Raw genomic sequence first — 57,341 nt, forward strand, 5'->3', positions numbered from 1 at the left:
TCGGCGTTCGGCGTTCGGCGTTCGGCGTTCGGCGTTCGGCGTTCGGCGTTCGGCGTTCGGCGTTCGGCGTTCGACGTGTCGGGGACGCTCTCCGGTGCCGTGCGGTGGGAGCGCCTTTCCAGGCGCGATTGACCGCTGGGGTCACCGCCTCCGGCGGATCGCGCCTGGAAAGGCGCTCCCACAGAGAAAGGTATCCCTCATCGGAGCCGTGGCCGCAGGGTGGGCAGCCCTCTGCCCGCCGCATCGGGCCTCCGCATTCGCACCGGGTGCCCACCCTGCCCCAAGAATTCTCTTGACCGCCGCCGGCCAAAAAAGTATTCCGGAACATGTCCTCCGTTTATCCCCCCTCGTCATCCTCTTCTTGTCACAGGAGCCGAAATGCAGCACCCGAGTCTGTCGCGCCTTCATGCCATTGCCGCCGCCATCTTCCTCGTTTACCTCACCCTCACCCCAGCCTTCGCGCAGCCGATGGCGGAGGCGGACATCCCGGTCCGCTGCAACAGCTGGCAGGTCGTCTTCGACGTCAACCCCGACGGCTCCTACACGGAAAGCCAGAAGTGGTCGATGACCGTCCTGAAGGAAAGCGCCCTGGAGGGACAGAAGACCGCCTCGTTCTCCTTCAGCACCAGCGTCGCCAAAGGGGAAGTGCTGGAGGCCTACACCCTGAAGAAGTCGGGCAAGCGGATCGACGCCCCCAAAAGCAGCTACCAGGTCACCGCCAACGACGGTTACAACAGCGCCTCCCCCCTCTATTCGGACCAGACCGCCATCAGCGTCGTCTTCCCCGACCTGGCCGTGGGCGACACCACGAACTTCTCCTTCCGGATCAAAAACAGCGAGGGCATCTTCCCCAACCAGTTCTCCGCCGCCCAGGTCTTCTCCCGTTTCCAGGCTGCCGACGACATAACGGTCAAGGTGATCGCCCCTAAAACGATGAAGCTCAGCCACGCGTCGTTCCATCTGACCGAGAAGAAGCCGGTCGAGAAGGACGGCAAGCAGGTCCTGGAATGGAACTACCGTAATCCCAAGCCCGAGAAATGGACTCCGGCGGAAAGCGGCATCTACGCCGTGGGGGAGGAGCCGAGTCTCTTCGTCTCGACCTTCGCCGACTACGGGGAAATCGCCCGGGCCTACGGACAAAGGGCGATGCCCAAAGCGGTTCCGACCGAGCGGATCAAGGCCCTGGCCGCCCAACTCGCCGGGGACAAGAAAGGGACCGAGGCCCAAGCCCGCGCCCTCTACGACTGGGTGGCCCGGAACATATCCTACGTCGGCAACGGGATCGGGATCGGTCGGGTCGTGCCGCGGGACCTCGACGTCGTTTTGGACAACAAGATGGGGGACTGCAAGGACCACGCGACCCTGCTCCAGGCACTTTTGGCGGCGCGGGGGATCGAGTGCGACCAGGTCCTTTTGAACGCCGACTCCCGTTACGATCTCCCCAAGGTTCCCGTGGTCGGGGTGGTAAACCATGTGATCAACTACCTCCCGGAACTGAAGCTGTACCTTGATTCGACCGCGGCGACCGTGCCGTTCGGCATGCTCCCGCAACCGCTGGGGGAAAAGCCGGTACTGCCGGTCGTCAAGTTCCGGGAGGCGGTAAAGACCCCGTCGACCGCCCAGTACGGGCATGAGCAGGTGATGCAGACGAGCATCAAGATCAACGCCGACGGCACCGCAACCGGCACCGCACACTTCACCCTCAAGGGGCTTCCCGCTACCGAAATGCGGCAGGTGATGCGCAACCTGCGCGGGGACCAGGAAGAGCTTTTGGTTCGCAAGTTCCTGGAGATGCAGGGGATGCACGGGACCGGCACCCTAACCAAGGACGATCCCACCGACCTCCTGGACAGCTACCGCTTCTCGATCACCTTCCAGTTGGAGGACCTCCTCACCCTGGCGAGCACGACCGGGATGCCGATCAAGCCGATTGCCTCGAGCGTGTTCGCCATCGACAGCTTCGTGTCGAGCGCCTACGAGCCGACGCCGAAAAAGTCGACCAACTGCTCCGGCGGACGCAGCACCGAGGAGTACGTCTACGAGTTCCCCCCGTCGATGAACATCGTGGGGTTCCCGAAGGACTTCCACTTTGCCAGCAAGGTGCTCAGTTACCAGGCGAACTATCAGAAGTCGGAAAACAGGCTCACCATCAAACGCACGCTGGAGGACCGGACGTCCGGCAACGTCTGTTCTCCCGAGTACGTTGCCGACTATCAGAAAAGCGCCCGCTCTATCTTGCGCGATCTGCGCGCCCAGGTGCTGATCAGCAACTGAGTGGGCGAAGAGGTGCACCCTATCGAGGTCCACTATTGACTGGCTATTCCCATCGGATACAGTGTGTCAGGCACCGTTGGTCCGGACCAAGGATGGGACGTTTCACTCTGAGCGTCACTTTTTTCTCAGTAACGGGAGCAGTACATGGAAAACCTGCGGGAACAGCTTAACGAAGCGCAATCCAAAAACAGGTTGAACAATGTCGTTGCAGTCACGGTCGCCCTGGTCTCTGTCTTCATGGCCATAACCAAGGTAAAAGATGACAACATCGTTCAGGCGATGCTGCAGAACAAATCCGACGCGGTAGACCGCTGGAACGAATACCAGTCGAAAAAGCTCAAGCACCACATGGCCGAGTTAGGGCTGAACCAGGTCCAGGCGCTGCAGGCGCTGGCCCCGGGAAGGGACGTGCCGAAACTCGCCGAGCAGCAGCGCCAGTACCAGTCGAGCATCGCCCGTTACCAGGGGGAGGAAGACCTCCTGATGAAGAAGGCGAAGACCCACGAAAAGGCCTACGACGACTTGAACTTCCGGGACGACCAGTTCGACCTTTCCGATGCCGCCCTGTCGATTTCCCTCGGCTTGCTGGCGGTCACCTCCCTCACCAACAAGCGCAAGCTCCTCTACCTCGCCTGGATCTTCGCCGGCTTCGGCGTCGTCATGGGCTTGGCGGGACTCCTGGAGCTGAACCTCCACCCCGACTTTCTCACCAAGCTCCTTTCCTAGGGGCCATTTCAGACAAGGAGAAGCCATGCTCAACTTCAACATCGACCGACAGAAGTGCACTGGGTGCGGTACCTGCGCGGCGGACTGCCCGGCCGGAATCATATCCCTGGAAGGAGGAACGCCCTCCATCCCCGCCGACCGGGAAAAGGGTTGCTACCGCTGCCAGCACTGCCTCGCAGTCTGCCCTGCGGCAGCAGTCTCCATCTTCGGGTGCCGCCCGGAGCAAAGCCTTCCCCTGCCGGGACACCTCCCCGACCCAGTGGCGACCGAGACCCTGATTCGGGGACGCCGGGCGGTGCGCCGCTACCGCGAGGAGAACCTGGAACCGGAATTTTTGCGCCGCCTCCTGGACGTCGCCTGCCACGCCCCCTCCGGAATGAACGCGCGGCAGTGCCGCTTCACGGTGATCGACGACCGGGCCAAGATGGTCGCCTTGCGTGACGAGTTGATGGCGCGACTCTCCGGCATGGCGCAAAGCGGAGGATTTCCCGCCGGCCTGGAATTCTTCCAGTTCTTCCTCGCCCAGTGGGAGGAAAAGCGGGTCGACTTTCTCTTCCGCGGCGCGCCGCATCTTTTGGTCGTCTCGGCACCCCAGGAGATCGCCACCCCGACCCCGGACTGTCTGATCGCCCTGACCAACTTCGAGCTTTACGCGAACAGCGTCGGCATCGGCACGGTGTGGGACGGGCTCGCCACCCTGGCGATCAACGACCTCTTCCCCGAGTTGCGCGGCCGGCTCGGCATCCCGGCAAACCACGTCATCGGCTACGCCATGGCCTTCGGGCGCCCGGCGGTCCAGTACGCCCGCACCACCCAGCACGCCCCCGCCGAGGTCCACTTCGTGTAGGCCTGGTTCACTCAAGGAAGCTGCAGCCAGCAAACCCAATGCAAAAGCGCCCCGGGGATCTCTCCACTCGGGGCGCTTTTGCATGATTGGTTTTGGACGCGACCGCCAGCCCAGGTAGCCCTACCTCTTCCTCCTGGTGATCCTGTTTCGGGAATTGAGCACGCCGCCATGGCACGGCCCCTCGGCCTTGCCACCCTTGATGATCGGTGGGGCTTCTTCCGCCCGACCGCCCTTGATCAGAGGAGGGTCCGGGGGGATCTGTTTTTGATTGTGCGTCGGCGCCGTTTTCAAAGTCAACAAGAGAGAGCCCTCCTCAACTTTTCAATATTCTTAACGGACCGCAATGTAACCCATACGACCAGGATTTATAACTTGCCGTTATCGGAAGGTGAACCTAGGGTAACCGGCAGGTAGGCGCGGGGAAAACATATCGGGCAGGCAAAGACAGGCGCCGGGCGGGGCAATGCTACCGGTCAGAAATTCCGGTCGCGAAAGGTCCGCAATCGCAGGCGGGCCGAGGTCACGAAAAAAGCCCTGGGCAAGTTGCCCGGGGCTTTTTTCGTGCTGCAGGGAGCAGGCAGAAGGAGTCGTTAATCCTTGTCCTTATGCTTCCCTTCTTTGTGGTGCTTTTTGTGTCCCTTGTGCTTGCCGTGATCCTGCTTCTCTTTTTCCCTCACGATCACCTTTTCTTCCTTCACCACGGTGACCTGCCGTACCGGGGTGACCTGGGGCTGGGTCGCGTTGACGTTGATGTTCACATCGACCGCGCCGGCGACCCCGGCCATGAAGGTGACGCCGACAAAAGCGGCACTGAATTCCTTGATCATGCGGTTCCTCCTGAAGATTAAATGAAATGAACCGAGACCATATCCTATTTTCCCTCCCCCTGTCAACGCTTGCGCGCCAGTCACAACATCTCACGCAGTGCGGACATCGGGGCAAGCGCCGCATCCTCGATCACCACTTCCATTTCGGCCAGGATGACCTCCTTCACCCCCAAAACGTGCGCCTCAGTCGTCCCGATCAACAGGAGCGACGGGTCGGAACGTGGCCCCACGCCGCAGACCCGGCAGGCGAGGTTCGCCAGGCGCACGATGGCAAGGAGCGGATTCAACTCGTTCCAGTCGTCGCGGTCATGGTCACGGACCACCTCGGCCAAGGACTCCGGAATCGACCACTCCCGAAGCAGGCGGTGTCCTTCTTCGGCATGGAGGGCATCAAAGACCTCCGCGAGCAGCGCTTCGGTGGCCATACCGGCCACTTCGTGCCGCTGTTCCAAGCCCTCGACCAGGCGCAACAGGAAGAGCTTGCCGACGTCGTGGAACAATCCTGCCAGGAAGGCATCCTGGGCGAGCGCGGTAAACCCGGCTCTACGGGCCAGCCACCCCGAAGCGACCGCGCAGCAAAAGGAGTGGCTCCAGAGACTCTGCATGATGCGGTCCAACCGGGGTACCCCGGGAGCGAAGACGTCTTCCCGGATCGTTTGCCGCACCACCCCGAGGGCCTCGGTGCTGCCCAGCCGCTGGAACGCCTCCTCCACCGTCCCAACCGGGGTCAATCCCCTGAAGAAGGGGGAATTGGCCTCCTTGAGGAGCTTCGTCGCCAGCCCGGGGTCGGCACCGGCCAGCAGGATCACCTGGTGCTCCGGGAAGTCCGGGCGCGACAGCAGGCGCTGTATCTGGCGCGCCACGGCCGGAAGGACCGGAACGCAGATCGCCCGCGAATCGATCCGGGACCGGATCTGGTCGATGATCGATCTTTTGCCGGTGGGGTCTCCACTGGGGGGGCCGGCCTGGCGCAACCGGGTGACGTTGGAAAAAACCGCTGCCGGGGGGATCGGAGTGTCGCTGTGGAACCCGTGGGAGGAGCTGGAGTGTCGGTGGGACATGGTTTAAACCTGCATGAGGAAAAGGATCAATGATTACCAGATCATACATCACCGGGCTGGCGGCGGTAAAGGGAATTTGAACGGACCGGTGCTCAGGATCCAGGCCTGACCGCTGACGCCGCAGGAGCCAGGAAGTATCCCTGCGTCCCTCACCGTTGTCGGTGTGGGAAGGCACCCCTGAAAAACGAAAAGCCGCCCTTTCGGGCGGCTTTTTCATCTCCCAGCGGTGCAGCGGGACCGTCAGGCGTGGTGTTCTTTGGCTTCGCTGGGCTTCATGACACCCTTGGCGGCGCCGATCAGCACCATGACGGCCGGGATTACCTGACCTACCACGATCATCGCGCAGAGTCCGAGGAATGCCCAGCAAAGGAGGCCGCTGTGGTCTTCGAAACCGTTCGCTGCAAAAGCGGGGGTGGCTACCAGGGTTGCAATGATGGTGTTGATAAGGGCTTTCATGGCGTACCTCCTATGGTGGGTTTTTACTGCCTTTGCCCTAGAGATAGCATCAGCCGTGCCAGATTGGCAGCCGCCGCACCTTTTGCGCTAACCTGCCGTTTTCCGGTCGTTTTATTTTTTCTCAATATTTGCCGTGCCCTCCGCGGCCTACCTGGCGTATCTTTTTTCTATACGCCCCGGAGGGGACGCCGTTCAGCAACGCAGCCGGGGCGAAACGCTAACCTGCGGTTTTATCGCTGAAAACCGGTCGGCCGGCAGATGTATATTTCAGGAACGCCTCGAACTGTTTTTCGCAGTGGCCGCATCGGAAAATATACACATAGCGGGAGCTGCCACTCTCAGAAGGCTACCGAGCGGCGGCGTTTGTAGGGAAAACACTCAAGCCAGAGGCATAACCTGCCGATAAGACGACACAGAAACGTATAAAACCGCGTGAGCAGACTGACCTCAGCAGGAACATCGGAGCAGTATGGGCGAATCCACTCTCAAGACATCATCCCTGATGGGGCCAATCCGGCTGTTTCTGGTACGGGTGGTCGCGGCGCTCCTGCTCATCAACCTGTTTGTGGCCGGGCTGGCCGGATTCCATCTCTACCGCAGCCGGCAGGAACAGGAAAACAAGATCGCGACCCAGACCCAGAACCTCGCGCAGTCGCTGAGCCTTACCTTAAGCGGGATCCTGGACAAATCGAGCGTTGGCCTCTTTGCCGTCAAAACCGAGGCGGAACGGCAGCTGCATCGGGGCCCGATCGACCACACTTCCTTCCAGGCCTACGTCCTCGCCGTGAGAGAGCAGGTCCCCGAGCTGGACGGCCTGCGCGTCACCGATGCGCAGGGGACCATCCTCTACGGCGACCACGTGGTGCCCGAGGCCCGGGTATCCTTTGCCGACCGGGACGTCTTCATCAAGTCCAAGGGGAACCCAGCGCCGGTTTGATGGTAGGAAATCCCATCTTCGGCCGGATGAGCAAGCACTGGGTTTTCCCGATCGCCAGCCGGATCAACAATCCCGACGGCTCTTTTGCCGGGGTCGTCTTCGGCGCCATCTCCGTCGATTACATCGCCCGCATCTTTTCCACCTTCGAGCTGGGGCAGCACGGGGTCATCACCCTGCGCAACGAGGCGCTCCAGGTGCTCGTGCGCTACCCCACCGCCAACAGCACCGGCAGCATGACCGTTTCGTCCCAGCTCAAGGCGCTGCGCCAGGCCGGCGTCAACTCCGGAACCTACAAGACCCCCGGCAGCATCGATGCCGTGGAACGGACCTTCTCCTACAACAAGGTCTCCAGCTACCCGCTCTTCGTCAACGTCGGCCGCGCCTCGGGAGATTATTTCGCCGGGTGGCGCTCCGATGTGAAGATGCTCGCCATGCTGGTGACCCTTTTCTCGGCAGGATCGGCCCTTTCCGCCGGGCTCCTGTATCGAAACCGCAGGCAGCGTGAGGCGTCCGCGACCGAGCTGGTCCAGTACCGGGAGCACCTGGAAGAGACGGTCCGGCTCCGCACCTCGGAACTGGAGCGCAAGAACCTCCTGCTTGCCGAGGAGATCACCTACCGCCAGCAGGCCGAAGCCGACCTGGAAAAGGCGGCGATCATCATGGAGCGGATGTCCGACGCGGTGTACTGGATCGCCCGGGACGGCAGGATCGTCTACGTGAACGAGGCGGCGACCCGGATGCACCGTTTCCTCCGCGAAGAGCTGCTCCAGAAGGCGATCTGGGAGATCACCCCGCATTTCCCCAAAGAGATGTGGCCCAAGCACTGGGAGGAGCTCAAGCGCGACGGTTGCCTCCAGTTCGAAACGGAAAATCTGCGCAACGACGGGAAAACCTTTCCGGTGGAGGTCGTCGCGACCTACCTCAACGTCGACGGTACCGAATACAACTGCGCCATCGTCCGCGACATCAGCGAACGGCGCGAGGCGGAAGCGGAAAAGCAGTCGCTCATGGTCCAGCTCGCCCAGTCCCAGAAGATGGAATCGGTCGGGCGGCTGGCCGGGGGGATCGCCCACGACTTCAACAACCTTTTGACCCCGATCCTGGGCTACGCCGAGCTCCTCAGCATGAACCTCCCCCGGGAGAGCCGGGAGCACGACCGGATCACCATGATCCACCAGGCGGCGGACAAGGCAAAGGCCTTGACCCAGCAGCTTCTGAGCTTCAGCCGGAAGCAGATCCTGGAAATGAAGGTCATCGACCTCAACGAGGTGGTTACCTCCTTCTACAACATCCTGCGCCGGACCATCCGCGAGAACATCGCGATCCGGCTCCACCTCACCGGCGACGTCCTCGGCATCCGCGCCGATAAGAATCAAATCGAGCAGATCATCATGAACCTCGCCATCAACGCACAGGACGCCGTCGCCGAAACCGGGGTGATCACCATCGAGACGGCGCCGGTGCAGTTGGACGCCGAATACGTGCGCCAGCACGCCGGGGTGAAGGCGGGAGAGTACCTGATGCTCGCCGTCACCGATTCCGGCAGCGGGATGGACCAGGAAACCCTGGCCCACATGTTCGAGCCTTTTTATACGACCAAGGAGGTGGGCCAGGGATCGGGGCTGGGGCTCGCGACCGTGTACGGCCTGGTAAACCAGCACGGCGGCTACGTGTACGTCTACAGCGAGGTGGGCAAGGGCACCGCATTCAAGATCTACTTCCCGGTGGTCCACGAAAAGCCGGTTGCCGAGCGGGAGCGGTCCCAAGCGGTCTCCTTCAACGGCTCGGGCCGGACCATCCTGCTGGTGGAGGACAACGACATGGTACGGGAGCTCACCTGCGATTTCCTGAAGAGCTTCGGTGCCGAGATCATCGTGGCCACCAGCCCGAAACATGCGCTCGCGATCAGCGCCGGGCAGCAGATCGATCTGTTGGTGACCGACGTGATCATGCCGGAGATGAACGGGCCGCAGTTGCACCGGAAACTGCTCGAACTCCACCCGGGCCTGAAGGTCCTCTACATGTCCGGCTACACGAACAACGCCATCGTCCACCACGGCGTCCTGGACAGCGGCGTCAACTTCCTGCAGAAACCGTTCACGGTCCAGGACCTCGCCAGCAAGGTCAAGGCGGTGCTGGCTTCTTAGGGAACCGCTCGGATGCAGTTCCACACATACAAAAGGGCCCCGCCGGGAAAGGCGGGGCCCTTTTTGTATCTGGTGCCGAATGCAGCGCTGCCGCGGGTGGAAGGCTAGTTCCGGCTGTCGGGAATGTCCGCGGTCATCAGTCCGGCCTGATGCAGCACGGAGCGGGCGCTGTCGATGTCCGGCAGCACACTGAGGTATCCCTTGAGGTAGGCCTGTTCGTCGGCGCTCACGCCGTCACGGCAGGATTCCCGATGGGCCCGGTTTCTGAGCATGGCGGCAAGGTTGTCGCTGATGGGGTTGGTGGCGACCAGGTAGGCGCAAAGGTGCATCAGCGCATCCACCTTCCCTTCCAGGAACATCATCCGGTCCTTCTCTTCCTGGGTCATAAGTCCTCTCGCGACCCGGAATCAGGGAAACGTGGTCGTGTTGTTGACGAAGGCGTTGACGAGATCGGTCTGGCTGACCAGCACCGAGTTTGTCGGATCGGAGGTGGCAACCGCAGGATAGAGCTGGCACTTGTAATGCCAGGAGCCGTCCGGATCGGAAACCAGGTGCGATACATAGAGAAAACCGGTATCGGGGAAACCCGCCGCAACGGCATCGGGCCCTGGCGGAACGAAGTTGATGACACCGTCGTTGTGGTAGACCGCGTTGCCGAGGGCGGTCAGGTCGCCGGAGGCTACCTGGTGGTAGGCGAACGGGTCGGCGATCGGGACATCCGGAGAGCCGGCAAAAGAGGTCGCGGCGCCGACGATCTTGACGTTGGGAGCGGCCGGGTCGAAGGCGGCGTAGGTGGTCGGAGTGACGACTTTCCCGACGCTCAGGTCCCACATGCCGAAGTCGGCGGCGAACGCCGGACCCGCCAGCAAACAGGCAAGTGACGCAATAACAAGAGACAACGATTTCATGGTGGGTTCTCCTCTGACTAGGTGCCGAGGCACGGGGTCCCGGCCGGGTCTGACACTATGCTACGAATGGTAGCTTCAGGAGCCGGAGAGGAAATGGGAGAGCCGGCACCAGGATGAGCAAACTACAAGAAAAAGGCGATGGAGTCAATACTTAGTAGAAACCAGCCAGTTGGGCAGAAAGCTCAGCCGTAGATTCGTACCCCTACCCGTTCGATATGCTCCAGCAGTGCCCGGTGACGGATGGCCGAAAGAGCCTTTACGTCAAAAAGATACGGGAGGGGGAGTTCATCCAGTTCGCTGGCAATCGCCTCCGCCGTAAGCTGATCGTCGATCCCCTCTAGAGCGAGGTCGACGTCCGAGGCGTCACGTGCCGTTCCCTTGGCCCTGGAGCCGAACACAATCGCTCCGGTCACTTCCGCATGCCGGGCGAGGACGCCACGCACCAGTTGCAAGGCGTGAGGATCAAGCGGTTCTACATTCACCCGGCCCTCCGTTCCATCAACCAGAGATGTAGTTCTTCAATCGCATTCAGGTAGCGATCGCGAATGGCAAAGACCGCCTTATCGAAGGTGGCCTCGTCATAGGTATGGGCCAGCAGGTTTCGGTGATCAAGCATGTCGATCCAAACCTGGCCGTCAGTAATGATACGTGCGGCGAAAGCCACTTTTACAACATTGCGGGGCGTAACCGGGGCAAAAACTTCCCCTTCGTGCTCCAGGTAATCTTTCAGAGTCTTCCAGGCTAGTTCGAGTGCAAACTCGAATCTCTGAATGGTCCCTTCTTTTTCGAGGTTAGATAGCGTGGTGACGTCACGCTCGATCGGTTCACGTAACAGAACCACTGCACGATCAAAATTTTGGAAGCGCTGTTTCCAGCGGACATCGTACTCGGACATGACGAGACTCCCGGCATTTAGTGCGGTGAATGTACCATCAATTGAAAGTGATGGCATCTGTTTTCAGTAAGGACCTTGGGAAAGCAGTTCTTGGTGAAACCGAGTGATCGCGGCAGGAGTGCCGCTAAACATGGACAGAGTTGGAGGGTTGTAAGAGGGTGACCGGTTGGTCATTGCGCCCGGGCCGAAAGGCAGCGCTGCTTCAGCTTCTGACCGGCGGGGAGCCTTTTGACGAGGCTTTCCCCAATGAGGATGAGGGGCTGCCGCCGTTGAGGATGGGGAGGTAAGACTGGGCCCCAGCCCCTGCCGGTGCTGAATAGACCAAAAGAAAGGGCCATGCTTTTTTGCATGGCCCTCTCTTCGTTCATCGCCGGTTCTTCGGTTTTGCGTGGTGCCCGGAGCCGGGGTCGAACCGGCACGCCCTTGCGAGCGAGGGATTTTAAGTCCCTTGCGTCTACCAATTCCGCCATCCGGGCGTGTCCGGTCGCCCGGAGTTCCTACAGGTTGTTGACGCGCTCCCTCAGGTCCTTGCCGGTCTTGAAGAAGGGGGTCTTCTTGGACGGGATCTTCACGATCTCACCGCTCTTCGGATTCCTCGCCTCACGCGGCTCACGGTCACGGATGGTGAAGCTCCCAAAGCCGCGGATCTCCACCTTGTCGCCGTTGGTGAGGGCCTCGCTCATCGAGTCGAACACCAGCGATACCACCGCCTCGGAATCCTTCCGGGTCAGCATGCCGCGCTTTTCCATCAGTTTGTCAATCAGTTCGCTCTTGGTCATTTACACACCTCATTCCATTGGGAAACGTTGCATTGCTGCGACGGTTGCGTGGTGACTAGTCGTCGTTTTTGTTCTTGAGCCTTTCCTTGAGCAGATCCCCGATGCTGGAGGTAGCCTCGCCGGTCGACCCCATGTAGGAGGCGTACTCGGACTTCTCGATGGCGGTCTGCAGTGCCTTGATGGACAGGCCGATTTTCTTCTCGATGGTATCCACGTTGAGGACGACCGCCTCGAGCTCGTCGCCCACGTTGGCGAAGTCCTTCGGGGAAGCGACCTTCTCCTGGGAGAGCTCGGAGACGTGGACCAAGCCTTCGATCCCCTCTTCGATCTCGAGGAAGACGCCGAAGTCGGTCACGGAGGTGACTTTGCCCTTCACGCGGGAGCCCGGCTTGTACTTGCGCGGGATCTCTTCCCACGGGTCCATGACCAGCTGCTTGATGCCGAGGGAAAGACGCTCGTTCTCGACGTCGATGTTCAGAACCACCGCCTGGACGGTCTGCCCTTTGGAGAAGAGCTCGCCCGGGTGCTTGACGCGGCGGGTCCAGGAGATGTCGGAGACGTGGACCAGGCCGTCGATGCCGTCCTCGATGCCGATGAAGACGCCGAAGTCGGTGATGTTCTTGATCTGCCCTTCGATCTTGGTCCCGACCGGGTAACGGTCGCCGATCACGGTCCAGGGGTTCACCTCGGTCTGCTTCAGGCCCAGGGAGATCCTGCGGTTGCCCGGATCGACCCCGAGGATGACCGCCTGCACTTCCTCACCCACCTTGAGGATTTCGGAGGGGTGACGCACGCGGCGGGTCCAGGACATTTCGGAGACGTGGACGAGACCTTCGACGCCGTCTTCCAGCGAGATGAATGCACCGTAGTCGGTGAGGCTGACCACGCGGCCGGAGACGCGTGCGCCTTCGAGGTAGCGGTCGGTGACGTTGAGCCACGGATCGGGCACGGTCTGCTTGAGGCCCAGGGAGATCTTCCCTTTCTCGCGGTCGTACTTGAGGACCATCACCTTAAGGGTGTCGCCCACCTTGACCATTTCCGAGGGGTGGCCCAGCCGGCCCCAGGACATGTCGGTCACGTGCAGCAGGCCGTCCACGCCGCCCAGGTCGACGAACGCGCCGTACTCGGCGAGGTTTTTCACCACGCCCTCGACGACATCGCCTTCCTTGAGGGTGGAAAGGGTGGCCGAACGGGCCTTCTCACGCTCTTCCTCGAGGAGGACACGGCGGGAGAGGACCAGGTTGCCCCGCTTGCGGTTGAGCTTGAGGATCTTGAACTGGTAGGTCTGGCCGAGGAAGCGGTCCATGTTGCCGCCGGGACGGAGGTCAACCTGGGAAGCCGGGAGGAACGCCTCGACCCCGACGTCGACGGTCATGCCGCCCTTGACCTTGCCCACGATCTTCCCTTCGATGATCCCGCCCTCGCCGGCAGCGGCGATGGATTCCCAGGCAACCTGGGAGTCGGCTTTCTTCTTGGAGAGGACCATGTGGCCGCGGATGTTCTCGCCGCGCTCGAAGTAGACGTTGACTTCGTCGCCGACCTTCACGGTCAGTTCGCCGGTCTCGTCGATGAACTCGTTGATGCGGATGCACCCTTCGGACTTGTAGCCCACATCGACCAGGACGATGTCCTGCTCGACCTGAACGACTACCCCTTTGACCACCTCGCCATTTTGCGGCTGTCTCAGGCTGTCCTGGAAGAGATCAGCGAATTCACCGCTTTCGGTCTGATCCAGCTCCTCGTCATTATCGTAAAACCGCTTGATAGGCATGTCTTTCTTTTTGAATGTCTTTTTGTCGTCACCCATCTAAACCCGTACCCCCTGAATTGATCTTCTCTATAAAATCGAGCTAATTTATCACATCTGTGAAAAATTTCAACGTTTTTTATCCCGCTCCACCTCGGTGATGCGTTCGAGCACCTCATCGATGAGCCACTTCGGCGTGGACGCCCCGGCAGTCACGCCGACCTTTTTGACCCCGTCAAACCATGCCGGATCGACCTGGCTGGCGGTCTCGATATGGTGGGTACGCGGCAGCAGTTCCGCACAGACCTCGGCGAGCCGCTTGGTGTTCGCCGAGTTGAAACCGCCGATCACCAGCATGCAGTCGACCTTGCCGGCCAGCGCCTTCGCTTCTTCCTGCCGCACCGCGGTCGCGTCGCAGATGGTGTTGTAGATCCGGATCTCGCTCCCTTTCTCCAGGCAGACGTCCACCACCTCCTTGAGGGTCTCGAAAGACTGCGTGGTCTGGGCGACAACGCCGATCTTGGACATCCTCGGGAGTTTCTGCGCCTCTTCCTCGCAGGAGACGACGAAAACCCGGCCGGTGGCATAGGAGACGATCCCCTGCACCTCCGGGTGGTCCAGGTCGCCGACCACGACGACGTCGTATCCCGCCTTGGAAAGGCCGGCGACGTGGTCCTGCGCCTTTTTCACGAACGGACAGGTCGCGTCGACGATCTCGAGGTTGCGGGTCATCGCGTCGTCGAGCTCGTGGGCCGCCACCCCGTGGGACCGGATGATGATGGTGCCGCTCTCGATGTCATCGACGTTGGGAAGCGCCTTGACCCCCATCTCCTCGAGACGCTGCACCACCTGCGGCGAGTGGATGATGGGGCCCAGGGTGTAGGTTTCCCCGCCCCGCTCCGCCGCCTCGAACGCCAGGTGGGTGGCCCGTTTCACGCCGAAGCAAAAACCAGCCTGCTTTGCCAGAATTATTTCCATATAACCTTGGAACCTCTTGATGTTAGATCTGCTGCGTTACGCAGGGACGTTCAGTGTCCCACATTGCCGGGGTCAAAAGCAAATCCCCCGGCGCGTCAAGTCGGGGCTTTAGTGACCGACCACTTCCTGGCGGCTCACCCGCTCGCGGACCGTGGCCTCCATGATCTGCAGCACTTCCTCGATGGAGAGCGCGGTGGAGTCGATGCTGAGCGCGTCGTCGGCACAGCGCAGCGGCGCGTGCTCGCGCTCGGCATCCTGCTTGTCCCGACGCACCACCTTGGCGACGGTCTCCTCGAGGGTGACGTTCTCGCCGCGCGCCACCAGCTCCAGGTAGCGGCGCCGGCCGCGCTCCTCGGCGCTTGCCGAGAGGAAAAACTTCACCTCGGCGTCGGGAAAGACCACCGTGCCGATGTCGCGTCCTTCCAGGATCACCCCGCCCTGCGCCCCCATGCGGCGCTGCAGCTCCAAAAGGGCCGCCCGCACCGGCTTACGCGCCGAGATGCGCGAGGTAAGGAGACTGATCTCCTCGGTCCGGATGGCGCGGGAGACATCCTCGCCGTCGACGATGACCCGGTACCCCTCCCCGTTGCGCAGAAAGGAGATATCCAGCGCGCGGCAAAGCTCCGCCAGCGAAACGTCGTCGTCGGGATCGATATGGCGCCTTTTGGCCATCAGGGCCACCGAACGGAACATCGCCCCGGTGTCGATATTGATGTATCCCAGCCGTGCCGCCAGGAGTTTGGTGATGGTGCTTTTGCCCGCCCCCGACGGTCCGTCGATGGCAACGACGACTCCCTTTTCCCTGACCTGCGCGCTCAACGGGAGATCACCCCCTGCAGCAGGTCGAAGAAGCCCGGGAACGAGGTCGCGATACAGTCGACGTCGTTGACGGTGGTCTCGCCCGAGGCGACCAGCCCGGCGATGAGCATGGACATGGCGATGCGGTGGTCGCCGAAACTGTCGACGGTGCAGCCGGAAAGGGCCCCCCTGCCGACGATCTCCATCCCGTCGGGATGCTCGATCACCTCGACCCCGGCCTGGCGCAGGTTGGTCGCCATGGCCGCGATGCGGTCGGTCTCTTTCACCCGAAGCTCCTCGGCACCGCGCACCACCGTCTTTCCTTCGGCCATGGCGGCCGCGACACAGATGACCGGGAACTCGTCGATCGCCCGGGGCACCAGCTCGCCGGAGATCTCGACCCCCTTCATGCAGGAACCGAGGACGTGGAGGTCGGCGACCGGCTCGCCCGACTCCTCGCGCAGGTTCTCCAGGGTCACCCTACCCCCCATCGCCTGCAGGATGTCGATGATGCCGGTACGGGTCGGGTTGACCCCGACGCCGCGGATCAAAAGATCGGCGTGCGGCACGATCAGGGCCGCGACCAGGAAAAAGGCCGCCGACGAGATGTCGCCGGGAACCGCGATGTCGCGGGCGGAAAGCTCGGTCCCGCCGCAAACCTTGACCCCGCCGTCGAATGTCTCGACGGTGGCGCCGAAGTGGCGCAGCATCCGCTCGGAGTGGTCGCGGGAAAGATGCGGCTCGCGCACCACGGTCTCGCCGTCGGCATAAAGGCCGGCAAGCATGATCGCCGATTTCACCTGGGCGCTGGAGACCGGAGAGTCGTAGTGGATGCCGGTGAGCCGGGAACCGACGATGGCGAGCGGTGCCTTTTCGCCACCGGCGCGGCCGAGGATCCGCCCCCCCATCTTGGTCAAGGGCGCCACGACCCGCTTCATCGGGCGGTTGCGCAGGTACTGGTCCCCGGTAAGCACCGAGAAGAAGTTCTGCCCGGCCAGCAGGCCGGAGAGAAGCCGCATCGAAGTCCCGGAATTGCCGCAGTCCAGCACGTCGGTCGGCTCGACCAACCCGCGCAGCCCCTTGCCGTGAATGGTGACGTTGGAGCCGTCGTCGTCGATCTGGACCCCCATGGCGCGGAAGGCGCCCAGGGTGGCCAGGGCGTCCTCGCCGCGGAGGAACCCGGTGACCCGGGTGACGCCGTTGGCGATGGAGCCGAGCATGATGGAGCGGTGCGAAATCGACTTGTCGCCCGGTACGGAAATTTCTCCGCGCAGCGATCTAACCTTTTGCATTGAATAGCTTTTCATTGGCACTCCCGGATTTTATTCAAGATGAAAAGCCTGAACCTCCCTCTCGGCTCGGGGTGAGGGAAGCAGCCACGCAGGGATCACCACCCCGCACCCGGCCTCCGGCCACCCTCTCCCGGAGGGGGAGGGGATATCGGGTAAGCCGATTACAGGATCGCGTCCCGCTTCTCCTTGGAGTTGCGGAAGAAGGCCTCCAGGCCGGGACCGTCGGCCGCCGCGACCAACGTGCGGAGCTTTCCCAGGTAATCGGAGAAGAAATCCATCGTCTCCAGGATCGCCTCCTGGTTGGTGAGGGCGATGTCGCGCCACATGACCGGATCGGAGGAAGCGATGCGGGTGAAGTCCCTGAATCCGCCGGCGGAGAAGGCGAGGAGCTCGCCGCCGAAGCGGTCGTAGCCATCCACGGCGTTCACCAGCGAGTAGGCCACCATGTGCGGCAGGTGCGAGATCGCCGCGAGCATCCGGTCGTGGGTCGCCGGGTCCATCACCGGCACGGCGGAACCGGCGTACGCCCAGATCTTGACCACCTTGGCCAGGGCGGCCGGATCGGTCTTCTCGGTCGGGGTCACGATGCAGCGCTTCCCCTGGTACAGGGTGGCAAAGGATGCCTCGACGCCGGAGTGTTCGGTACCCGCGATCGGGTGCCCGCCGACGAAGAAGGTTCCCGGGCGCATCAGCGGCTCGCAGGCGTTGACCACGAACTCCTTGACGCTCCCCCCGTCGGTGACGATGCAGCCATCTTCCAGATGCGGTGCGATCCGCTCCACCACGGTCGGGATCGAGCAGACCGGGGTTGCCACGAAGACGACGTCCGCCCCGCGCACCCCTTCGGTGGGGTCGAGGCAGTAGCGGTCGATGACACCGAGCTCGACGCCGCGTTTGAGGTTCGCCTCGCCGCGGCCGATGCCGACCACCTCGCCGACCGCCCCCCGCTCGCGCAGCACGCGGGCGAGCGAACCGCCGATCAGCCCGAGGCCGATGACGGCCAGGCGTTTTACCAACGGAGTTGCAGCTTTTGTCATTTCGCTCTCGGGTAGGAGCCGAGCACTTTGACGAACTGGCAGCAGGAGGAGAGCTCCTGGACCGCTTCGGCAACCTGGGGATCTGAGATGTGACCGGAGAGGTCGAGGTAGAAGATGTATTCCCACGCCTTCCCTTTCAGGGGGCGGGATTCGATCTTCGTAAGGTTGATGCCGCGGCTGGCGAACGGGACCAGCATCCGGTGCAGGATGCCCGGCTCGTCCTTGACCGAGAACATGAGCGAGGTCTTGTCGTCGCCGCTGCGGTCCGCGAACTTGCGCCCGACCACGAGGAAGCGGGTGAAGTTGTTCACCTGGTCCTCGATGCGCGCCTTCACCACCTTGAGGTTGTAAAGGGACGCGGCGTATTCGCTGGCGATGGCGGCGGCGGTGTAGTCCTCGGTGACGATCTGCGCGGCCAGAGTGGTCGACGCGACGTCGACCAGCGGGATGTTGGGAAGGTTGGTGGCGAGCCACTTGCGGCACTGGGCCAAGGGCTGCGGGTGCGAGTAGACCTTCTTGACGTCCTCGATCCGGCCGGTCCGGGAGAGGAGAAAATGGGAAACCTCGAGCAGGACCTCGGCGTTGATCTTGAGGTCGCTCTCCATGAACATGTCGAGGGTGTGGGAAATGACCCCCTCGGTGGAATTCTCGACCGGCACCAGGCCGTAGTACGCCTCACCCTTCTGGACCGCCTCGAAGACGGCGGGGATGGAGCGCTCCGGGGAGAGTTCGGCGGAAAGTCCGAACTGCTGCATGGCGGCAAGGTGGCTGAAGGTAGCGCTCGGGCCGAGGAAGGCGACCCGCATCGGGGACTCGAGGGCGAGCGAAGCGGAGATGATCTCGCGGAAAACGCCGCGCACCCCTTCGGACGGGAAGGGACCCGGGTTGTTGGCGGTCAGTCGCTCGTAAATCTCGCGCTCACGGCTGGGAACGTGAAAGTCGCTTTTGGTCTGGGTCTTGAGGGCGCCGACCTGCATCACCAGGGTTGCCCGCTGGTTCAGCAGTTCGAGGATCTTGTCGTCGATGGCGTCGATTTCTTGCCTGAGATTGGCGAGCGTCGGTTTGTCTGACACGCTTTCGGTCACCTTCCGGGCGGAAGTAAAAGTTCGGTAAAGGACATATCTATATGCCATGGCCCGGGGAATTGCAATGTTTTTTTGCCCGCGTCAAACAGAGCGCAAGGAACGGATCAGAGCACCTCGGGGTGGGCCTTCGGGTCCATCGGATTCATGCGGATGGCGAGGGAGTAGAGGTACGGGTAATCGGATTTCAGGTGGGCCATGTAGGAGACCCATTCGATCAGGAGATAGGTGTGGGCGCGCTTGAGGTCCCCGGAGAGATGGTCCAGGTCCGAGTTGGGGAGGCCGTCCAGGGATTGGCGCGCCTGGAGTTCCTCGATGACGTGGAAAACCGCCCAGAGGAGGTCGGTGAAGGAGGCGTGCTCCAGGAGGTTCGGGTTCTCCATGAGCATCAGCATGATCTCCTTCTTATCCAGAAGGAGCTCCTTCAGAGCGGGGAGATCCCCCTTGCGGGCGTTGAGGCGGAGGTCCAGCCCCTTCAGGTAATCCTGGGCCGCGGCGAAGTCGTTGTCCTTCCAGTAGACGGTCGGGTGGAGGTGCCGGGAGAGTTCCACCCCATCCTCGAAGAAGGTGAGGAAGTCGCGCAGCAAGCGGTTGCCGATCTCGCTGAAGAAGACCCCGATCACCATGTTGAGCTTCTTGCGCATCGCTTCGCGCTCGCGCTCTTTCAGGACCCGTTCGATCATCAGCGTTACGAAGAGGACGTACACCGGGAGGAAGGCCAGGTTGCCCATGAAGGAGGAGCCGATCTCATCGAGCCGGCGGTAGAAGAAAAAATCGACGCCGTAAAGGGCGAGGGATACGAGAAGGAGCGACCAGACCATCGCGTCCTTGGGGATGCGGAAAAACATCTTCAAAAAACCCTCCAGATCAATGCATAGATGCGGCAGAGCAGACTCCCTCCCCCTTGAACGGGAGGGGACGTGCCGGACCATCTTGTACCACAAAACGCAGGCGGCGTCCTCACTGATCTGCTGAGGACGCCGCCGTTCATGCCGCGGGGAAGCGCTGAGGCCGTCTATCCCCCCGGATTCGCATAAAGAAGCTCTTTCACCTTCGCCAGGAAATCGTTCACCGCGAAGGGCTTTTGAATGAAGTTCCTCCGGTCGCCGAGGAACCCCTGGTTGTCGACCACGGTGCGGGTATAGCCGGACATGAAAAGCACGATGAGATCGGGATGATCCTCGAGCAACTGCTGGTGCAGTTCCGGACCGCTCAGATCCGGCATGACGACGTCGGTGATCAGCATGTCGAAAGTCCGTCCTCGAGCCAGCTCCAGGGCCTGCTGCGGGCCATCCGCCTGGGTGACGTTCAGCCCCCGGGTGGAAAGGAGATTCGCCGTCATCACGCGCAGCATCTCGTTATCCTCGACCAGCAAGATGGAGTGGCTCACCGCGGCGAAAACCACTTCGCCGCAGGGCTCGGCACGTTCGGCCGACACCTCGTCATCGACCACCGGGAAAAACACCTTGAAGGAGGTCCCCTTGCCGGGTTCGCTGTACACCCAGATGGATCCCCCGTGCTGCTTCACCAGTCCGTAGACCGTGGCAAGCCCGAGTCCGCTCCCCTGCCCGACCGGTTTGGTGGTGAAGAACGGTTCGAAAACCTGCTCCATGGTTTGGGTGTCCATGCCGCAACCGTCGTCGGTTACCGCGAACATCATGTAGCGCCCCGGCTTGACGCTGGTGTGGTGGCGCGCATACGCCTGATCGAGGACCATCAGGGCCGTCTCGATGGTGATCGTCCCCTTGCCGCTGATGGCATCCTGGGCGTTGACGGCGAGATTCATCATGATCTGCTCGATCTGGTTCACGTCGGCCCGGATGTTGTGGATCTGGTCGGAGGGCTTCCACTGGATCTCGATATTCTCCCGGATGGTACGGCGCAAAATGTCGTAGAAGGAAGAAATCACCTGGTTGAGATCGACCACCTTTATGTCCAGCATCTGCTTGCGCCCGAAGCTCAACAGCTGTTGCACCAGAATCCGGGCCCGGTTGGCGGCAAGCAGGATCTGGTCCGCCATATCCACCCCGCCCCGCTCGGCGATGAAGTCCATCTTCAGAAGCTCCGTGTACACCATGATCGGCGTCAGCAGGTTATTGAGGTCGTGAGCCATTCCGCCGGCAAGCCTGCCGATGGATTCCATCCGCTGGATCTGGTGCAGTTGATCCTTCAACTGCTTCTTCTCCGTCTCAGCCTCCAACCGCTCGGTAATGTCCCGCACCACCGCCAGGAAGCAGGCCTCCCCGCCGATGCTCGTGGGGGAGATGAGCACCTCCGTCCAGACCGGCTCGCCGCCTTTGCGGCGGCATTCCCATTCAAAGGAGGCCGCATCGGCAAGGTTTCGGCTGGTCTCCCCCTCGCCCGCCGTAAGCCAAGGGATGGGAGCCGATGCCACCCCGAGGTCCTGCACGGTGAGGGAGAGGATCTCCGCCTTCGAGTACCCGTACATCTGTTGCACGGTGTCGTTTGCGTCCAGGATCCGCCCCGACTCCCGGTCGTGCAGGATGATGGCGTCTTTACTGGCGTCGAAGATCATCTGGTATTTCATTTCGCTGGCCCGGCGCGCCTCCTCCCCGAGAGCGAGTTCCTTGGCCAGGTTGTCGAAGGATTCCCCGAGACTCCCCAGCTCCCCTCCGGCGACCAGACCGGAGATCGGCGCGTCCAGTCCACCGTCCGCCAGATGCTGCGAGGCCTTTTTCAGAACCAGGATGCGATCGGCGATCGAGCGGTTGGCGATGAGCAGCGCGATGTAAAGTGCGACGATGAGGCCGGGCATCAACAGCGCCAGGTTGCTCCAGAGGATCTTGTTGGCGTTGGCCAAAACCGCGGCGGTAGGAATTCCTACCCGAATGTACATGTACGGGGCTTCCTCACCGGCAAGACGCATCTTGCGGTAGGCAACGTAATAGGTCCCATCCCCCAGAAACCGGCTCAGGCCATGCCCTTCTTCCGGTCCGTTTTTCATCTCATCGAAGAGCCGCGGGTCCAGCCGCTTCCCCACAAAGCGGATCGCGTCGGCCGCTCCGCTGAGAATCACCCCGCTGTGATCGATGATGAGAAAGTTGCTTCCGGCGGGAAGCTTGGCATCGGCAAATGCCTTCTCATAGGGCCCCAGGTCGAACCCCAGGGAGAGGACACCGATGATCTCGCCGCGCTCGTCTCGGAGGGGATAGCCAAAGTTGAACACCGGCTTGAAGATGGCCCTGCTGATGATGTATTCCCCGGAGGAGAACCTCCCGGCGGCGATGGGGTTTTTGAAGTAACGGCGGTCGGCGACGGAGCGATTGCGCAGGGCTTTGACGGCGGAGGCAAGGACGAGGCCATCCGGGTTGATGATGGCTATGTTCGAGTAGTGGGAGTTGAGACGCAGGATCTCGGCCAACAGCGGCTCCACATTCGCCGGATCCCCCCTTTTGACCGCGGGGAGCTGGGCCAGGGCACTCACCAATTGCTGCGCCGCGGCCACCAGGTTCTTCTGTTGCAGCGCCATGCTGTCGGCGAGCCGTTGCGAGTCCAGTACCGCTATCTTGATCGCCTCGCTCCGCAATTTCATCCCGGAGTACAGGATCATCCCACCCGCCGGCACGGCAGTGATCAACACAATGAAAACGAGCTGCGCCCGTATTGTCAGAGAGAAAAACCGGGTCATGGCACTGGAAAGAATATTGAGCATCCTGGCCTCCCTTCTTCAACAGGGTGATCCAATAGACCCTGGCGACGAAAATTAAAGGCCATTCACTATAGCGCAAGTTTCCTGAGCCGGTAGGGTTGGACGGGAAAAAAGGGGAAGGGTTTATCGGGGTGGGACGGACGATCGCAAGGCCGGAGCAGTAAAAGGGATCACTCCTTTTCCCCGGCGAAGATTCACTTATTACCCGATTCGTTTCAGCCCGGCGGCGATCCGGATGGTGGAGCCGCGCCAGGTCGGGAAAATACCGGAAACCACCCCAACCGTGAGCGCAGCCAGCATCTCCAGGAGGATGGTCTCCCGGGAAACGGAGAAGAAAGGAAAGTACTGGGCGAGTTCTACCTCGATCCAGTGCGCCGCGGGAAAAGTCAGAACGACCCCGAGAATCCCACCGGCGAGCGAGATCGCCACCGATTCGCCGAAGATGATGCCGCCGATGTGCGGCGCGGTGAAGCCAAGCGTCTTCATGGTCGCGTATTCCCCGAGCCGCTCCCGCGCCGTCATCGCCATGGTGTTGGCCGCCACGACCATGATGATCGCGATCACCATGTAAGAGACGATCTGGATCGCGACCATGATCGCCTCAGTCATGGAGACGAAGCCCAGGTTGAAGGCGCGCTCGGTCTCGGTAAGGGTCTCGGCCAGGGAATTCTTGAAAAGGGCATCCACCGCGACCGCCACGTCCGGCGCCACCGCGGGGCTGGTCACCCCGATAATGTAAAAGCCGACCTGGTCCGCCCTCCCCGCCGCGGTCTGCCGCACCGCTTCGTTGAGGTAATCCCAGTGGAAGAGAAGCACCCGCTCCTCTGTGGTCCGATCCGCGCCGTGGTAGATGCCGCGCACCACGAACTCCCACTGCCCGGGATAGATGGTCCCTTTGAGCGTGACGAGGTCGCCGATCTTCCAGCCGTAGGTCTTGGCCAGCCGGTTCCCGACGATGCAGGCCTTGCGGTCCATGAGAAAGGCCGACTTCTCCTTCTCGGGGAGGACGAACTCGGGATAGAGCTCGAGGTAGCTTTTCGGTTCCACGGCGTAGTTGGCGAAGAAGTGCTTCTCATCGATGTAGATGCCGCCGAACCAGCTGCCGTAGGCGACCTTTTTCACCCCCGGCACCCCGCGGATCCGCTCCAGGTACGACACCGGCAGCGGGAAGATGAGCGATATCGAGTTCCGGGTTATCAGCCGGGTATCCGAGGCACGATCGACACCCGCATACCACAGCCCGACCAGCGTCCGCAGCAGGCCGTAGGCCAGCACCGCAACCGCCACCCCGACAATGGTCAGGATCGACCGCAACCGGTGGCGGAAGATGTTCTTTATGACGAACTTGAGGAAGAACATAGGGAACCCGGGGCTCGGGGCTGGGGACTGGGGGCTCGGGAAAGCTCCGTCCGACTGGCCTCCTGGCGAAAATACTCTCGTTACTTTTAACTCTCGTTTCCAAGGTCCACCTTGGGACACTAGGATTCCAAAGCGCCAGCTTTGTAAGACCACCTGTTTGCGAAGCTGGAGCTTCGCGCTCTAAGGCAGGTTCCCAAGGTGGACCTTGGGAACCAGGAAAAAGCCCCTGGCCCCGCCTTCCAACCTACCCCCCGCTTCTAAGTGCCTCCACGATGTTCATCCGCGAGGCCCGGAACGCCGGGAGGGTCCCCCCGATCAACCCCATGACGAGCGAAAAGAAAAGCGATTTCCAGAAAATCCCCAAGGTCAGGGTGAAGGAGAAGGCGAGCTCGGAAAAGGACTGCCAGTTCATGGTGGAAATCGTGATGAGCTGCATGAAAGATGCCCCGATGACGCCCAGGATCCCGCCGCACAAACCCAGCAGCAGGGACTCGATCACAAACGCCGAGAGGATGTCCCGCCGGCGAAACCCGAGCGCCCGCAGCGTACCGATCTCGGTCACCCGGTTGGCGACCGCCGCATACATGGTGATGGTCGCCCCGATGACCGCACCGATCGAGAAGACGATGGTCAAAACCATCCCGAGGATGCGCAGAAATTTCGCCATCGCCTCGGACTGGTCCAGGTAGTAGCGGGTCTCCCGCTTGGCCTCCACGGTCAGCCGCGGATCGCCTTCGATCCGGCTTTTGAACTCGTCGAACTCGGAGCTGTCCCGCAACCGGAAGATCACCGACGAGTAGACCGGCCGTCGGAACGCCTGCATCATCTGCTCGACGTCACCCCAGATCTCCGAGGAAAAGCCGGTCGCCCCGGCATCGAAGACCCCGACCACGCGCCAGTCGCGCATCCCGAAGCGAAGCGTCTCCCCGAGGCCGGCCCCCTTGAAGCGCCGTGCGATGCTCTTTCCGGCGATAACCTCCGCCAGGCCGGGATGGGGCAGCCTCCCTTCGATCAGGCGCACCGCCGGGCGCAGCGTAAAGGAGGCCGGAGTGGCAACCCCGCGGATGACCACGTTGGCCGGCTTGTGGGTCCCCCGCTTCTGCAGGTTGATGAGGACCACCAGTTCCTTGGCGAGAAGCGGCTGGCCGTCCGCGCCGATCGCCACCTCAGGCTGCGTCTCGACCAGCGCCGCCTGGGTGCGCTCCACCCCGCTTTGCACCTCCGAGTTGGAGGATTTGCGCAGGACCACGACGTTATCCGGCGAGCCGGTCTGGACCAGCGTCTGCTGCAGCCCTTCGGCCAGCATCAGCGTCGCCGCGAAAACGAAGACGACCAGCCCCATGCCGCTGGCGGTAAGAACCGTAGTCAGCCGGCGGGTCCAGAGGTTACGGAAGCTGTATGAAATAGGAATGCCCATAAAGACCACGTTCGACGTTCTGCGTTCGACGTTCGACGTTTTTTCGCGCTACCAACGAATTCATTGTTTGCGCGTCGAACGTCGCACGCCGAACGGATGTTACTGCAGTTCGCCCTTCTCCAAATGCCGCACCAGGTGCGCCTTCTCGGCGGCACGCGGGTCGTGGGTCACCATGATGACCGTTTTGCCGAACTCGGTAACCAGGCGGTCCATCAGCGAGAGAATCTCTTCCGCCGAGGCGCGGTCCAGGTCCCCGGTCGGTTCGTCCGCCACCAGGATCTCGGGATCGGTCACGATGGCGCGGGCGATCGCCACCCGCTGCTGCTGCCCGCCGGATAGCTGCGCCGGATAGTGATCCATCCGGTCGGTAAGTCCCACCACCGAAAGGACCGCCTCCACATGCTCCCGACGCTCCTTCCGGGTCAGATGGGTAAGCAGCAGGGGCAACTCGACATTCTCAAAGGCAGTGAGCACCGGGATCAGGTTATAGAACTGGAAGATGAACCCGACGTTCCCCGCCCGCCAGTGCGCCAGCTCCGTCTCCGACAACCCGGTGATCTCCACGCCCGCAATCTGGATCGAGCCGGTGTCGGCAAAATCGATTCCGGCGATGAGGTTGAGCAGGGTACTTTTGCCGGAGCCGGAAGGTCCCATGAGAGCGAGAAACTCGCCGCGGGCAATGTCGAAGCTGATCCCGGAAAGGACCGGAATGATCTGGCTGCCGCGCCGGTAGCTCTTGGAAAGGTTCCGAATTTCGACGATCGGGGGCTCGGTCATATGAGTCTCAGTTCAGCGTTCAATGTTCAAGGTTTGTGGGTGGATGATCAGGGGCGTCCAACAGGCAAAGGAGACCACTCTGCGATGCATTTCCATCTTCACATGGAATGCACAAGGCCCAACGTTGAACGTTGAACCTTGGACCGAATTTACTTCTCCGCCGTCTTGATCCGGCCCCCGTCATGCAGCTTGTCCAGCGGCTTGATCGCGATCCGCTCCCCCGGCTTCACCCCACTCACCACCTCCACCAGGTCACCGATCTTGCCACCCAGCGTTACCGGCGTCTCCACCACGCGATCGCCCCGCACCACGTACACCACGGACCGGTCTCCTTTTTTGGCAATCGACGTCGGCGGAAGCGCCGTCTTCGGCTTCTGCTCGCCGGGCTGCAGCGGGTGCTCCAGAAAGGCGACCTTCGCGCTCATCTCGGGAAGGATGCGCCGGTCGTGGTCCAGAAAACGGACCTTCACCATCACACTCCCCTTGCTGCGGTCGGCCGTCGGGACGATGGTATGCACCTCGCCCCGGAACCGGCTTTCCGGCAGGGCGTCCAGCAGTACCTCGCAGGGCTGCCCGGCGCGTACCTTGCTCAGGTTCGATTCCGAGACATCCGCCTCCACTTCCAGGGAACTCATATCCGCCATGGTGACGACCGCGGCCTTCGCGTTCGCCGCAGCGGCCAGCGGGGAGACGATGTCGCCGATATCCGCGTTCTTGGTGAGCACCACCCCGTCGAACGGGGAGCGGATCAGGGTGTATTCCACGGCCACCGCGGCGCCGTTGAGCCCCGCCTCTGCGGCCTTCACCGCGGCGGCGGCCCCGGCCGTCCCGGCGACATCGCGCTTGTAACGCGCCTCGGCGGTATCGTAGTCCGCCTGGGAGACGATCCCCTCCGACAGGAGCTGCTTATAACGCTTCAGGTTGCGGCTCGCGTCACGTTCTTCCACTTCCGCCTGGGTCAGCGAATCGCGGGCCGTCTTCAGGTTGGCCGCGGCCTGAAGCCGGGACGCCTCGACGTCGCGGTTCTCCAGCCGGGCCAGGAGCTGCCCCGCCTTCACCACGCTCCCTTCCTCCACGCCGAGCCATTCCAAGCGCCCCGTTGCCTTGGAGGAAACCGCCGCCTTGCGCTGGGCGACCACGTAACCGCTGGCATTGAGCAGGGAAAACGTCTGCGAGGGATAGACCATGGAAACCGTCGCCGTTTCCACCTCCACGGGCCGGGCCAGAACCCCCTTCCACAGGATGACGGCAACGACCACCGCCCCGAGAGCGATTCCCCCCCAGAAACGCGGGCCCCTGCGCCGCGAGCTTTTGGCGGTGAAACTTCCCTTATCGATGGTCAGCTTACTGAGATCTTCTTGAGCCATGTAGCATCTCCGGCAGAAAAGAGTTCAGGTTACCAGGTTGAGCCGATTAAAGCCGTGAACTCGGGGACAGGGATTACAACTCGTCCACCTGAAGTTCAACGACCTCCACATCCGGGCGTTCCTCGACGAGCCAGCTCTCCAGATCCTGCATGACCCGCTTGCCGCCGGTTGCCGAGTCCGCGACGGTGACGAAGGAGAGGACCGCGTCGTCGGAGATGTCGTGAAAGTCGGTCTCGCTACAGGCGACGTTAAACCGGTTGCGCGCCCGGGACAGGATACTCTTTACAATGGCGCGCTTTTCTTTCAGATTGCGGCTTTCCAGGCGCAGGCGCAGTTGCAGCAAAACGATGGACATCGCAAATACCTTTCAACACAGAGGTAACACAAACATTGTATTCTCCCCGTTCACGGCTTTCTTAGCAACAATTAAATTCGGGACAGGCATCGGAGCAGGAATCGGTGGGAAAACCAACGCACCAAATGAACGGTGAACAAGAAGGCATGATCGATACCTTGAACTCCCCCTTTGAGGAAGAGGATTTGCCCTGCTGAGTTTGGCATCGACGTCATCCAGTCCGCCCCTTCCATTAGTCAATGCTCACCGCCTTTTGTCTTTGCCAATCACCTCATTTTAGGTACACTCCCTCGCATTATGAGGAGGGCGCTATGATAAGGGTTCACCGTCTTGCGGTTCTGCTTGCATTGACTGTGTCGGTATTTTCCGGCTGCGCCACGCTTCCGTACAGTGCGCCGCTGCCTAAAGAGCTTACGATCAAGAAAATCGGCAAGGTCGACCCGGGCGCCCCCTTCGCGGTGAGCCAAAACGGGACGGTTGCCACGGTTTCCGGCGGGGCGGTGCAAACCATCACCTCAGGGACGGAAACCCCGCAGCAGGTGGCCGATCTGCAGGCGACGGCGCTTAGCTTCAGCCCCAGCGGTGAACAACTGGCGGTGGCAGGGGGCAAGGAGAACGTCCTGCGCATCTACGGTCCCCAGGGAAAACTGCTCGGCGAGACCAAAGTTCGCGGCCGGGTCACCGCACTCATCTGGCGCTCCGAAAAGGAAGTCCTCGCTGCGGCGATGCACGTGCAGCGGTACAGCTTCGGAAGCGAACTGGTCACCCTGCTGCACCGCTGGAACGGCGCCGGTGCGCCCGCGACTGCCACCCTCAGCGACACCACCATCAAGAAAAGCACGGCAGCCTGGCCCGATGACGTCCTGTACGGCACCTTCGCCCTGGCGCTCTCCCCGTACGGCGACGAGATCGCCTACCGCTTCCTGAGGGATCCCCCCCTCTTCCCACCCTACCAAAGCCTGGTGCTCCGCCACCTGGAAAGCGGCCAGCAGCACGAGCTCACCAGCATCCCCGTCAGTTCGGCCGGCCCCTTCTTTGCCGCCGACGGCGAGCGGGTCGTGGTGGGAGACGCGATGGCGACGCACTGGTTCGGGGTACCGGAAGGCAAGGAGCAGCTCGTGATACCTGCCCCGGGAAGCAGCCTTTCGGCCTCGTCTTCCGGGGCCTATCTCCTGATGAACGGCCAGCTCTACCGCGGCGAGCAGAAGATCGCCTCCTTCGCGCCCGACTCGGTCGGCGCTTTTCTTCCCGATGGGACCGGACTGGTACTCGGATACCACGGGGCGCTCTATCTCGTCTCCGGCCTGACCGACACCCCGCCCCCGGCCCCGGCAAAGGATCGCGAAAAGCTGCTCAAGCTGCGCCGGCTGCGCAGCCTCGAGCTGATCACGAACGAGGAGTTCAAAAAAGAACTGGCGCGGGTCCCGGCGAAGTAATGCTATCGGTACTGCATAGAGGCCTGCTGCCGTTATTTTGTGCACTCACCCTGTCGGCTCCGGCTCTGGCAGCGGAACCGTGCCTCCCCTGCCACCTGGAAAAGACCCCGGCGGCGGTGAAGCGCTGGCAGGAAAGTGCCCATGCCCGGGCGGGGGTCGGTTGCGAAGGATGCCACGGCAAGGACCACGACAAGATCCTGAAAGGGGAAGCGAAGGTCGACATGACCGTCTGCGCCCCCTGCCATAAGAAGGCGTTCCAGGAGCACCAGGCCAGCCGTCACGGGATGGGGCTCCACTCCGGCTGGGGCTGCACCCGCAATCTCCCCGGGCGCAAAGCCGACGAGTGCCGTTTCTGCCATCGCGAAGGGGACACTGCCCCGCGCTCCGATGTCCAGTGCGCCCGCTTCCTGAAGCAATCGAGCGAGATGGGGCAGATCGGCTGCAACTCCTGTCACGCGGTCGAGAACGCCTGCGACTCCTGCCACTCCAGTCACTCGACCGACCTCGCCATCGTCCGCAATCCGAACGTCTGCGCCAAGTGCCACATGGGGCCGGACCATCCCCAATGGGAGATGTGGCAGACCTCGCAGCACGGCACCATCAACGCTACCCTCGGCCGCAATACCGGGCCCGACTGCCAGACATGCCACATGCCCAAGGGGACCCACAACGTCTCCATCGGGATCACCATGAACTCCGGCGGAATCCCCTACGACGAAAAGAAAGCCCGGCCGGCGCGCGCCGACATGGTGCGGATCTGCAGCGCCTGCCATGCGAGCGAGTTCGTCCGGCGGGAGCTTCAGCGCGACGATGCGGTGCGAGCCCAGAGCCTGAAACTCCTCAAGGAGGCGGAGCAGATCCTGTGGGACCTCAACGACCACGGGCTCCTCGATCCGATGCCCGAACAGCGTCCGCCCCACCCCTTGAGCGGCAACAAGCTGGTGACCGACGCGCAGATGCTCTACGAGGACACCTCCCATATCGAGCGGCTTTTCTTCAAGATGAAGAAGTACGACTACGCCAGGACCGTCAAGGGGGCATACCACCAGAATCCCGCCTATACCCACTGGTACGGCAACGCCGAGCTGAAGATGGATCTGATCGACATCAAGGCGGAAGCAAGCCGCCTCCGGGAACGGGGGAAGAAAGGCCTAGAGCGGAAAAGCAGCATCGAAGAGGAGCTGACCGCGCTGCAGAAGAAGTTCGAGCGCGGGGAGATCAGCGACAAGGAATACGCGCGGGAGAAGGAGAAGGCGTTGAAGGCAATGGAATGAGTCGGGGGGCCCCCTAACCCCGCCCGCCGGCCGCGGGGGGAACATTCGGCCGCACTTTCATTGAAACAATTTTCCTTGCCGCTGCTTCTCAAAAGGTGTACTCATGCAGGTTCCCCTCGGGGATAGAAAAGCGAAGGAGATACACTAGATGGGCATTCTGGCCAACACCGTTAGCATCTGCCACTTTCAGGTTCAGGGCGAACTTCCCGCCAAGGAAGAGCTCTACAGCTGGACCCTCAACCGCCTCGCAGGAAACCGCTTCAATCCCATCGACCAAGGTTCGGAGGAGCTCTCCGTGGGTTGGGTCCACCTCGACGATCCCCGTTCCTCGGAATTCGACACCCCCGCCGCCTGCTGGCGCGATCACTACCTCATGTTCACCCTGCGCCGCGACCGGCGCGCGGTCCCTTCGGCAATCCTGAAGGCGCACCTGGACCGGGAGTACGAGCGCTGGCTCGGCGAGAACCCGGGTTACGCCAAGGTCCCGAAGCAGGAGAAGGAAACGCTGAAAGAGGCGGTGCATGCCACCCTGCTCTCTCAGACCCTTCCCACCCCTTCGACCTACGATGCCGTATGGGATACCCAGACCGGCATGCTCACCTTCAGTTCGCTGTCGCCCAAGGTCATCGAGCTTTTCGAAGAGGAGTTCAAGAAGACTTTCGAAGGGCTGCGTCTTTCGGCGTTTCATCCCTACGCCCGCGCCGAGAGCGTCCTCGATGAATCGAACCGCGCCCTTCTGGCCCAGGCGAACCGCTCCAAGAGCGACAACTTCCTGGAGCTGATCAAGGAGAACCAGTGGCTGGGCGTTGATTTCATGCTCTGGCTCATGTACCAGACCATGAACGACTCCTCCGAGTACAGCATCAACCAGCAGGGGATTCTCTCCGACGGCGAGCGCTTCGTCGCCTACGTGGACGACCGGGTAGTGCTTCTGGGCGCCGGCGAGAACGGGGCGCAGAAGATCACCGTTGCCGGTCCGCAGGACCACTTCAACGAGGTGCGCAGCGCCCTGCTCAACCGCAAGCAGATCACCGAGGCGACCCTGCATCTGGAGACCAGCGAGGACGAGCACTGGAAGATGACCCTGAAAGGGGAGCTCTTCCATTTCGCCTCCTTCAAATCCCCCGCGGTAAAGCTGGAAAAAGACAGCACCACCGACGAGGCGATGGAGCGCGAGGCGGTCTTCTTCGAGCGGATGGTCCTTCTGGAAAAGGGAACCCAGCTCTTCAACTCGCTCTTCGCAACGTTCCTCAAGCTGCGCCTGGGCCAGGGCTGGGGCGAGCACGAAGGCCAGATCAACAAGTGGCTCAACGTCTGCAGCAACTGCAACAGCCCGCTCGTGTAAGTACTGCAATCTGCTTCAGGAGGTGCCTCAGCCCTCCTTACCGCCGACCAGGTCCCTCCCCCGTCAAGGGGGAGGGAGTCTTTCCGGGGAGGTCCCAACTGCTCCAGAGTTCCCCCTATCACCGCTTATTCATCCTGCTGCTGGCGCTCCTCCTGCTCAGTCCCTCCCCCAGCCGCGCCGGAGAAGTTTTCCTGCTCGGCGGCGGCATGCACGAGACCAACGTCGGCCAAGGCTCCTATTCCTTCCAGGGAGAATACCGGGAGGGGCTCGGGGAAAACTACGTCGTCAGCACCCATTACCTCAACGAAGGTCACGTTCCGGACCATCACCGCGACGGTTTCGCCCCCATCATGCTCTGGAGGCGTGAAAACCTGCAGGACCGGTCCCTATCCCTTTCCCTAGGCATCGGCCCCTATCTTTTTGCCGACACCACGACCGGGGCCAATGGATCGGTTCACAACGACCACGGGGTCGGTGCGATCGCCGGGGCATCCGCCATCTGGTACACCAAGTCGCAGTTCCTGGTTCAGGCGCGGGTCAACCTGATCCAGACCGCCGGGAGCATGAACGACGTCATCGCCCTGATCGGGGTCGGATACCAGCTGGATCAGCCGGACAGCTGCGGCCCGCTCCCCCGCCCTCCCAAGCACCGCAAACAAAAGACCGACCACGAGATCACCCTGTTCCTCGGGCAAACCGTCGTCAACCGCCCCGGCTCCCCGAAATCGCTGGCCACCGACGTGGAGTACCGGTACACAATCCTTCCCTATCTCGACATGAGCGCGTCGTGGCTGCACGAAAGCGACGACCGGGTCACCCGTCGCGACGGGATCATCACCCAGGCCTGGCTGGTACGCGGCTTCTGCACCGACCATCTCGCCCTGGGGATCGGTCTGGGCCCCTACTTCGCCGTCAACGAGCGCAGCGGCCCCCTTCTCATTGACCGCAGATTCGGCGGCATCGTCTCGCCGATGCTCTCCTTCACCGCCACCCTGCGCAATTTCGAGTTCAATCCCGACCTCAGCGCCCGCATCTCCCTGAACCGCCTCGTTACCAACTACGACCGGGACATGGATACCTTCCTGCTTGGGATCGGCTATCGATTCTGATAGCCTCCCGCCCCCCAAGATTCTCATTGTCGGAAGCGACATTCTTGTCGCGATCCTCTTTAAATCAAGGTAGCCGCCTACCCTGTGGGAGCGCCCTTCCGGGCGCGATTAACCGCCTTCGGCGGATCGCGCCCGGAAAGGCGCTCCCACAGTTATGGTGATCACGCGGCTGAAATCGAGACAGGAATGTCGCCCCTCCAAGGGGGCCGGCGGGGTAATGCTAGGCGAGGGTCTTCTTGAAGCGGAGGATCGCGCCGGAGAGGATGACTCCTCCCAAGACAAAGAGGGCCAGGAATTGCGGCCAGAGGATTTCCATCCCCACCCCCTTCAGGAAGATGGCGCGGATGATGACGAGGAAGAACCGGATCGGGTTCAGGTAGGTCATCCACTGCACGACGGTGGGCATGTTCTCGATGGGAAAGGCGAAACCGGAGAGGAGCATCGCCGGGAAGATCACGAAGAAGGCGCTCATCATCGCCTGCTGCTGGGTGCGGCTGATGGTCGAGATGAGAAGCCCGATGCCGAGCGAACTCATCAGGAAGAGCGCGGTGGCGCCGAAAAGAAGCGGGATGCTGCCGCGCAAGGGGACGTCGAACCAGAAAGAGGCGACGAGAGCGATGAGCCCCACGTCGATGAAGCCGATCAGGACGAACGGGATCGTCTTCCCGAGGATGAACTCCCCCTTGCCGATCGGGGTGACGATCACCTGCTCGATGGTACCGATCTCCTTTTCGCGCACGACCGCCATGCTGGATAAGAGCATGGTGATGATGAAGACGATGTTGGTGATGACTGCGGGGACGTAGAAATTTCGGCTCTCCAGGTTCTCGTTGTACCAGGCCCGGCTGGCAAGCTCCACCGAAGGAAGGCCGGTCTGCGGCGCCCCCGCCGCTCGGGCCAGCGCATCGGCCTGAAGTTCCGCCGTGTAGCTGGCGGCGATCTTTGCGGCGTAGCTCAAGGCGATCCCCGCGGTGTTGGAATCGCTGCCATCCAGGATCAGCTGAGCCTCGGCGGGCCGTCCCTGGCTCAGGCGCTCGCCGAAGCCATGGTTCATCCTCAGTACCAGCTTTACCTTGCCCCGATCGACCAGCTCCCGTGCCCGGGCGTCTGTTGACACCCGTTCTTCCAGGTCGAAGTATCCGGATTTCAGGAAACGTCCCGCCAGCTCGCGGCTGTAGCTGCTGTTGTCCAAGTCGTAGATCGCAGTCGCCACGTGGCGCACGTCGGTATTGACCGCGTAGCCGAAGATGACGGTCTGGACCGCGGGGATGACGAAGACGACGAAGCGCATCCGCGGGTCCCGCAGGACCTGGATGAACTCCTTGATCAGCATGGCTTTCAGCCGTTCCAGCATGGACACCTCATATTCAAAGCACACCGCAGAGGACGCCGAGGCGCGCAGAGGAAAACCTTCTTTTTCTTTGGTCCCGGCTTTCCCTCTGCGGCCCTGGCACCCCTACGGCTCCTGCCGCTCTTCGCGCCTGGTTGGAAACCGTAACGGCAAATCCCCCATCTCCCCTTTGCCAAAGGGTGGTATCAGGGGCTTGCCTCTCTTCCCGCGGGGAGGCGTTTCTCCCATCTGCATATCCGCTGCCACGACTGAGGCTGCCGGCGTTGAATGATTTTCCCTCTGCGCCCCTCAGCGTCCTCTGCGGTGCGCTTCCCGAATCCTATTCGATCTTCTTCCGGAACTTCACGTGGGAGAGCGTGATCACCGCGACGGCGAAAAGCGCCAGAAGCAGCGCATCGCCCATCAGGAGCTTGATGCCCAGTCCTTTCAGGTAGATCCCGCGCAGCAGCGTGACGAAATAGCGTGCGGTGAAGACGTAGGTAAAGAGCTGGATCGGAAACGGCATGTTCGCGATGGGAAAGATGAATCCCGAGAGCAGAAACGCCGGCAGCATGGTGACCACCAGGGCGATCTGGCTCGCCAGGAACTGGCTCTTGGTCACGATGCTGATCAGCATCCCCAGGCTGAGTGCGCCCGCCATGAAGATTGCCGACGCAGCAAAGACCATCCAGACCGCACCGCGCAGCGGTATGGAAAAGAAGACCTCCCCGACCAACACGCTCAGCATGAGATCGAACATCCCGATGGCGAAGTAAGGGAGGAGCTTGCCGAGGATCAACTCCCCTCCGGTCACCGGGGTGGCGATCAGCTGCTCCATGGTTCCCACCTCCCACTCGCGGGCGAAGGTGAGCGAGGTCAGCAGCGCCGCGATGACCATCATGATGATGGCGATCAGGCCGGGAAAGATGTAGTTGCGGGACTCCATGTCCGAGTTGAACCAGACCCGCGGCTTCAGCTCGATGCCGACGCGCGGCGGAGCGAGACCGCTTCGTTTCATGGCGGCGATGGTGACGCCGTCACGGTAGGTGCGGGTAACGGCCTCCGCATATCCCAGGGAGAAGGTGGCGACGTTGGAGTCACTGCCGTCGAGGATCGCCTGGACCGCCACCGGACGTCCCCCGGCGATCTTCGCGGCGAAATCGACCGGGACCACCAGCGCGATCTGTGCGTCGCGGGAATCGATGGCCCGGACGATCTCGGGGTAGCTGCGGGCGTAGCCGACGAGGGAGAAGTAGCGCGAACCGGTGAAGCCGGAGATGAGGGCGCGGCTGGCGGGGGTGGAGCTTTGGTCCCAGACGATGAGCGGGACCCGGTCCACGTCGAGGGTCAGCGCGTAGCCGAACAGAAAGAGCATGACGATCGGGATGGCGATCCCGATGCCCAGGCTCCTCCAGTCCCTGATCACATGCAGGAACTCCTTCTTGGCTATGGCTGATACGCGACGTAGTTTCATTGCGGTCCTTAGAACCCCATCCTACCCATCCTCACCCGGTCCGTCGCAAGCCCGCGCTGTCGCACGCGCCCCTTGAAGGGGGGAGGGGACGAATTTGCGAGAGTGCCGAAAATACAGGCAGTCCACCGGTAACTCTCCCCTTCGCGAAGGGTGGCTGGGGGGGATTTGCCTTTTATATGCGCAGATTACGTGCTGCCCGCCCCCGGCCGTCGAAAGCTCCAGCTATCGCGCCCCCCAGAGGAAGAGAGCGGTTTTTACTGTTCATTGATCATTGTTCATTGATCTCGTTTCCCCGACCATCGCCGCGATCTCGAAATGGAAGACCGCCCCTTTGGGAGATCCCGGTTCGGCCCAGAGTTTTCCGCCGAGACGGGTCGCAAGCCGCTTGGCCAGGGTGAGTCCCAGGCCGAGCCCCCCGTAACTGCGGGTCACCGCGGCATCGGACTGGGTGAAATCGGAAAAGATCCGCTCGGCATCCTCTTCCTTCAATCCAATCCCCGTGTCGATCACCGAGAAGCGGACCAGCGTCCGCTCCCCCTCGCTACGCGCCTGCACCGCCAGGGAAACCTCCCCCTCGGCGGTGAACTTGAGGGCGTTCCCCAGGAGCATCTTGAGCAGCTTGTAAAGCTTCCCTCGATCCATCTGCACCAGCTCCGGGACCTCGGGAGTCATCCTCAGGGTGAGCCGCAGCCCCTTTTCCTGGGCGTCGGGGGCCATCTCGGACATCGCCGCATTCAATATGGATTTCAGCTTGAACGGGCGGATATCCAGGGCGGCCTCCTCCCCTTCCAGGCGACTCGTCTCGATGAGATCCTCCACCATGTTCAGAAGCTTCAAAGCCGCGTTCTGGACAATGGAAAGATAGCGCCGCTTCTCCTGGTCCTTTTCCCCGCTCAACACGAGATCCGTCATCCCGAGGATCGGGGTCAAGGGGGTCCTCAGCTCGTGGTTGATGCTGCGCAAAAACTCCTTCTTGGCGCGGTCCGCCGCGGTGGCCATGTTCTCCAGCAGGTCGCGGTACCGCTTCACCTCCAACTGGTTCTTCACCCGCGCCCGGACGATGTGCGGGTTGATCGGCTTGGTGATGTAATCGATCGCCCCCAGCTCCAGCCCCTTGATTTCGTCCTGTTCCTGGGAAAGCGCGGTAACGAAGATCACCGGGATCGCCCGCGTCGCCGCGTCCGCCTTGAGGCGGCGGCAGACCTCGTGGCCGTCCATCACCGGCATCATCACGTCGAGCAGGATCAGGTCCGGGGTCTGCTCCCGCGCCAGGCGCAGGGCATCCTCGCCGCTGGTGGCGAAGATGACTTCGTAGTCATCCCCCAGGCATTCGTTGATCAGCTGGATGTTCTGCGGGACGTCATCGACGATCAATACGATTTGACGCAGCATGGTTATTCCTTACCTCTCCCGGTTATCCGTCATGTTATTGCAACAGCTGCCCGACCCGTTCCACGATTTCACGGGCGCGCCGGAAGTCGAGCCGGTCCAGGCAGGCGGCCAGCCGCTGCAGCTCCGCCGGCACCCCCTCCGGCGGAAACTCCTGGAGCAGCCGGTGATACTGCTTTTTGGCATCGAGGCTGTTCTTGGCGAGCAGGCGTTCCAGCTCCGCCAGTTCCCGGGCGACCGCAAGGGAATCCGCCCCCAGCGTGGCGAGATCGACGCGGGCCGGTGTAGCCGGCGCGGCCGCCACCGATGGCGCCGGCTCGGGCGCATTCATATCCAGGCTCAGCTGCGCATCTCCCATTGCTTCGCCGGCCTGCTGTGCCTCCCGGTGGATCAGCGCCCGGAGGATCCCGGTGCGCAACGCCTCGAGATCGCACGGCACCCCGATGTAACGGTGGGCGAGGCCGTTTGCCTCGGCCGCCGCCGGCGCCAATTCCTCCCGCTCCACCAGCACCGCGGATGCCAGTCCGGCGAGGGTGCGGTTTTCCCGGGTCCGGTAGAGAAGCTGCGCGGCCTCCCGGCTCCGCCCCCGGCAATCGTAAAGAACCAGGTCGTACTGCCCCGCTGCGGCCGCATCCGCGAGCATCGCCTCCCCGGCTCCTTTTTTCACCTCGAAACCGAGCTCCTTCAGGGATTTGTGCATCCCGGTCGGCAGGGTCCCCTCGACCATGACCCGGACCGCCGGCAGATTGAGGGGGGCATCGGTCGCCAGCAGTTCCTGCTGCAAGGGGGTGGCAAAGGAGACCGTGAACGAGAAGGTGGATCCGCTCCCGACTTCGCTCTCCACCTCCAGGGTCCCCTCCATCATTTCGACCAGCTGCCGGCTGATGGAAAGGCCGAGACCGGTGCCGCCGAAGCGGCGGGTGGTCGAGCTGTCGACCTGGGTGAAGGGGGTGAAGATCCGCTCCAACTGCTCCGCGGGAATCCCGAGCCCCGAGTCGCGGACGAAGAAGCGGACCAGGGTCTCGCCGCGGACCATGCCGCAGCGGGTGAGCCCCACCACGACGCCGCCGTGCTCGGTGAACTTGACCGCGTTGCCGACCAGGTTGCCCAGCACCTGGGTGAGCCGGAGGGCGTCGCCGACCAGTTGGCGCGGCAGTTCCGGGTCGAGCAGGAAACGGAGCGAAATCCCCTTTTCCGCGGCACGGGCCGAAAAGATGTCGTGGACCGACTTGAGGACCTGGCAGGGGTCGAAATCGAGGTGCTCCAGCTCGATCCTTCCCGCCTCGAAGCGGGAGAACTCCAGGGTGTCGTTGATGATGTTGAGCAGGACCCGGCTGGAGGCGTGGATCTTCTCCAGGTAGCCGCGCTGCTTCACGGTCAGGTTGGTCTTCAAGGCCAGAAGGCTCATCCCGATGATCGCGTTCATCGGGGTCCGGATCTCGTGGCTCATGTTGGCGAGAAAGCGGCTCTTAGCCAGGCTCTCCGCCTTTACCAGGTCGTGCTCGCGCCGCAGCGCCTCGGCCGCCCGCTTCTCGGTGATGTCCTCCACCACGGCAATGAAATAGCGCGGCTCCCCGGAGGGGCCGAAGGCGAGCGACTTGGAAAGGTTGACCCAGACCAGGGAGCCATCGGCGCGGAGGTAGCGCTTCTCCACGGTGTACTTGTCGATCTCCCGGGCTACGAGGGCCCGCACCGACTCGCGGTCCTGGGGAAGATCGTCGGGATGGCTGAACATCTCGATGGCCCGCCCCAGCAGATCGTCCTGATCGTAGCCGATGATGTTGCAGAAGCTGCGGTTGATCCGGATCATCACGCCGTCCAGGTCGAGATGGCAGATCCCCACCGCCGCCTGCTCGAAGGTGATCCGGAACCGTTCCTCGCTCTCCTTCAGCCGTTCCTCGGCGAGCTTGCGGTCGGTGATGTCGGTGGCGACCCCGAGGAGGCCGTAGACGGTGCCCCCCTGGTCCTTGAGCGGGACCAGCGCCCGGCTCACCCAGACGTTGGCACCGGGCCGCCACTCGTCCCGCTCTTCCGGGAGCCCCGCGGCCATCACCCGGGCATCGTCGGCGATCCGCTCCTCGGCAACCGCCTCCGGAAAGAGGTCCCGGTCGGTCTTGCCGAAGACCTCCGCGGTCTCCATGCCGAGTTCCCGGGCAAAACTCGAATTGCAGGAGACATAGTAGGAGTTGCGGTCCTTGAGGTAGATCGCCTGGGGGAGGTTCTCGATGAGGGCGCGGTAGCGTTTTTCGAAGGAGAGCGCGGATTCGGCCTGCTTGCGCTCGGTGATGTCGTGCACCACGCTCACCACCCGCAGCGGCTCGCCCACCTCGTTATGGAACACCTCCCCGGTCTCGAAAACGATCCGCTCGCTCCCGTCCGGGCGGAAGACGCGGTGCTCCAGTGCGTAGCCGGCGCCGCCGTAGAGGGCGGAGCGGATGGCGACGGCAAGGGCGTTCCGATCCTCGGGGGGAAGCAGTTGCAGGAACTCCGGGTAGGTCCGCGGGAAACTCTCGTCGTCCAGCCCGAAGATCCGGTACATCTCGTCGGTGCAGTCGACCCGGTCCGAGGCGAGGTCCCAGTCCCAGCTCCCGATGTGGGCGATCCGTTGCGAAATCCGGAGCCGCTCCTCGTTTTCCCGCAGCGCCACATCGGTCTCGCGCCGCCAGTAGAGACGCAGTACCGAGAAGACGGACCAGATCAAAAGGAGCATCGAACCGGCGATGATGAGGGCGATGCTCCCGTCGTCGAGGTGCCCTTGGAAGACTCCCTTGCGGAACTGATAGAGGAGGAAGGTGATCAGGAAGATGACGAAGATCAGCAGGGGGAAGAACAGGAGCCGGCGCACGGAGCGCTGCGGCGGATATGCGGGCTGCGGTAACTCGGCCATCACGCCACCTTGCTCTTTTGCTCGAGAAGCGAGACGAAGAGGTCTTCCAGCGACGGGGTGATCTGTTCGGCGCGGGGGGCGCTGTCGGCGATGGTTTCCAGGACGCGCGGGATGGTCTCCCGGGCGTTCTCCACGACCAGGTGCAGTCCGGCGCCGAAAAGGGCGGCGTGGTGCACCCCGGGAAGCGACTCCAGCCGCCCCATGGCGTCGAACGGGCGCTCGCAGCGGACCTCGACGATCTCGGCGGGAAAGAGCTTCTTGAGCTCGGTGGGAGCGCCCAAAGCGATCAGTTCCCCGCCGAAGATGAAGCCGAGCCGGTCGCAGCATTCGGCCTCTTCCATGTAATGGGTGGTGACGAAGACGGTCGCCCCCTCGCCGGCCAGCCGGTAGATGAGCTCCCAGAAGCTGCGGCGGCTGATCGGGTCGACCCCGGAGGTCGGCTCGTCGAGAAAGATGATCGGCGGCTCGTGGAGGATGGCGCAGCCAAGGGCGAGCCGCTGCTTCCATCCGCCGGAAAGGGTTGCCGTCCGCGCCTGCCGCTTGTCGGTGAGCCCCGCCATTTCGATCACCCACTCCTTGCGCTGCTGCTTCTTCCCCGCTTCGATGCGGTAGATCCCGCTGTAGAAGTCGATGTTCTCCTCGACGGTCAGGTCCTCGTAGAGCGAGAACTTCTGGCTCATGTAACCGATGTTGCTCTTGATCTGTTCGGATTGGGAGACGATGTCGAAGCCGGCGACGGTGCCGGTGCCGGAGGTGGGGGGGAGGATGCCGCAGAGCATGCGGATGGTGGTGGATTTGCCGGCGCCGTTGGGGCCGAGGAAGCCGAAGACCTCCCCCTTGGGAACATCGAGGGTGACGCCGTTAACCGCGACGAAGTCGCCGAACCGCTTGGTGAGGTCGCGCAGGGAAACAGCGATGTCGGAGGCAGGGGTATCGGCCATAGGTAAGCGTCAGCTCTTGAAAAGGTTTTTCCTGCCGTATCGGTAAAACCGGCGGGAAATGAAGGGGCAAATGATGGGACGATAGGGACTGGCTCCGAAAGTGCCGGTTCCCCTCGGTGAATGGTGTCCGACCGTATCTCCCCCATTGAAAAAGGGGGGCCGGGGGGGATTTGCTTCTGAGCCGCCCACGTCACCGAGTGACGTCTTGTTCAAAGAGAAAGTTGCCCAATTCCCCCCATCCTCACCCTGTCCCTCTCCTTGAAGGAGAGGGGACGTCTTGGCAACTTACTCAGAAGGTTTCCTCAGCCATGGCAAGACGAAACCTCAAAGGCAAATCCCCCTGCCCCCCTTTTGCCAAAGGGGGACTGGTCGGTCGTTACGGGCGCAGCTTGCTGCGTCCCTACCGATGTCGGCGCCACGTAGCTAGATTGCTGCCTACCCTGTGGGAGCGCCTTTCCAGGCGCGAACAACCGGCTGTCACCGCCTTCGGCGGATCGCGCCAGGAATGGCGCTCCCACAGGGTAGGGTAGGTTCAGCTCACCACCGGGATTACTAAAGCCGGCTCCCCTCCCCTTGCTCCTGCTCCCGGATCATCGAGACGACCACGTCTTCCAGGGACGGCTCGACCGGCCGGATCGTCGGAGGGGACATCCCCCCCTGTTCCAGGGCATGCACTGCCACCCCGGCCGCCTGCTCCGGGTCGGCGGCATAGAGATGCACCCGCTCGCCAAAGAGGGCGACCGAGCCGGTGGGAAAGGCCGCCGACAGCAGCCGCACCGCATGGCGAGGATCCGCCGTCTCGAGTTCCAAAACGCCCCCTTTCACCAATCCCTTGAGCGCCTGCGGCGCATCGCAGGCCAAAAGCTTTCCCTTGTGCATGAGCCCCACCCGGTGACAGCGCTCGGCCTCGTCAAGGTAGGCGGTGGTCACGCAGATGGTGACGCCCTGGGCCAAGAGCTGGTAGAGGATGCGCCAGAAATCGCGGCGCGACACGGGATCGACCCCGTTGGTCGGCTCGTCGAGAAAAAGGACCCGGGGGGTATGGATCAGGGCGCAGGCAAGCCCGAGTTTCTGTTTCATGCCGCCGGAGAGCTTGCCGGCGGGGCGGTCCTTGAACGGCGCGAGCTTGGCAAAGGCAAGGAGCTCCTCGATCCGGGGGGCGACCGCCTTGCGGGGGAGCATGTGGATCTCGGCGTAGAAACGGATGTTCTCCAGCACGGTGAGGTCGGGATAGAGGCCGAAGCGCTGGCTCATGTAGCCGATTGACTCGGCTACCTTGGGCCCCTGTTCCGGCATCCGGCTCCCCAGCACGTACGCTGCACCCGAGGTCGGGTCCATGATCCCGGTCAGCATCCGGAGCGTGGTGCTCTTCCCCGCCCCGTCGGAGCCGATCAGGGCAAAGAGCTCTCCTTCGGCGACGCTCAAGGTAAGCTCGTCGACCGCTCGCACCTCCCCGAAGCACTTGGAGAGCTTCTCGGTCCGGATCGCGTCCATCGGCCGCGCTAGCCCCCCACCAGGATCTCGGCATCGACCGGCATCCCCGGCTTGAGGGCCTGGTTCTGGTTCGGAATGGAGATCTTCACCCGGTAGACGAGCTTCACCCGCTCCTTCTCGGTCTGGACGTTTTTGGGGGTGAATTCGGCCTCGCTGGAGATGAAGCTCACCTTCCCTTCGAAGGACTTGCCGGGGTAGCTGTCGCTCAAAACCCGGGCGCGCTGCCCGAGCTTGACCCGCCCCAGCTCGGCTTCCGGGATGTATCCCTTCACCCAGGTGTCTCCCATGTCCCCAACGGTGATGACCGGCGTTCCCGCCGCCACCTGCTCGCCCGGCTCGATCCCCTTGGAGAGGACCATCCCGGTCAAGGGAGCGGTGAGCGTCGCATAGCCTAACCGCTCCTGGGCATTGGCCACGACCGCCTGGGCCTGCTTGAGCCGGGCTTTCGCCTCGTCGATCCGCTCGCGGCGCGGTCCTTTGCGCAAAAGCTGCAGGGCCTCCTTCCGCTCGCGCACGCTCGCCACCTGGCTGTCCCGCGCCGCCCGGGCCTGGTCGAGCTGGGCCTTGGGGATCACCTCCTTGCGATAAAGGGCGGCCGCCCGCTGGTAATCGGCCTCCAGCCGGATCGCCTCGGCCTGGGTCCGCTCCAGTTGGGCCTCACCCTCCGCGATCTCCTCGCGCCGCGACCCCGCCTGCAGCTCGGCCAGATTCGCCCCGGCCGCCTCCGCCTCGGCGCTCGCCTGATCCAGCGCCTGCTTCAGCTCGGCGTCGTCCAGCCGGGCCACCAGGTCCCCTTTCTTTACCAGGGCCCCTTCGTCGACCGCGCGCTGGGCCACGCGCCCCGGGATCTTGAAGCTCACCTGCACCTCGGTCACCTCCACGTTCCCCGAAATGCGCAGGACACCCTCATCCTCCCGCTTCCCGCGGGGGTGCACGGCGTACGCTAGGGCGGCAGCTATCAGCAGCACGACGACGATCGCGACGATCTTTTTATTCACGTATTCCACCTCCGGGCGCCATCGCCCCGCCGTTTCGTATACAGTCCACACCGGCGAAGCCCTTACGGCAAAGCAGAAGTCACTTATAGCACCAGTCAATCAGTTTTGGAACGATATATGCTTTTTACTCCGGTGAGGGCCGCATCAGTTTGGCGAGATTCGGCGAAAGGGGGTGAAAACATGAGGAAAGCGATCCTGAGCATTGGCGACGAAAGACTCCTCGGCAGCCTAAAAAAGAGGCTGAAAGAGCAGGGGTTTGCTGAAATAATAGCTTGCTCCGGTTCTGGTGAGCTGCTCGCCGAGGCGGCGGAAACCCTGCCCGAGGTTGCCGTATTGGAAATTTCGCCCAACGATGAAACGATCCATGCCACGTCCAGGAAGCTCTGGGAGCGCTTCAGCATTCCGATCATCCTGGTTGCCGAAAAGTGCGATCTGGAGACCGCGCAGAAAGGGGTGGAATCCGGAGTGTCGGCGATTCTGACCAAGCCTTTGCGTGAAGAGGAACTGACCGCGGCATTGGTGCTCTCGTTGGCAGCGGCGCGCCGTCTGCACGCCCTGAAGGGTGAAGTGGCGGCGCTCAAGGAGACCATCGAGAGCAGGAAGGTGGTGGAGAAGGCAAAAGGGCGGCTGATGGAGCGCGACGGGCTCACCGAAGCGGAGGCGTTTCGCCGCATGCAGCGACTGGCGATGGACCGCAGGATTTCCATGCGTCAGCTCGCCGAGGCGATCCTTTTGGCCGATGGAATCGCGGTTGAAAATTCCACGAAAAAGGTTGACAGTAAACAAAGGACTACTTATATTCCTTCCTGAATTAAAGGGGAGTAGCTAGCGGCCGAAATGATCGGCCGGCCCGAGTATCGTCAAGACGGCCGATGAGGCCCGGACTCGGGGCATGACACCCAACGTCATCGCATGCAAGACCTTTATCCAGCGCTTATAATCAACGCGCCTGGGTAAAGGTCTTTTTATTTACCCGGGCAGCAATCCACAGGAGGTACGACATGAACAGATTCAAGACTGCGGTTCTTCTTACGTCCCTGACGCTGCTGATGGTGGCCATGGGGAACGCAATCGGCGGGAGGGGTGGGATGTTCACCGCCTTTTTCATCGCCTGCGCCATGAACATCTTTTCCTACTGGTTTTCGGACAAGATCGTGCTCCGGATGTACGGTGCGCAGGAGGTGACCGAACACGAGGCGCCCCAGCTGTACGGGATCGTGCGCCGGCTCGCCGTCCAGGCCGGGCTTCCCATGCCGCGGGTGTACATCATCCCGACCGAGAGCCCGAACGCCTTCGCGACCGGGCGCAACCCCGAGCACGCCGCGGTTGCCGCAACCCAAGGGATCCTCCGCATCCTTACCCCCGAAGAGCTGACCGGGGTGCTCGCCCACGAGCTGGGGCACGTACAGAACCGCGACATCCTGATCTCCACCATCGCGGCCACCATCGCCGGCGCGATCTCGATGCTCGGCAACATGCTGCAGTGGGCGGCGATCTTCGGCGGCGGCCGGGATGACGACGACGAGCGCGGCGGCCTTTTGGGCGGGCTGGCGCTGGCGATCATCGCGCCGATCGCGGCAATGCTGATCCAGCTGGCGGTGTCGCGCTCCCGCGAATACCTCGCCGACGAAACCGGCGCGAAGCTCTGCGGCAACCCGCTTTCCCTGGCGAACGCCCTGAGGAAGCTCGAAACGGCGTCGCATGCCATCCCGATGCAGGAGGCGCGCCCGGCGACCGCCCACATGTTCATCGTGAATCCCCTCTCCGCCGAAGGACTGGTGCGGCTCTTCTCGACCCATCCGCCGATGGAAGACCGGATCGCCCGCCTGGAGGCGATGGTGTACGGTCGCAGGTAAGGCGGGGTCTGGGGGCTGGGGGCTGGCCCGTCCCCACCATGCGCGGCTGAATCGCGACAAGAATATCGCTCCTACCGCATGAACCCGGTGCCCCCGATGTGACAGGCTTATGCTTCATCCCGAAAGGAGTTCCGGTGACTGGTCAAGAAATCATGTGGATCGTCTTCGCGGCGGTCATCGCCGTGATGCTCATCCTGGACCTCTGGGTCTTCAACCGGCAAACCCACGAGATCCGCTTCAAAGAAGCGCTTTCCTGGACCCTCGTCTGGGTTTCGCTTGCCCTGCTGTTCAATGCCGGGGTCTGGTATTTCCTGGGACAGGTGAAGGCGCTGGAATTCTTCACCGGCTACGTCATCGAAGAGTCGCTTTCCGTCGACAACCTCTTCGTCTTCATCATGATCTTTTCCTTTTTCGGGATCAGCAAACGGCACCAGCCGAAGGTCTTGAAGTGGGGGATCATGGGCGCGCTCGTCATGCGCGCCGTCTTTATCGTCATCGGGATCGAGCTGATCGAGCGGTTCCATTGGATGATGTACGTCTTCGGCGCCATCCTGGTCTACACCGGGATCAAGATGGCCTTCCGCCGCGACGAGAAGATGGAGCCGGACAAAAACATCCTGGTCCGCCTGGTGGCGAAGGTCTTCCCGATCACCAAGCGAATCCGGGACGATCGCTTCTTCATCCAGAAGTGCGGCATGCGGGCGGCCACTCCGCTTTTCCTGGCGCTGCTCGTGGTCGAATCGAGCGATCTCATCTTCGCCGTCGACTCCATCCCCGCCGTCCTCGCGGTGAGCCACGATCCGTTCATCGTCTACACCTCCAACGTCTTCGCCATCATGGGGCTTAGGTCCCTGTATTACCTTTTGGCCCACGTCATGGAGATGTTCGTCTACTTGAAGCTCGGCGTCTCCTTCATCCTCACCTTTGTCGGCATCAAGATGCTGATCGCCGACCTGGTCGAAGTCCCTCTCCATTTCTCCCTGGGGTTCATCCTGGGGACCCTGGTCATCTCGATCCTCATCTCGGTCCTGGTGGCCAAGAAACCGGCGCACCACTAAAAAAGAAAAGGCCCCTGCCGAGTGGAAGGGGCCTTTTCTTTTCCTAATCTCTGATCCAGCCATTTTACTTGTAGGAGCGACATTGCTGCCGCGATCAGCGAGGTCGGATCTCGCTCCTACACTTCATCTTTACCTTGGGGCAAGAAGATCCTGACTTTGCCGATTGCGGTCTGGGTGACTTCCTCGCATACCAGGGTGTACTCGTTCAGCGGCAGGCGTTCCCCGTTCTCGGGGAACCTCCCCAACCGGTCCAGGACCAGCCCCGCCAACGTGTCATAGGGGAGATCCTCACCAAGCTTGATCTCCAGCAAATCCTCCAAATCGGATATCGAAATGAGGGCGTCGACCAGGTAGCTGCCATCGGCCAGCACCTCGACCCGGCTCGGCTCGCCTATGTCGTGCTCGTCCTCGATCTCCCCCACCAGCTCTTCCAGCAGGTCCTCCGTGGTAACAATCCCGCTGATCCCACCGTACTCGTCCACCACGACCGCCATGTGGATCCGGGTCTTCTGCATCTCCTTGAGCAGGTCGCTCACCTTCTTCCCTTCCGGGACGAAGAAGGGGGGGCGCACGATGGAACGGATGTCGAAGTCCGGCTCCCGGACCATCCGCCCGAGGAGGTCCTTGCCGTGGATGAAACCGACGATCTCCTCGATGGTCCCGCGGTACACGGGGTAGCGGGAATACTGGTTGTCGAGAACGCCGTTCAGGATCTCCTCCTTGGGAAAGTCGATATCGAAGGCCACCACCCTGGTCCGCGGGACCATGACTTCGCGCACCGAGGTGTGGGTGAAATCAAAGACGTTTTCGATGAACTCGTGCTCGGTCTCGCTGAAGATCCCGCTCTCGTGCCCTTCGGCCACGATATGGGCCACCTCTTCCCGGGTCATGAATCCCTGCCCCTCCCCTTTGACCCCCATCAGCCGAAGCACCGCCTTGCTCGAAGCCGTCAGCACCACCACCAGCGGACCGGCGACTCTGGCGAGCACGGTGATGGGCCGGGAGATCCGCAGGGAAATGGTGTCGGCATACTGCAGTCCGAGCGTTTTGGGAACCAGTTCGCCAAGGATCAGCAAGAGGTAGGAAATGGCCATGACCACGAGGGAAACCGCGATCGGCTCGGCGGCGTGGCTGACAAACGCGAAGGAAGAGGCCTGCAGCAAGGGGCGCAGGTAATCGACGGCAATGACGCCGCCCACCGTCGAGGCGGTGGAGCCGATCAGGGTCATGCCGATTTGAACGATGGCGAGGAGCCGGTGGGGGTCTTTCTGGAGGGTCTCAACCATGACGGCGCGCGGGTCACCTTCATCGACCAGCTGCGCGATCTTGCTCTTGCGGACGGAGATGACGGCGAATTCGGAACAGGCAAAAAAACCGTTGATGCAAACGAGGATGAAAATGGCGGTGAGTTCGAGAAAAACGGTGTCCAATGATCCTCCGGGTCACCTTACGCAGCGGAGAGCGGGAGCAATCCGCCGTACCTCAATCGAGGCTCAGCGACGGTTCATTTTCTCCACTAAATGTGCTCTTGTCAACAGATTGGTTGGGTAAACCGGCCGGGAATCCTAGTAAGACTGAGGCCGTAATGGCAAAAAAAGGATGGCAAAGGAAGAAAAAGATAATGAGTGACAGGGCAAATAAGGACAAAGGGCAATGCTATCAGGCCCGGCAGCAGCCAGAGAGCAATCCGGCGTTCCCCCGGTCCAGGGGAAAAAGGGAGGAACCTGAACTGGTAAGGATGCGATCTCCGGTTAAGAGAGAAGCGGCCGCTGCAATGCTATAGCTTGCTGATGGTGAAAGAAAGGAGAAAGCGGTCGCCGCCGCAGTCAAACGGCATCAGCAGCGATTCCGTGTTGGAAACGCTCTCCATGACATAGTCGCTGCCATAGATGACGGTCGGGATGGAGAGGCTGAGGTCGCCGCCTCCCGGGGAGAAGATGTGCTTCACGTCGCCGCCGATCATGTTGGCGATCTCGCCCATGGCGTCGTTGACGTCCTCGCCCATCTCCTCGACCTCCATGCCGAGCATGTTCGACGCGATCTTCAGCGCGAGCGGTTTCGGGCAGTGGACCGCCAAAACGCCGCAGTGGCTACCGGCCAGCCCAACCATGCTGGTGACGGTTTCGTGAAACGAGGTCACCGGCTCGGTCAGCGGATACTGGTCCTCGATGTCGAGCATCACCATCATCGAAAAGACACCTTTGGTGATCTCGGTGATGGATTGACGCACCCCGTCCTCGGTCAGGTTCGCCTCGTTCAACATTGCAGCATCAAGGGCCATGGTACGCCTCCTTTATCAACCAGCGCATGCCTGTTTGCCCCATCCCCATTCCAGCTTCCCACCGGTGGGACCGGCAGGGAAGACCAATCAGGAGAATGACTTAGGCTTTTGAAGTTCCGAAAGATACCATACCGGTGCCGTTTCCTGCAAGGGATACCACAGGACAAAAGGTGACAATTCGGTGAATTTCCATCAGCAAATGCTGAACGCACCGTTGGCTAGGGCAAGACAGAACGCATTGATCCCGGCAAATTCAGCCGCCATCATCTCCTCCACCCTCCGGGCAACAGGCTCGGGAGCGACCCCCTTCTCCAGGATGAGTTGGGCGCTCGCCATCAGCGGCTGGTCGATCGGTTCCCCGATCCGGCTCAGCAGCAGCACGTACGCCCCCCGCACCCCTTCGAACCGCTCGCAGATGGCGCGGGCGAGGCGATGCGCCAAGACGTTGTAGATCTTTCCGACGTGGCTCATCGGATTCTTGCCCGCCGCCGCCTCGGTCCCGATCGGCCGCCCCATCGGGATGATGCCGTTTACCCGGTTGCCGCGGCCGACCTGTCCGGAATCGGCGTCCTCGGCGGAAGTGCCGAGCAGGGAAAGATAGACCCCGCCCAATCCCCGCCCGGGTTGGTCCAGCGTGTTGAAGCCGATCCCGAACTCGCTGAAACCGGATTGTTCCGAGAGAAAGACCTTGAGCGCCGCATAGATCTTCTGTTTGCGGTCGAAGTATTCCTTTTCCGACTCGATCCGTTCGGCCAGAAGCGGCATGGCAACGGTCAGGTCGAGCGTGTTGCCGCGGCGCAGCCCCATCACCTTCACATCCTCCCCCGTCTCCGGGAAAAGCCTCTTGAACGCTGCGGAGTTGAGCTCGTGCTCCACGGCGAGAACCGTCAGCTCGGTTGGGCTGAGCGGATAATAGCCGACGGCGGCCGAGGTATCGTTGGCGCACCGGACGTCGCCCGGGCGCCGGAAGATGTCGGATAGTTCCTCCGACCCCGGCGCGAGCTTCACCCGGTACTGGATGTGATTGGTCGGGTCGACCCGGCGCAGGTTTTCCCGCAGCCACGTTTGTGCGGCCTCCACCGCGATCTCCCGGATCGGAAGTTCTTTGCCGAAGGCGCTGTACGTGGCCCGGTCGCCGATGGTCAACTCCATCGGCTCCAGCACCCTCCCCCCGCCAAACCGCTTCTCCACCCTCCCCGCGGCCAGGAGGCACTTGTCTATGTTGTAGTGCAGGATGACGCCGAACTCCTTGAGATAGGTCCGGGCCAGCGCGACCGAAATCGCCTCCATGATGCTGTCGCACATCTGGTCGGGGTGTCCGGTCCCCTTCCGCTCGACGATCTCCACCGCCTGTTCCGTGACCGGGAGCCCCCGGTAGACCTCGACGTTGATCATGGCTATCTCCGCAGCAAAAGGTTGAAGCGAAATGGATTACGTGGGGCCCAACACTGTAGGAACGGCATTTCTGCCGGGATGGATTGCCGCTGATTGCGACAGGAATGCCGCTCCTGCAGGCAAAGGCGCAGGTCAAAGAGTAAAGCTACATTGTAACTTTGAGCGGCCGACAGGCAACGGCAGGAGAAGATTCTGGATAAAAAAGGAGGGACTGCAGAGAAGGATCAGAAGCGGCGGATGACAAAGCCACCGCCGGCCAGGCGGTTACGCAGCCAGAGTCCCAGCCACATCTTGATGATGTTTCGGGTAAGGGGGATGAGAAAGAAAATGCCCAGGAAATCGGTGAAGAAGCCGGGAGTCATCAGGAGCACTCCCCCCACCAGGACCAGCGCCCCGTCCAGAAGCTGGGCCGCGGGAAGCCGCCCCTGCGCAAGTTCCTCCTGGATCTTCCTGAGGATGGCAAAACCCTGGTGCCGGACCAGGTAGGCCCCCAGCAGACTGATCGCGAGCAGGATGGCAACGGTCGGCAGCCCGCCGATCACCGAGCCGACCTTGATCAGCAGGTAGATCTCGATGACGGGAACGATGGCGAAGAGGATGAAGAGGCGAAACAGCATGAGCTACGAACCTTTCTTAACGTCGATCCCGTAGCTCTTGATTTTGCGGTGCAGGTTGCTCCGCTCGAGTTCGATCGCTTCGGCGGTGCGTGAGACGTTCCAGTCGTTTTCCTCCAGCTTCTGGATGATGAATTCCTTTTCGAACTCCTCCCGCGCCTCGCGCAGCGAAGAGAGCTCCAAAACGCTCTCCAGCCTCCCGGTGTTGCCGTCGCGCGAACCGGCGTCGTTGACCAGGTAGTCGGGGAGGTGATTGACGGTAATGGTGCCGCCCGGCGTCATGATCACGAGCCTTTCCACGATGTTCTTCAGCTCGCGCACGTTCCCGGGCCAGTCGTAGCGCTTCAGCGCCTCCAGCGCCTCCGGCACGATCATCTTGAGCTCGCGCTCCTCGCGACGGCAAAAGGTGTCGAGGAAGTAGGTGACCAAAAGCGGTATGTCGTCGCGCCGGTCCCTGAGGGACGGCACCTTGAAAGGAACCACGTTGAGCCGGTAGAAGAGGTCCTCACGGAAGGCCCCGTTTTTGATCTCCTCCTCGAGGAGCTTGTTGGTCGCCGCAACCACCCGCACATCGACTTCTATGGTGCGCGTCCCGCCTACCCGCTCGAACTTCCGCTCCTGGAGGATCCGGAGCACCTTCGCCTGGGTCTTGAGCGACATGTCCCCGATCTCGTCGAGGAAGATGGTCCCGCCATCGGCCTGGTCGAACTTTCCCTTCTTCTGGGCGACCGCGCCGGTGAAGGCACCCCGTTCGTGCCCGAAGAGCTCGCTTTCGATCAGTTCCTCGGGAATAGCGGCGCAGTTGATCTCGATAAACGGCTTTTCGCGCCGTTGACTGTGAAAGTGGACCGACCGCGCCACCAGTTCCTTGCCGGTCCCGTTTTCGCCGGTGATCAGGACCGAGGCGTTGGTGGGGGCGACCATCCGGATCTGCTCCCGAAGCTTCACCATGGCCGGGGAGCTCCCGATCATCTCGTGGCTTTGCAGCACCAGGCCGCGCAGCGAAGCATTCTCCTCCTTGAGGCGGGTCATGGCGAGGGCGTTTTCCACCGTCACCACCACCTTCTCCAGCGACAGCGGCTTCTCGATGAAGTCGTAGGCACCGAGCTTGGTGGATTTGACGGCGGTCTCGATGGTGCCGTGCCCGCTCATCATGATCACGTTCAGCTCCGGGTAGCGCTCCTTGAGGGCCTGCAGCGTCTGCAGCCCGTCCATCCTGGGCATCCAGATGTCAAGCAGCACCAGGCGCGGGATCTCCCGCTTGCATACGGCGAGCGCCTCCATCCCATCGGCGGCGGCGATGGTGCGGTACCCTTCGTCCTCAAGGATGCCGGCGAGCGAGGAGCGGATCCCTTCCTCATCGTCGACTATGAGAATTGTTTCGTTCATGGTGGTTCCGTGGTATGCGAGCTGACCACCCTCATCTTTCAAATGGATGGGCGGCGTGAGGATGGGGTTCCCCAGAAAAAAGGATGCTATTGAAGGACGCTTTGGGTCTTGCTGTGGGAGCGCCATTCCTGGCGCGAATCCAGCGGTAGTTCGCGCCAGGAATGGCGCTCCCACAGGGTTGGCGCCTTCAGTTGCCGAGTTGAACCTCCACGTCCAACGCCGAACGTCGAACGCCGAACGGCTCTTACTTGGAGATCCCGAGCTCGCGGGCGAGCTCTGCCCAGGCCGGGAGGCTCCGCTCGATCATCCCCTGGTCCACGCAGTAGGCGATCCGGAAGTACCCGGGCGCGCCGAAGCCGACGCCGGGGACGAGCAGGATCTTGTGCTTCTGCGCGGCCTTCACGAACTCCACGTCGTCGGCAAGCGGCGATTTCGGGAAGAAGTAGAAGGCGCCGTCCGGCTTCACCATCTCGAACCCCATCCCGGTCAGCGCGTTGTAGAGGATGTCCCGCTTGGTCTGGTAGGCCGCGATGTCGACCGAGGAGTTCTGCAGTTCGGCCACCAGGCGCTGCATCAGTGCCGGAGCGTTCACGAAGCCGAGGACGCGGTTGGAGAAGATCGTGCCTTCCATGAACTGGCCCACGTTTTTCATGCGCGGGTTGGCGGCGAGATAACCGATCCGCTCGCCGGGGAGCGCCAGGTCCTTGCTGTGGGAGGTGACGATGACCGAGTTCTGCACGTAGCGGAAGATGTTGGGTACGTTATTGCCGTCGTAGACGATCCGGGCGTAGGGCTCGTCGGAGATGACGCAGATCTGGCGGCCGAACTCCTGCTCTTTCGCGCTCACCAGTTCGCCGAGGCGCTTGAGGCTTTCCGCGGGATAGATCACGCCGGTCGGGTTGTTGGGCGAGCAGACGATGATGGCGCGGGTCTTGGCGTTGATGGCAAGGCCGATGGCATCGATGTCGAGCTGGAAGGTTTCCCGGTCGGTCCAGACCTCGACCGGCACCCCGCCGTGGTTGTCGATGTAGAAGCGGTACTCGACAAAGAACGGGGTGAGGATGATGACCTCGTCGCCCGGGTTGAGGATCGTTTTGAGAACGGTGTTGAGCGCACCGCCGGCGCCGACCGTCATGACCACGTGGTCCGCCTCGACCGGGAGCTCGGATGCGGCGCTCAGGGTGGCGGCAACCGCCTTCCTGGTCTCCACGTAGCCGGCGTTGTTCATGTAACGGTGCATGCCGGGAATCGGATCGTTGGCGAGCCGTTTGAACGCCCCGTAGAAATCAGCCGGGGGATCGACATCCGGGTTGCCGAGGGTGAAGTCGAACACCTTGTCGGCCCCGTACTGGCGGCGCAGCTGCTCCCCTTCCTCGAACATCTTTCTGATCCAGGACGACTTCTCGATGAAACCGCTTATCTTCTTGGCGACAGCCATATAAACCCCTTCAATGGACAATGGACCATGGACAATTGACAATGAGTCCTTACCTCATTGCCAACTGAATGTCCTTTGTATCTATAGTGCTACTGCAATCAGGCGTCGTTGGTCAAAGGACTGCCAAGGTTTTCGTTGTCAATTGTCAATTGTCCATTGTCAATTGAACCACCTTGTCAATTGTCCATTGCTACTTCCCGCAGCACTTCTTGTATTTGAGATTGCTGCCGCAGGGGCAGGGATCGTTGCGCCCGACCTTGGGCGAGGTCCGGACGACCGGTTTGGCGGTGACCATCTTGCCGTCGGTGAAGAACCACTGCTCCTTGTCCTTCTTGAACAGCGCCACTTCGTGGTGCGAGCGGGGGCTCCCCTTCTCTTTCCAGCGGGCGATGAACTCGACCTCGCCGGTGCTGTCCTCCGCCCCGCCCTTCTCGACCGAGACGATCTCCAGCCCTTCCCATTCCGCGGTCTCCGCCCACTCCTTGGTTCCGGCCGCATCGTAGCCGGTCCGGTGTTTCGGGTGGGTGGTTTCCAAAAGGTAGTCGGTCTCGACCTTTACATAGGCCGAGTAACGGGAACGCATCAGCGCTTCGGCCGTGGCGGCCGGCCTCTCTCCCTTGATCGCCGGGAGGCAGCACTCTTCATAGCTAAGGCCGGTCCCGCATGGACACTGCGACATTTCTTTCCTCCTGAATCGTTTGAGTCCCCCCTCGCCGCGCGGGAGGGGGAGTATGGGGCGTGGCTTACCCTTCGTAGTCGGCGGCGACGACCTGGGAGCAGACGCTCCTCATGTAGGCGGCGACTTCGTTGGCGTGGTAGGGATGTACCTGGTATGCCTGCAGATCGGCCAGGGAATCGAACTTGGTGACCAGGGCGATGTCGGCGGAGCGCTCCGAGCGGATCACATCCACCCCGACCTCCAGGTGCCGCAGCATCTCGACCTTGCCATCCATGCTGAGGAGCAGTTCCTGGGCCTTCTGGATTCCCTCGGCGGTCGCGTCCTTGAGCTTGAAAAGTACGATATGGGTAATCATCTTGTTCTCCTGGGATTTCCAATTGGAATTTGATTCGACCCCTTTTAATACATCGGCACCCGCCTTCCTGTCAACGACGCGATGCCCCACGGGGAAGATCCCGGCCGATTACGCAACCACGCCAACTTAAAAAGACTTGCGCCACCGGGGCAATACTGCTATAAGGCCGAACAGGATAAGTTTAGTCCTGTTTGGCACAACAGGAAAAAGGGGGTCATATGGCTTGCCGTGGCAGATTAATGTGTATACTGGTACTGGTCGTTTTAATTGGGATGATCACCACCGGCGTGGCCAGCGCCCAGACGGTGATGTTCGACAACAGCCACGGGGAACGCTTCTCCCCCGAGGGAACCGGGCCGCTGCAGCTCTCCGGCCTGGCCGGGACCTTGCAGAAAGCCGGAGCGCGGGTGGTTTCCTGCGACACCGCGCTTACCGATGCAACCCTTAAAGGAGTCGACGGGCTGATCATCTCCGGCGCCTTTCGTCCTTTCAACGCCGAGGAGACCGACGCGGTGGTGCGGTTTCTGCTGCGGGGGGGGAAGGTGGCGATCATGCTCCACATCGCACCGCCGCTCGAGGGACTTTTGCAGCGGCTGGAAGTCGCCTACACCAACGGCGTCATCCACGAGCGGGAAAACATCATCAACGGCGATCCGATGAACTTTCGGGTCACCAACCTCGGCAGTCACCCGGTCCTTAAAGGGGTGGAGACCTTCAGCCTCTACGGAGTCTGGGGGGTCAAGAACACCAGTGACGCCTCCCGCGTCATCGCGGCCACCGGCCCCAACGCCTGGATCGATCTGGACGGGAGCAAGATCCCCCGAAAAGAGGCGACCGGATCGTTCGGCGTAGCGGTGGCGGGAACCGTCGGCAGCGGGGGGTTCATCGTCTTCGGGGACGACGCCATCTTCCAGAACAAATTCCTCGACCGGGAAAACCAGCAGCTCGCGACCAACCTCGCCGGCTGGCTCAAGTAAGCTTTCGCACCAGCACCACATCCGGCACCACATCTACATCAAGGAGGGCATCACATGGCAGAGGCATTACAGGTTTATAAATGTGACAGTTGCGGCAATATCGTTGAAGTCTTTCACCCCGGCGCAGGCGAACTCGTCTGCTGCGGCGCTCCGATGGCGCTGAAGACCGAGAACACCGTCGACGCGGCGAAGGAAAAGCACGTCCCGGTAATCGAGAAGGGGAACGGCGTGATCAAGGTGAAGGTCGGCAGCGTGGCCCATCCGATGGAAAGCGCCCACTACATCGAGTGGATCGAGATCATCGCCGACGGGAAGGTGTACCGTCAGATGCTGCAGCCGGGCCAGGCACCGGAGGCGACCTTCAACATCTCCGCAACCAGCGTCACCGCCCGCGAATACTGCAACCTCCACGGCCACTGGTCGACGCAGGGGTAACGGGGCAGACAGAGCATGCGAAAAGGGGGACGGCCGCTGGGCCGTCCCCCTTTTTGTTTGATCTGAAGCTAACCCCATCCTCACGGTGGAGGACGGGTGGGAGATGCTACGGGTTACCTCCCGCTGCGGGGGGCCTGCCGGTTCCCCGGGCGCGCGGCGGCTCCCGTTCCGGCGGTGCGCTGGCCGCTGCCCCCGCCGTTTGCTTGGGGACGATTTCCTTCCCGCGCGGCGTGGTGCCCCGGCCCCTGCTTGGCGGCCGCTGCGGCGGGACGGCGGGGTCCCTTCCCGGGACGGCCCCCGCTTCCCTCGCTGCTTCCGGCTTTCTTCGGCGCCGGCTTGGCGGTCGCCTCGCGGCGGCGTTGCGGCTCGCGGGGGGCACGGGCGAACTCCTGATCCTTCTGCGGTGCGGCCACGCTGTAGTCGAATCCTTCCACCCGGCGGCGCTCGATCTTCGACCCGAGCACCCGCTCGATGCTCCGCACCATGGCGGTGTCCTCTTCGGTCACCATGGTGAAGGCGTCACCGGTCCGCGCCGCGCGCCCGGTACGGCCGATCCGGTGCGTGTAGGCCTCCGGCGTGTCGGGGATGTCGTAGTTGATCACGTGGGAGATCTGCGAGACGTCGATGCCGCGTGCGGCGATGTCGGTCGCTACGAGGATCTGGAAGGTGCCGTCGCGGAAGCCGTCCAGCGCGGCCTGGCGTCGGTTCTGGGAAAGGTTTCCCTGCAGCGAGGTCGCCTTGTAGCCGGCCTTTTCCAGCTGCTCCCCAACCCGCTTGGCCCGGTGCTTGGTCTTGGTGAAGACGAGGACGCTCTCGGTGTCGGTGTGGTGCAAAAGCTCGAACAGAAGCGGGGTCTTGAGGTGCTGGGAGACCGGGTAAAGGGCGTGGGACACGGTTGCGGCCGGTGCCACCCGGTCCACCTGTACCGTCACCGGACGGCGCAGGATCTCGTGGGCCAGCCGCTTGATGTCGTCCGGCATGGTCGCCGAGAACATCAGGGTCTGCCGCTGCGAGGGGAGCACCCGAAGGATGCGGCGCACGTCGGGGAGAAATCCCATGTCGAACATCTGGTCCGCCTCGTCGAGCACCAGCATCTCCACCTTGGAAAGGTCGATGGTCCCCTGGCCGACGTGGTCCAAAAGCCGCCCCGGGCAGGCGACCACGATGTCCACCCCCTCCTTGAGCCGCTTGGTCTGGGTGTTGATATTAACCCCGCCGTACACGGTAAGGCTCCTCAACCCGGTGCGTTTGCCCAAGGCGACGAGCGACTCGTTGATCTGCTCGGCGAGTTCGCGGGTCGGCGCAACCACCACGGCGCGAACCGTGCCGCGCCCTCCCTGCGCCAGCCGATGCAAAAGGGGCAGCCCGAAGGCGGCGGTCTTGCCGGTTCCGGTCTGGGCGAGCCCCATGACGTCTTTGCCTTCCATGACGGGCGGGATTGCCTGCAACTG

At 62.2% G+C, this 57,341-nt stretch carries 51 protein-coding genes and 1 tRNA gene (1 of these 52 running past the window's edge); 14 read left to right on the forward strand and 38 right to left on the reverse strand.

Going from position 1 to position 57,341, the window contains the following annotated elements:
• Positions 1-378: 378 nt before the first annotated feature.
• From JFN93_RS19270 to JFN93_RS19280, 3 genes are all read left to right on the forward strand, one after another.
• A complete protein-coding gene (locus tag JFN93_RS19270; protein WP_199385771.1) occupies positions 379-2,274 on the forward strand; it encodes a DUF3857 domain-containing transglutaminase family protein in 1,896 nt (631 codons plus the stop codon).
• 144 nt (positions 2,275-2,418) lie between these two features.
• Complete coding sequence (locus tag JFN93_RS19275; RefSeq protein ID WP_199385772.1) at positions 2,419-3,000, forward strand: DUF4337 domain-containing protein; 582 nt, start codon at positions 2,419-2,421, stop codon at positions 2,998-3,000.
• A 25-nt stretch (positions 3,001-3,025) separates the two neighbouring features.
• Positions 3,026-3,847, forward strand: coding sequence for a nitroreductase family protein (locus JFN93_RS19280; RefSeq protein WP_199385773.1), 822 nt, complete (start codon positions 3,026-3,028; stop codon positions 3,845-3,847).
• A gap of 590 nt (positions 3,848-4,437) precedes the next feature.
• Here the strand turns inward: JFN93_RS19280 and JFN93_RS19285 are convergent.
• The 3 genes from JFN93_RS19285 to JFN93_RS19295 form a co-directional block, all read right to left on the reverse strand.
• On the reverse strand, positions 4,438-4,674 hold the full coding sequence (locus JFN93_RS19285) for a hypothetical protein (protein WP_199385774.1): 237 nt from the start codon (positions 4,672-4,674) through the stop codon (positions 4,438-4,440).
• Positions 4,675-4,754: 80 nt separating this feature from the next.
• The gene (locus JFN93_RS19290) at positions 4,755-5,735 is read right to left on the reverse strand and encodes an HDOD domain-containing protein (RefSeq protein WP_199385775.1); all 981 of its coding nucleotides are present in this window, start codon (positions 5,733-5,735) and stop codon (positions 4,755-4,757) included.
• Positions 5,736-5,975: 240 nt separating this feature from the next.
• Positions 5,976-6,191, reverse strand: coding sequence for a hypothetical protein (locus tag JFN93_RS19295; protein WP_199385776.1), 216 nt, complete (start codon positions 6,189-6,191; stop codon positions 5,976-5,978).
• A gap of 469 nt (positions 6,192-6,660) precedes the next feature.
• Here JFN93_RS19295 and JFN93_RS19300 point away from each other — a divergent pair, with 469 nt between their 5' ends.
• Positions 6,661-7,128 (forward strand): PDC sensor domain-containing protein, encoded by a 468-nt coding sequence (locus tag JFN93_RS19300; RefSeq protein WP_199385777.1) that lies wholly within the window; start codon positions 6,661-6,663, stop codon positions 7,126-7,128.
• Positions 7,128-9,275 (forward strand): ATP-binding protein, encoded by a 2,148-nt coding sequence (locus JFN93_RS19305; protein ID WP_199385778.1) that lies wholly within the window; start codon positions 7,128-7,130, stop codon positions 9,273-9,275. Before JFN93_RS19300 ends, JFN93_RS19305 begins: the two co-directional genes overlap by 1 nt.
• Before the next feature lie 104 nt (positions 9,276-9,379).
• Here the strand turns inward: JFN93_RS19305 and JFN93_RS19310 are convergent, their stop codons facing one another.
• The 19 genes from JFN93_RS19310 to JFN93_RS19400 all read right to left on the reverse strand — a co-directional run bounded on the left by JFN93_RS19310 (position 9,380) and on the right by JFN93_RS19400 (position 27,736).
• Positions 9,380-9,661, reverse strand: a complete 282-nt coding sequence (locus JFN93_RS19310; protein ID WP_199385779.1) for a hypothetical protein — start codon at positions 9,659-9,661, stop codon at positions 9,380-9,382.
• Between the two features lie 21 nt (positions 9,662-9,682).
• Positions 9,683-10,183 (reverse strand): hypothetical protein, encoded by a 501-nt coding sequence (locus tag JFN93_RS19315; protein ID WP_199385780.1) that lies wholly within the window; start codon positions 10,181-10,183, stop codon positions 9,683-9,685.
• Positions 10,184-10,365: 182 nt separating this feature from the next.
• Positions 10,366-10,665 (reverse strand): nucleotidyltransferase domain-containing protein, encoded by a 300-nt coding sequence (locus JFN93_RS19320; protein ID WP_199385781.1) that lies wholly within the window; start codon positions 10,663-10,665, stop codon positions 10,366-10,368.
• Positions 10,662-11,078: a nucleotidyltransferase substrate binding protein gene (locus JFN93_RS19325; protein ID WP_199385782.1), complete on the reverse strand. Its 417-nt coding sequence runs from the start codon at positions 11,076-11,078 to the stop codon at positions 10,662-10,664. The genes JFN93_RS19320 and JFN93_RS19325 overlap by 4 nt, the downstream gene beginning before the upstream one ends.
• 389 nt (positions 11,079-11,467) lie before the next feature.
• Positions 11,468-11,554, reverse strand: a tRNA-Leu gene (locus JFN93_RS19330).
• Positions 11,555-11,575: 21 nt separating this feature from the next.
• Positions 11,576-11,857: an integration host factor subunit beta gene (locus JFN93_RS19335; protein ID WP_199385783.1), complete on the reverse strand. Its 282-nt coding sequence runs from the start codon at positions 11,855-11,857 to the stop codon at positions 11,576-11,578.
• 55 nt (positions 11,858-11,912) lie between these two features.
• A complete protein-coding gene (locus JFN93_RS19340) occupies positions 11,913-13,664 on the reverse strand; it encodes a 30S ribosomal protein S1 (RefSeq protein WP_199385784.1) in 1,752 nt (583 codons plus the stop codon).
• Between the two features lie 69 nt (positions 13,665-13,733).
• Positions 13,734-14,582, reverse strand: coding sequence for a 4-hydroxy-3-methylbut-2-enyl diphosphate reductase (locus JFN93_RS19345; RefSeq protein ID WP_199385785.1), 849 nt, complete (start codon positions 14,580-14,582; stop codon positions 13,734-13,736).
• Positions 14,583-14,690: 108 nt separating this feature from the next.
• The gene (gene cmk / locus JFN93_RS19350) at positions 14,691-15,401 is read right to left on the reverse strand and encodes a (d)CMP kinase (protein ID WP_199385786.1); all 711 of its coding nucleotides are present in this window, start codon (positions 15,399-15,401) and stop codon (positions 14,691-14,693) included.
• Entirely contained in the window at positions 15,398-16,687 is a 1,290-nt protein-coding gene (aroA, locus tag JFN93_RS19355) for a 3-phosphoshikimate 1-carboxyvinyltransferase (RefSeq protein WP_199385787.1), read from the reverse strand. The genes cmk and aroA overlap by 4 nt, the downstream gene beginning before the upstream one ends.
• Positions 16,688-16,833: 146 nt before the next feature.
• Positions 16,834-17,709: a prephenate dehydrogenase gene (locus tag JFN93_RS19360; protein WP_199385788.1), complete on the reverse strand. Its 876-nt coding sequence runs from the start codon at positions 17,707-17,709 to the stop codon at positions 16,834-16,836.
• Entirely contained in the window at positions 17,706-18,782 is a 1,077-nt protein-coding gene (gene pheA / locus JFN93_RS19365) for a prephenate dehydratase (RefSeq protein WP_328754364.1), read from the reverse strand. The genes JFN93_RS19360 and pheA overlap by 4 nt, the downstream gene beginning before the upstream one ends.
• A gap of 116 nt (positions 18,783-18,898) precedes the next feature.
• A complete protein-coding gene (locus JFN93_RS19370; protein WP_199385882.1) occupies positions 18,899-19,639 on the reverse strand; it encodes a hypothetical protein in 741 nt (246 codons plus the stop codon).
• A gap of 167 nt (positions 19,640-19,806) precedes the next feature.
• The gene (locus tag JFN93_RS19375; RefSeq protein ID WP_199385790.1) at positions 19,807-22,464 is read right to left on the reverse strand and encodes an ATP-binding protein; all 2,658 of its coding nucleotides are present in this window, start codon (positions 22,462-22,464) and stop codon (positions 19,807-19,809) included.
• A 198-nt stretch (positions 22,465-22,662) separates the two neighbouring features.
• Positions 22,663-23,820: an ABC transporter permease gene (locus JFN93_RS19380; RefSeq protein WP_199385791.1), complete on the reverse strand. Its 1,158-nt coding sequence runs from the start codon at positions 23,818-23,820 to the stop codon at positions 22,663-22,665.
• A 244-nt stretch (positions 23,821-24,064) separates the two neighbouring features.
• Positions 24,065-25,237 carry an ABC transporter permease gene (locus JFN93_RS19385; protein WP_199385792.1) on the reverse strand — a complete coding sequence of 391 codons (1,173 nt, stop codon included), beginning with the start codon at positions 25,235-25,237 and terminating at the stop codon, positions 24,065-24,067.
• 99 nt (positions 25,238-25,336) lie between these two features.
• Positions 25,337-26,014, reverse strand: a complete 678-nt coding sequence (locus JFN93_RS19390) for an ABC transporter ATP-binding protein (protein ID WP_199385793.1) — start codon at positions 26,012-26,014, stop codon at positions 25,337-25,339.
• A 149-nt stretch (positions 26,015-26,163) separates the two neighbouring features.
• Complete coding sequence (locus JFN93_RS19395; protein WP_199385794.1) at positions 26,164-27,381, reverse strand: efflux RND transporter periplasmic adaptor subunit; 1,218 nt, start codon at positions 27,379-27,381, stop codon at positions 26,164-26,166.
• Positions 27,382-27,454: 73 nt separating this feature from the next.
• On the reverse strand, positions 27,455-27,736 hold the full coding sequence (locus JFN93_RS19400) for a DUF503 domain-containing protein (RefSeq protein ID WP_199385795.1): 282 nt from the start codon (positions 27,734-27,736) through the stop codon (positions 27,455-27,457).
• A gap of 311 nt (positions 27,737-28,047) precedes the next feature.
• Between JFN93_RS19400 and JFN93_RS19405 the strand changes: the two genes are divergently transcribed.
• The 4 genes from JFN93_RS19405 (at position 28,048) to JFN93_RS19420 (ending at position 32,900) form a co-directional block, all read left to right on the forward strand.
• Positions 28,048-29,172 (forward strand): hypothetical protein, encoded by a 1,125-nt coding sequence (locus JFN93_RS19405; protein WP_199385796.1) that lies wholly within the window; start codon positions 28,048-28,050, stop codon positions 29,170-29,172.
• Positions 29,172-30,446, forward strand: a complete 1,275-nt coding sequence (locus JFN93_RS19410) for a multiheme c-type cytochrome (protein WP_199385797.1) — start codon at positions 29,172-29,174, stop codon at positions 30,444-30,446. The genes JFN93_RS19405 and JFN93_RS19410 overlap by 1 nt, the downstream gene beginning before the upstream one ends.
• A gap of 148 nt (positions 30,447-30,594) precedes the next feature.
• Positions 30,595-31,791 carry a recombination-associated protein RdgC gene (gene rdgC / locus JFN93_RS19415; RefSeq protein WP_199385798.1) on the forward strand — a complete coding sequence of 399 codons (1,197 nt, stop codon included), beginning with the start codon at positions 30,595-30,597 and terminating at the stop codon, positions 31,789-31,791.
• A gap of 206 nt (positions 31,792-31,997) precedes the next feature.
• Positions 31,998-32,900 (forward strand): hypothetical protein, encoded by a 903-nt coding sequence (locus JFN93_RS19420; protein ID WP_199385799.1) that lies wholly within the window; start codon positions 31,998-32,000, stop codon positions 32,898-32,900.
• Between the two features lie 220 nt (positions 32,901-33,120).
• Here JFN93_RS19420 and JFN93_RS19425 read toward each other — a convergent pair whose 3' ends face one another.
• From JFN93_RS19425 to JFN93_RS19455, 7 genes are all read right to left on the reverse strand, one after another.
• A complete protein-coding gene (locus JFN93_RS19425; protein WP_199385800.1) occupies positions 33,121-34,254 on the reverse strand; it encodes an ABC transporter permease in 1,134 nt (377 codons plus the stop codon).
• A 316-nt stretch (positions 34,255-34,570) separates the two neighbouring features.
• Positions 34,571-35,704 (reverse strand): ABC transporter permease, encoded by a 1,134-nt coding sequence (locus tag JFN93_RS19430; RefSeq protein ID WP_199385801.1) that lies wholly within the window; start codon positions 35,702-35,704, stop codon positions 34,571-34,573.
• Positions 35,705-35,965: 261 nt separating this feature from the next.
• Positions 35,966-37,096 (reverse strand): hybrid sensor histidine kinase/response regulator, encoded by a 1,131-nt coding sequence (locus JFN93_RS19435; RefSeq protein WP_199385802.1) that lies wholly within the window; start codon positions 37,094-37,096, stop codon positions 35,966-35,968.
• Between the two features lie 34 nt (positions 37,097-37,130).
• Complete coding sequence (locus JFN93_RS19440; RefSeq protein WP_199385803.1) at positions 37,131-39,980, reverse strand: PAS domain S-box protein; 2,850 nt, start codon at positions 39,978-39,980, stop codon at positions 37,131-37,133.
• Positions 39,980-40,921, reverse strand: coding sequence for an ABC transporter ATP-binding protein (locus tag JFN93_RS19445; protein WP_199385804.1), 942 nt, complete (start codon positions 40,919-40,921; stop codon positions 39,980-39,982). The genes JFN93_RS19440 and JFN93_RS19445 overlap by 1 nt, the downstream gene beginning before the upstream one ends.
• Positions 40,922-41,473: 552 nt before the next feature.
• Complete coding sequence (locus JFN93_RS19450; protein ID WP_199385805.1) at positions 41,474-42,415, reverse strand: ABC transporter ATP-binding protein; 942 nt, start codon at positions 42,413-42,415, stop codon at positions 41,474-41,476.
• A gap of 8 nt (positions 42,416-42,423) precedes the next feature.
• Positions 42,424-43,413: an efflux RND transporter periplasmic adaptor subunit gene (locus JFN93_RS19455; RefSeq protein ID WP_199385806.1), complete on the reverse strand. Its 990-nt coding sequence runs from the start codon at positions 43,411-43,413 to the stop codon at positions 42,424-42,426.
• Between the two features lie 117 nt (positions 43,414-43,530).
• On the opposite strand from JFN93_RS19455, the gene JFN93_RS19460 reads away from it, so the two are divergent.
• The 3 genes from JFN93_RS19460 to JFN93_RS19470 all read left to right on the forward strand — a co-directional run bounded on the left by JFN93_RS19460 (position 43,531) and on the right by JFN93_RS19470 (position 46,327).
• The gene (locus tag JFN93_RS19460; protein ID WP_236021834.1) at positions 43,531-44,223 is read left to right on the forward strand and encodes an ANTAR domain-containing response regulator; all 693 of its coding nucleotides are present in this window, start codon (positions 43,531-43,533) and stop codon (positions 44,221-44,223) included.
• Positions 44,224-44,414: 191 nt separating this feature from the next.
• A complete protein-coding gene (htpX, locus tag JFN93_RS19465) occupies positions 44,415-45,269 on the forward strand; it encodes a zinc metalloprotease HtpX (RefSeq protein WP_199385807.1) in 855 nt (284 codons plus the stop codon).
• 134 nt (positions 45,270-45,403) lie between these two features.
• Positions 45,404-46,327 (forward strand): TerC family protein, encoded by a 924-nt coding sequence (locus tag JFN93_RS19470; RefSeq protein WP_199385808.1) that lies wholly within the window; start codon positions 45,404-45,406, stop codon positions 46,325-46,327.
• A gap of 116 nt (positions 46,328-46,443) precedes the next feature.
• Here the strand turns inward: JFN93_RS19470 and JFN93_RS19475 are convergent, their stop codons facing one another.
• The 8 genes from JFN93_RS19475 to JFN93_RS19510 all read right to left on the reverse strand — a co-directional run bounded on the left by JFN93_RS19475 (position 46,444) and on the right by JFN93_RS19510 (position 54,478).
• The gene (locus tag JFN93_RS19475) at positions 46,444-47,757 is read right to left on the reverse strand and encodes a hemolysin family protein (protein ID WP_199385809.1); all 1,314 of its coding nucleotides are present in this window, start codon (positions 47,755-47,757) and stop codon (positions 46,444-46,446) included.
• Positions 47,758-48,104: 347 nt separating this feature from the next.
• Positions 48,105-48,608 carry a chemotaxis protein CheX gene (locus tag JFN93_RS19480; RefSeq protein ID WP_199385810.1) on the reverse strand — a complete coding sequence of 168 codons (504 nt, stop codon included), beginning with the start codon at positions 48,606-48,608 and terminating at the stop codon, positions 48,105-48,107.
• A 192-nt stretch (positions 48,609-48,800) separates the two neighbouring features.
• Positions 48,801-50,003 carry a methionine adenosyltransferase gene (locus JFN93_RS19485; protein ID WP_199385811.1) on the reverse strand — a complete coding sequence of 401 codons (1,203 nt, stop codon included), beginning with the start codon at positions 50,001-50,003 and terminating at the stop codon, positions 48,801-48,803.
• A gap of 224 nt (positions 50,004-50,227) precedes the next feature.
• Positions 50,228-50,620 carry an FxsA family protein gene (locus JFN93_RS19490; RefSeq protein WP_199385812.1) on the reverse strand — a complete coding sequence of 131 codons (393 nt, stop codon included), beginning with the start codon at positions 50,618-50,620 and terminating at the stop codon, positions 50,228-50,230.
• A gap of 3 nt (positions 50,621-50,623) precedes the next feature.
• Complete coding sequence (locus tag JFN93_RS19495; protein WP_199385813.1) at positions 50,624-52,006, reverse strand: sigma-54-dependent transcriptional regulator; 1,383 nt, start codon at positions 52,004-52,006, stop codon at positions 50,624-50,626.
• A gap of 244 nt (positions 52,007-52,250) precedes the next feature.
• Positions 52,251-53,444, reverse strand: a complete 1,194-nt coding sequence (locus JFN93_RS19500; protein ID WP_199385814.1) for a pyridoxal phosphate-dependent aminotransferase — start codon at positions 53,442-53,444, stop codon at positions 52,251-52,253.
• A gap of 190 nt (positions 53,445-53,634) precedes the next feature.
• On the reverse strand, positions 53,635-54,123 hold the full coding sequence (locus JFN93_RS19505) for a YchJ family protein (RefSeq protein WP_199385815.1): 489 nt from the start codon (positions 54,121-54,123) through the stop codon (positions 53,635-53,637).
• Between the two features lie 64 nt (positions 54,124-54,187).
• A complete protein-coding gene (locus JFN93_RS19510; protein WP_199385816.1) occupies positions 54,188-54,478 on the reverse strand; it encodes a Dabb family protein in 291 nt (96 codons plus the stop codon).
• A gap of 239 nt (positions 54,479-54,717) precedes the next feature.
• Between JFN93_RS19510 and JFN93_RS19515 the strand changes: the two genes are divergently transcribed.
• Positions 54,718-55,455, forward strand: a complete 738-nt coding sequence (locus JFN93_RS19515; protein ID WP_236021836.1) for a GldG family protein — start codon at positions 54,718-54,720, stop codon at positions 55,453-55,455.
• 54 nt (positions 55,456-55,509) lie between these two features.
• Positions 55,510-55,890 carry a desulfoferrodoxin gene (locus tag JFN93_RS19520; RefSeq protein WP_199385818.1) on the forward strand — a complete coding sequence of 127 codons (381 nt, stop codon included), beginning with the start codon at positions 55,510-55,512 and terminating at the stop codon, positions 55,888-55,890.
• A gap of 113 nt (positions 55,891-56,003) precedes the next feature.
• Here the strand turns inward: JFN93_RS19520 and JFN93_RS19525 are convergent, their stop codons facing one another.
• Positions 56,004-57,341: the 3' portion of a DEAD/DEAH box helicase gene (locus JFN93_RS19525; protein ID WP_199385819.1), read on the reverse strand. 81 nt of this gene lie beyond the right edge of the window; 1,338 of the gene's 1,419 nt are visible here — the last part of the coding sequence; its start codon lies beyond the right edge, outside the window — the gene reads right to left on this strand; its stop codon occupies positions 56,004-56,006.

The sequence above is a fragment of the Geomesophilobacter sediminis genome (assembly GCF_016458275.1).
Classification (GTDB): Bacteria; Desulfobacterota; Desulfuromonadia; order Geobacterales; family Geobacteraceae; genus Geomesophilobacter; species Geomesophilobacter sediminis.

Coding starts and splice junctions, on each gene's coding strand:
- JFN93_RS19270 (WP_199385771.1), top strand. CDS start 379: ATGCAGCACCCGAGTCTGTCGCGCCTTCATGCCATTGCCGCCGCCATC.
- JFN93_RS19275 (WP_199385772.1), top strand. CDS start 2,419: ATGGAAAACCTGCGGGAACAGCTTAACGAAGCGCAATCCAAAAACAGG.
- JFN93_RS19280 (WP_199385773.1), top strand. CDS start 3,026: ATGCTCAACTTCAACATCGACCGACAGAAGTGCACTGGGTGCGGTACC.
- JFN93_RS19285 (WP_199385774.1), bottom strand. CDS start 4,674: ATGATCAAGGAATTCAGTGCCGCTTTTGTCGGCGTCACCTTCATGGCC.
- JFN93_RS19290 (WP_199385775.1), bottom strand. CDS start 5,735: ATGTCCCACCGACACTCCAGCTCCTCCCACGGGTTCCACAGCGACACT.
- JFN93_RS19295 (WP_199385776.1), bottom strand. CDS start 6,191: ATGAAAGCCCTTATCAACACCATCATTGCAACCCTGGTAGCCACCCCC.
- JFN93_RS19300 (WP_199385777.1), top strand. CDS start 6,661: ATGGGCGAATCCACTCTCAAGACATCATCCCTGATGGGGCCAATCCGG.
- JFN93_RS19305 (WP_199385778.1), top strand. CDS start 7,128: ATGGTAGGAAATCCCATCTTCGGCCGGATGAGCAAGCACTGGGTTTTC.
- JFN93_RS19310 (WP_199385779.1), bottom strand. CDS start 9,661: ATGACCCAGGAAGAGAAGGACCGGATGATGTTCCTGGAAGGGAAGGTG.
- JFN93_RS19315 (WP_199385780.1), bottom strand. CDS start 10,183: ATGAAATCGTTGTCTCTTGTTATTGCGTCACTTGCCTGTTTGCTGGCG.
- JFN93_RS19325 (WP_199385782.1), bottom strand. CDS start 11,078: ATGTCCGAGTACGATGTCCGCTGGAAACAGCGCTTCCAAAATTTTGAT.
- JFN93_RS19335 (WP_199385783.1), bottom strand. CDS start 11,857: ATGACCAAGAGCGAACTGATTGACAAACTGATGGAAAAGCGCGGCATG.
- JFN93_RS19340 (WP_199385784.1), bottom strand. CDS start 13,664: ATGGGTGACGACAAAAAGACATTCAAAAAGAAAGACATGCCTATCAAG.
- JFN93_RS19345 (WP_199385785.1), bottom strand. CDS start 14,582: ATGGAAATAATTCTGGCAAAGCAGGCTGGTTTTTGCTTCGGCGTGAAA.
- aroA (WP_199385787.1), bottom strand. CDS start 16,687: ATGAAAAGCTATTCAATGCAAAAGGTTAGATCGCTGCGCGGAGAAATT.
- JFN93_RS19360 (WP_199385788.1), bottom strand. CDS start 17,709: ATGACAAAAGCTGCAACTCCGTTGGTAAAACGCCTGGCCGTCATCGGC.
- JFN93_RS19370 (WP_199385882.1), bottom strand. CDS start 19,639: ATGTTTTTCCGCATCCCCAAGGACGCGATGGTCTGGTCGCTCCTTCTC.
- JFN93_RS19375 (WP_199385790.1), bottom strand. CDS start 22,464: ATGCTCAATATTCTTTCCAGTGCCATGACCCGGTTTTTCTCTCTGACA.
- JFN93_RS19380 (WP_199385791.1), bottom strand. CDS start 23,820: ATGTTCTTCCTCAAGTTCGTCATAAAGAACATCTTCCGCCACCGGTTG.
- JFN93_RS19385 (WP_199385792.1), bottom strand. CDS start 25,237: ATGGGCATTCCTATTTCATACAGCTTCCGTAACCTCTGGACCCGCCGG.
- JFN93_RS19390 (WP_199385793.1), bottom strand. CDS start 26,014: ATGACCGAGCCCCCGATCGTCGAAATTCGGAACCTTTCCAAGAGCTAC.
- JFN93_RS19395 (WP_199385794.1), bottom strand. CDS start 27,381: ATGGCTCAAGAAGATCTCAGTAAGCTGACCATCGATAAGGGAAGTTTC.
- JFN93_RS19400 (WP_199385795.1), bottom strand. CDS start 27,736: ATGTCCATCGTTTTGCTGCAACTGCGCCTGCGCCTGGAAAGCCGCAAT.
- JFN93_RS19405 (WP_199385796.1), top strand. CDS start 28,048: ATGATAAGGGTTCACCGTCTTGCGGTTCTGCTTGCATTGACTGTGTCG.
- JFN93_RS19410 (WP_199385797.1), top strand. CDS start 29,172: ATGCTATCGGTACTGCATAGAGGCCTGCTGCCGTTATTTTGTGCACTC.
- rdgC (WP_199385798.1), top strand. CDS start 30,595: ATGGGCATTCTGGCCAACACCGTTAGCATCTGCCACTTTCAGGTTCAG.
- JFN93_RS19420 (WP_199385799.1), top strand. CDS start 31,998: ATGCACGAGACCAACGTCGGCCAAGGCTCCTATTCCTTCCAGGGAGAA.
- JFN93_RS19425 (WP_199385800.1), bottom strand. CDS start 34,254: ATGCTGGAACGGCTGAAAGCCATGCTGATCAAGGAGTTCATCCAGGTC.
- JFN93_RS19430 (WP_199385801.1), bottom strand. CDS start 35,704: ATGAAACTACGTCGCGTATCAGCCATAGCCAAGAAGGAGTTCCTGCAT.
- JFN93_RS19435 (WP_199385802.1), bottom strand. CDS start 37,096: ATGCTGCGTCAAATCGTATTGATCGTCGATGACGTCCCGCAGAACATC.
- JFN93_RS19440 (WP_199385803.1), bottom strand. CDS start 39,980: ATGGCCGAGTTACCGCAGCCCGCATATCCGCCGCAGCGCTCCGTGCGC.
- JFN93_RS19445 (WP_199385804.1), bottom strand. CDS start 40,921: ATGGCCGATACCCCTGCCTCCGACATCGCTGTTTCCCTGCGCGACCTC.
- JFN93_RS19450 (WP_199385805.1), bottom strand. CDS start 42,415: ATGGACGCGATCCGGACCGAGAAGCTCTCCAAGTGCTTCGGGGAGGTG.
- JFN93_RS19460 (WP_236021834.1), top strand. CDS start 43,531: ATGCTTTTTACTCCGGTGAGGGCCGCATCAGTTTGGCGAGATTCGGCG.
- htpX (WP_199385807.1), top strand. CDS start 44,415: ATGAACAGATTCAAGACTGCGGTTCTTCTTACGTCCCTGACGCTGCTG.
- JFN93_RS19480 (WP_199385810.1), bottom strand. CDS start 48,608: ATGGCCCTTGATGCTGCAATGTTGAACGAGGCGAACCTGACCGAGGAC.
- JFN93_RS19485 (WP_199385811.1), bottom strand. CDS start 50,003: ATGATCAACGTCGAGGTCTACCGGGGGCTCCCGGTCACGGAACAGGCG.
- JFN93_RS19490 (WP_199385812.1), bottom strand. CDS start 50,620: ATGCTGTTTCGCCTCTTCATCCTCTTCGCCATCGTTCCCGTCATCGAG.
- JFN93_RS19495 (WP_199385813.1), bottom strand. CDS start 52,006: ATGAACGAAACAATTCTCATAGTCGACGATGAGGAAGGGATCCGCTCC.
- JFN93_RS19500 (WP_199385814.1), bottom strand. CDS start 53,444: ATGGCTGTCGCCAAGAAGATAAGCGGTTTCATCGAGAAGTCGTCCTGG.
- JFN93_RS19505 (WP_199385815.1), bottom strand. CDS start 54,123: ATGTCGCAGTGTCCATGCGGGACCGGCCTTAGCTATGAAGAGTGCTGC.
- JFN93_RS19510 (WP_199385816.1), bottom strand. CDS start 54,478: ATGATTACCCATATCGTACTTTTCAAGCTCAAGGACGCGACCGCCGAG.
- JFN93_RS19515 (WP_236021836.1), top strand. CDS start 54,718: ATGTGTATACTGGTACTGGTCGTTTTAATTGGGATGATCACCACCGGC.
- JFN93_RS19520 (WP_199385818.1), top strand. CDS start 55,510: ATGGCAGAGGCATTACAGGTTTATAAATGTGACAGTTGCGGCAATATC.